This window comes from Pedobacter paludis (genome assembly GCF_003173575.1).
GTDB classification, from domain to species: domain Bacteria; phylum Bacteroidota; class Bacteroidia; order Sphingobacteriales; family Sphingobacteriaceae; genus Pedobacter; species Pedobacter paludis.
This window is the reverse complement of the sequence record NZ_QGNY01000003.1, coordinates 171,266-228,936: the sequence shown is the minus strand read 5'-3', so window position 1 is coordinate 228,936 and position 57,671 is coordinate 171,266. Positions and strand designations below refer to the sequence as shown.

Here is a 57,671-nt window from a genome sequence, read left to right as displayed (position 1 = left end):
ATTGGAAGTGTTAATTGGAATTGCCCGTTTCTGGAAACAACGTGTAAACTGGAGCAGCGATAAACAACAATATGTAATGCTTGGGGTTACAGGTCCGAATGAGTATGAGAATAATGTAAACAACAACTGGTACACCAATATTTTGGCAACTTGGTGCATGAAATATGCAACTGAAGCTTCAGAAATTGTTAAAAAACAACAGCCAGAAAAATACAATAGCTTGTTAAAAAGCTTAAATTTCGATCAGCAGGAATTTGCAGATTGGGCTGATATTATTGAAAAAATGTATTATCCTGCCGATGCCGAAAAAGGAATTTTCCTTCAACAGGATGGTTATTTGGATAAAGAACAAACCCTGGTTAAAGATTTGCCCGCAAGCGAAAGACCAATTAACCAAAAATGGAGCTGGGATAGGATTTTACGTTCTTGCTTTATTAAACAGGCTGATGTTTTACAGGGATTATATTTCTTTGAAGAAGATTACGATTTGGATACACTGAAACGGAACTTCGATTTTTACGAACCGCGTACCGTTCACGAAAGTTCTTTATCGCCTTGTGTACACAGTATTTTAGCTGCAAAACTTAACGATGAAGCCCGAGCATACGAATTTTATTTACGTACTGCCCGATTGGATTTAGACGATTATAACAACGATACAGAAGACGGGCTTCACATTACTTCAATGGCTGGTACGTGGATGAGCGTTGTAGAAGGTTTTGCTGGAATGCGTGTTCGCGATGGTAAATTGCAGTTCAACCCGTTTTTGCCTGGCAAATGGAAATCGTTCGCTTTTACAATAGGTTTTAGAGGTGCAACTTTAAAAATTAGAATTTCAGAAAACGGAATCAGCATTAAAAACAGTGCAGATGTTGAATTAGAAATCGGTATCAGAAATCAACAATATAAATTGGCTGGTAATGCCGAAATTGAAGTAGATAACGCAGAACTGGTATGATTGTGGAGGTAAAACGTAAAACGGAAAATGTATTAATCCCTGTCTCAGTTCCCCGTCATTGCGAGGTACGGCCTGTCCCGACTTTTCGGGAAAGCAAACTTAATGCGATAGTTTTTTTAACTATGTTTTCTCTTTTACTATATTCCTCATCATCCTTTGCACAAAAAAATAGTATTAAAATGAACGATAAGAAAATCGTTATTTACCAGTTATTACCTCGCTTATTCGGCAATAAAAACAATACAAATATCCCTTATGGAACTATTGAGCAAAATGGTTCTGGCAAGTTTAACGATATTACCGATAAAGCTTTAGATGGTTTAAAAGAACTCCATGTAAATTATGTTTGGTATACAGGAGCATTAGCCCATGCAAGTTTAACGGATTATTCTAAATACGGAATTAAGGTTGATGATGCTGATGTAGTTAAAGGCAGGGCAGGTTCTCCATATGCTGTTCGCGATTATTACGACGTTGATCCTGATTTGGCTGTTGATGTTAAGAATAGAATGAAGGAGTTCGAAGCGCTGATTAAAAGAACACATAAAAAAGATCTAAAAGTAATTATCGATTTCATTCCAAATCATGTTGCCAGAGGTTACCATTCTTATGCAAAACCTAAAAATGTAATCGATTTTGGCGAAAAAGATGATCTGACAAAAGGTTTCAGTGCGCAAAATGATTTCTATTATATTCCGGGCCAGAAGTTTTTAGTGCCCCAACACGAGCCTAAGCAAACTCCAATCTCTGCTTTGCAGGATGGGAAATTTGACGAAAATCCAGCTAAGGCTACCGGAAATAACGTTTTTGTCGCTCAACCAAAATATGATGACTGGTTTGAAACCATAAAGTTAAATTATGGCGTAGATTATCAAAATGGAGAAAAACAATATTTTGAGCCCATTCCACCAGTATGGAATAAAATGCGTGATATTTTAGTGTTTTGGGCGAAAAAAGATGTGGATGGTTTTAGATGCGACATGGCCGAAATGGTGCCCATTGCTTTTTGGAACTGGGTAATTCCACAGGTTAAAAAAGTAAATCAGAATATTCTTTTCATTGGAGAGGCTTACAATCCACAAGTGTATCACCAATATTTAAACGAAGGAAAATTCGATTATTTATACGACAAAGTGGGTTTGTATGATGGCTTAAAAAAATTAATTAGAAATGAACCAACTGCAGATGTGGCATCAATCAACTACGTGTGGCAAAAGGAAAGCGCTGGTTTTGGCGATCACATGTTGCGCTTTCTTGAAAACCACGATGAAGAGCGAATTGCTTCGGCAGGATTTGCAGGAAAACCCGAATTGGCTTTACCTGCAATGGTTGTTTCTGCAACATTAGGTGCTGGTCCGGTAATGCTTTACTTCGGACAGGAAGTGGGTGAGCTGGGTAAAGGTGCTGAAGGATTTGGAGGAGATGATAACCGCACAACAATATTTGATTACTGGGGTGTTCCGGCACATCAAAAATGGATGAATAATGGTTTGTTCGATGGCCATAAATTAAGTGCTTCACAACAAAAATTAAGAGCTTATTATCAGCAACTGTTAAAAGTTACTACACAAAGCGATGCGATAATTCATGGCGATATTTTTGAAGTTCCTCATACAGGCAATATGAACAACAGGATGTATGCTTTCATTCGTTACTCTGGCAAACAGCGTTTGTTGGTTGTGGTAAATTTCGATCGTTCGCAAACCCTTGAAGCCGGCATCGAAATTCCGGATCATATTTTAAAAGTTAAATCTTCATCGCCAGTTACAGATTTGCTTACTGATACAAAATTAAATATACCAGCAGGAACGAGCATCCCTGTAAAACTTGCACCGGTTTCGGCACAAGTGATAGAGTTTTAGAAAAATAAACCACCAAGACACAAATAGCACCAAGAAAAAGTAATAGATTTTAAAATATAGTCATCTATTAAGAACATAAACTTTAAAAATACTTTGTGTTCTTTGTGCCTTGGTGGTAAAATGAGTAGTAAATAAACCAAATATAATGAGCTTAAAAACAATATTCGAAAACCCAAAATTAACCTTAGTACAAATCATTAACATGAGTGTGGGTTTTTTCGGAATCCAATTTGGTTGGGATTTGCAACGTGCCAATATGGGGCGTATCTATGAAAATTTAGGTGCCAATCCAGATCAGGTTCCTTTATTGTTTTTGGCTGCTCCTTTAACCGGACTTTTAGTTCAGCCCATTATCGGTTATTTGAGCGACCGTACCTGGCATCCAAAATGGGGACGAAGAAGACCTTATTTTATGGTTGGCGCTATCGTAAGCAGTATTGCTGTAATTTTTATGCCACACAGCAGTGCATTGTGGATGGCTGCAGGATTACTTTGGGTTTTAGACGTTTTTGGCAACATTGCAATGGAACCTTTCCGTGCTTTCGTTACCGATAAATTGCCAGATAGTCAGGTTAATCGCGGTTTTATTATGCAAAGCATGATGATTGGTTTAGGCGGAAGTGTAGCATCGGCTCTACCTTGGTTAATGAATAATGTTTTTCATTTAACCAATACTGCAGAGCAGGGCAGTATTCCAGAGAATGTAAAATTCTCTTTTTATATTGGCGCATTTTTCTTTTTCGCCGCAGTACTGTGGACTGTTTTTACCACAAAGGAATACCCACCACAGGATGTAGATTTTAAAGAAAAAGTTCGTGAAAGCAATAAAGGTTTTGGTGGCGGCGCTCGGGAGATTTTTAGTGCATTACGCAACATGCCTAAACGCATGCAGATCGTTTCTTTAGTTCAGTTTTTTACCTGGCCGGGGTTATTTTTAATGTGGTTTTATTACACCACCGCCGTTGCCGTAAATGTATTTGGCGGTAAGGATGCTGCCGATCCTGTTTATGCTCATGGTGCAGATTTTGGTAGTTTAACACTTGCTTATTATAGCGTTATCACTTTCCTCTTTGCTTTGGTTTTACCAAAAATTGCCGATGCATTAGGCCGTAAAACAACACATGCTTTGTGTTTAATCTGTGGCGCCATTGGCTTAATCAGCGTTGCATGGGTGCACGATAAAAACATGCTTTATTTATGTATGACAGGCGTTGGCATAGCTTGGGCAAGTATTCTTTCCATGCCTTATGCCATGCTAAGCGGATCTTTGCCAAAAGATAAAATCGGGATTTACATGGGGATTTTTAACTTCTTCATCGTATTGCCAGAAATTATTGCATCGTTAGGTTTTGGTTGGTTAATGAAAAATGTTTTAAACAACGATAGACTTTTAGCTGTACAGCTTGGTGGTGGATTAATGATCTTGGCAGCGTTAATATGTTATATTTTCATTAAAGAAACTAAAAATGCTGATGAAGTTTTAACGAATAAATTAGAAGTCGAAGAAGGGCGCTCCGTTTAAAATTTACGACTAAAAATAAAAGAAATAGAGTTGAAATACATCTCTAAAGGATCGCCTCATGTCCAATATTTCCAAAATATTATATTCTAAAAAATGAAAAAAATAATTTATTTACTTCTAATGCTTACCACATTGAGTTATGCATGTAAGAAAGCAGGTTCAGGCGATGTAATTGTAGATCCGGTAACGCCAGCCAATACAGATTTACCTGCTGGTGCAAAAGATGGGGTTGCCTTTATAAACAGTGGAACTTCTGCAATTGTAACTTTATATGCGCCAGGCAAAACCTCAGTTTCGCTAATCGGTGAATTTAACGATTGGTCGTCATCTGCCTCGCCTATGAAGAAAACTTCTGATGGAAATACCTGGTGGATCCAAATTGATAATTTAAATCCCAATACAGAATATGCTTATCAGTTTCTGGTTGATGGAAGTTTAAAAGTTGCTGATCCTTATTGCGAGAAAGTGCTTGATCCGGCAAACGACCAATATATTACTTCCGTAACTTATCCAAATTTAAAGGCCTATCCAACAGGAAAAACAACTGGAATTGTAAGCGTTATGCAGGCAAATCAGCCAGTTTATTCTTGGAAAAACTCTGGGTTTGTTCGTCCTGATAAAAATAATCTGGTGATTTACGAATTGTTGATACGCGATTTTACCACAGAGCACAGCTACGCATCTACCTTAACCAAATTGGATTATTTAGTAAGCTTGGGAATCAATGCAATCGAATTGATGCCAGTTAATGAGTTCGAGGGAAATTTAAGCTGGGGTTACAACCCTTCATTTTATTTTGCCCCTGATAAATATTACGGAACCAAAACAGCCTTGCAGAATTTTATAGATGAATGCCATGGAAGAGGAATTGCAGTAATTATGGATATGGTTCTGAATCATTCTTTTGGTCAATCGCCAATGGTTCAGTTGTATTTTGATGGCTCGAAACCTACAAGCTCAAGTCCTTGGTTTAATGTAGATCCAAAACATCCATTTAACGTAGGCTACGATTTTAACCATGAAAGTGCAGCCACAAAATACCTTGCAAAAAATGTAATGAAATTTTGGATGCAACAATACAAAATTGATGGCTTCAGATTTGATCTATCCAAAGGATTTACACAAAAATCATCTACTGACGATTCTCAATTTCGACTTTTCGATGCAGGTAGAATTGCCATCTGGAAAGAATACAACAGCTTTATCAAAAGCGTAGATCCAAATAATTTCTACGTGATCTTAGAGCATTTTGCAGAAGAATCAGAAGAGAAGGTTTTGGCTGATGAAGGCATGATGATGTGGAACAATCTAAACTACAATATGAATGAAGCCACAATGGGCTGGCTGGGTAATTCGGATTTTTCTTGGGGATTTTATGCTAAGCATGGTTTTGCAAAATCAGAAAACTTGGTTACTTATGGAGAAAGCCATGATGAGGAACGCTTGAATTATAAAAACATCTCTTTCGGAAATATTTCTGGTACTTATGCAATCAAGGCAAACTTACCAACTTCTTTAAAAAGGGAAGAGCTTGCAGCTGCATTCTTGTTCAGCATTCCTGGCCCGAAAATGGTTTGGCAGTTTGGAGAGGTGGGCTATGATACCAGTATAGATTTTAATGGAAGAACTGGCGAAAAACCAATTAAATGGGATTATTATACCGATCCAAACCGTAAAGCATTGTACGATGCTTATGCCAAATTTATTAAGCTTAAAAAGAACAATACCATTTTTAACAGTACAAATTCTACTTACAATTTAGCTGGTGGAGTTAAATACATTAAACTTGTTGAAGGCGCAAATACAGTTGTGGTGGTTGGTAATTTTGATGTGATCAGCCAAACTGCCAACATCGATTTTGGTTCATCTGGAACTTGGGTAGATGCAGTTGGCAGCCCGATTAATTTATCATCTACAACTTACACTGGTGTTTTTTCACCGGGTGAATATCATATTTTCAGCAAAACTGCTCTGAAATAATTTTAACCTCGCAGGTTTAAAGCCTGCGAGGTTTTCCAAAAGAAATCTGCCAATCTCCAACAGATTTTGTAAAATTCTTGATGTTTTTAGTTAATATTGTTTTAACTAACAAACCCTATGGATAACAAATTAGTGCATCACTTATTATGGGAACGACTACGCGTTGGCGATAAAGATGCCTTTTTTGATTTATATAAAGCACTATATTATCCACTTGTAAATTTCGGAATCCGTGTTTGTGCCGATGCCGATATTTCTAGCGAGGCAACTGATCTGGTTTTTACAACCATTTGGGAAAAGCACGAAACCCTAAATCGTGTTGATAATGTTGAGGCTTATCTCCGCACTTTTTTAAAACGAAAGTTGCTCCGTATTTTAGAACGTAAACGCAAAATTAACGATGCTCTTTTTAATGCAGGTGCGGAAGGCGATTGGATGGAGATGAGCTATGAAGAGTTTATTGTTAAAGTACAAAGCGATGAATTGGTTCGATATCAATTAAGAAATGCTTTAGAAAAACTAACCTTCCGCCAAAAACAATTGATTCATTTAAAATTCTTTGATGGATTAAGCTATGAGCAAATTGCAGAACAAACCAATCAGACCATAAAAACGGCTTACAATACCGTTTACGATGCACTTAAAATTCTAAGAAAAGAACTTAAAGCTTAACCGACTTGCGAAGTTTTGGCGGGTTAAGAAAGGGTAAACTTCGCCAGTCTTTAAATAATTGTCTTTAAACTGACGAAGTCTTTCCAAGCGACGGGCCTTTGAGACTTCGCAAGTTAAAGTCGACTTGCGAAGTTTTGGCGGGTTAAGAAAGGGAAAACTTCGCCAGTCTTTAAATAATTGTCTTTAAACTGACGAAGTCTTTGCAAGCTACGGGCCTTTGAGACTTCGCAAGTTAAAGTTGACTTGCGAAGTTTTGGCGGGTTAAGAAAGGGGAAAACTTCGCCAGTCTTTAAATAATTTCTGTCTTTAAACTGACGAAGTCTTTGCAAGCTTAAGGCCTTTGAGACTTCGCAAGTTAAAGTCGACTTGCGAAGTTTTGGCGGGTTAAGAAAGGGTAAACTTCGCCAGTCTTTAAATAATTTCTGTCTTTAAACCTGAAAAAGTCTTGCCAAGCTTCGGGCCTTTGAGACTTCGCAAGTTGATTGGGTTTTGCGTTAACGATAGAAGCGGCATCCCCCGATTTTTCATCGGGGATACAGCGGATAGCGTGTTAAAACGCCCAAATAATTTCTTTATAAAATGAAAATTTATCCTAAGTCTAACTTACTCTCAAAAATCTTCTAAAGATAAGCAATCAGTCATTCGGTCTCTCTCTAACAACTTTTCTGAAATTAAATTTCTCTATTCTTTATGTCTACAAGGCACATATTTGGTGATGTTAAAAAAAAGTTAAATTTCTCTTAGGAAAAAGTAAAGTTTTTGGGCACTGATATATAAAAGACAAATAGTAATGATTGATAGAAGTCGGTTTGATGCAGAAGATTTTCTTGTAGACAACACTTTCCAGCTTTATTGTGCTGGAACCGATAGGCTGTGCACGGAGTATTGGGAAAAATATATTAGCGCTCATCCAGAGCAAACTACGGTAATTGCCGAGGCAAAAAGACTGTATGTGATTTTAAGCGGAAACAAGCGGCCGCTAAATAATCAGTTGGAAACATTTAAGGAGAATTTTGATTCGCCATCTAAAACGCTTAAACTAAATAGAAACTTTGCTTGGTTAAAAATTGCCGCTGCGATTCTGGTTATTGCAGGTGCAGGTTTTTTCTACCTTAACCATCGTTTGCAAAAAGATGCAAGAGAGAATTTTCAGGCAAAAGTTTTTACAACCAAAAGTGGCGAGCGCAAAAAAATCATGCTTCCTGATGGAACAACGGTTTTGTTAAACGCAAAGAGCTCTTTATCGATCGGTAAAGAATTTAACGATAAACTACGTGAAGTAAACCTAAAAGGCGAGGCTTACTTTGATGTTGTTCATAATAAAAACAAACCGTTTAAGGTTCATACCCACGATTTTAATATCAATGTTTTGGGTACTGCATTTAATGTTAAGGCTTATCCAGATGAAATTACCTCTGAGGCCACATTAATTAGAGGTTTAATTACAATGGAGGCGGTAAACGGCAACGGCGGAACGATTACTTTAAAGCCTAGTCAGAAAGTTACCTTTTACAAAGAACTTGCTCCAGAAGCTAAACAAAAAGTTTTAAAGCCAATTTCTTCTCACCCGGAAATTACCATTAACCATTATACACTAATTAAAGACAGTACGATTGTAGAAACCGCGTGGACGCAAAACCGCATCGAAATTTATGATCAGGATTTTGACGAAATTAAGGGCATTTTGGAAAAATGGTATAATGTTGAAATCAAGTTTACCAATCCAGAAATAGAGAAATACCGCTTTACCGCAACATTTAGCCGAGAAACCATAGACCAAGCATTAAAGGCTTTACAAGATGTAGAATATTTTAAATATGAGATAAAAGGAAATCAAGTGATCATATCAAAATAAGATAAAAAAAGGACGGTGTTGGAGCACCGCCCTTATGATTTCTTCTTTGATTAATTAATGGCAGTTTATGCGCAAACAGATTGCTGCCAAGAACTTATGCAACCAAAAAAAACAAAAATATGATTTATTATTACTTACTGCAAGGGCGCTTTAAATATAGGGCGTTTTTAAAATTCATTATGCTAATGAAACTAACCTGTATTATGGTTTTCATTACCTGCCTGAATGTTTCTGCATCGGTTTTTTCTCAGGAAAAAATTTCTCTCGATGTAAAGAAAACAAAGTTGGCTAGGGTTTTACAGATTATAGAGCAGCAAAGCAGTTATCATTTTGTGTACAGCTCTTCTTATGTTCCAGTTAATAAGGATGTAAGCATCACCGTAACCAATACTTTGGTTACTGATGTTTTGGCCACCATTCTTAACCGGACAAATTTAAAGTATTCTGTTTCTGACGGAGGCTTAATTGTAATTAGCAGAAGTAAAGAAGTTCCCATAAGCGGAACAGTAAAAGATGCTCTTGGAGGCGCATTGCCTGGAGCAAGTGTTCGCGTTAAGGGAACTGGTACTGGTACATCGACAGATATTAATGGAAAGTTTGTTTTAAATGCACCTGAAAATTCGATTTTGGTGGTTTCTTATGCTGGTTTTCAAACTAGAGAAATTCCAATTGGTACGCAGATTAACTTAACCATTGTTTTAACAGAAGATACCAAACAATTAACCGATGTGGTGGTAACTGCATTGGGAATTAAAAAAGAACGTAGAGCTTTGGGTTACTCTGTAACTCAGGTAAGTGGCGAATCTTTAACACAGGCTAGAGAAAACAACGTTGTAAACTCTTTAGTTGGTAAGGTTGCCGGCTTGGATATTAGTTCTACAGCTGGCGGTGCGGGTGCTGCATCAAGCGTTACCATTCGTGGGGTTTCTAGCTTGAGCCAGACCAATCAGCCTTTGTATGTTATAAATGGTGTACCGATGGAAAATAAACCTGTCGGATTAAATAACCTAAATCCAAACGGCAACTCAGGAAGTCAGTATGATAACGCACCGGATTTGGGTGATGCTGTGGGAAATCTAAATCCCGATGATATTGAAAGCATTTCGGTTTTAAAAGGCGCAGCCGCTTCGGCATTATACGGTTATCGTGCAAAAGCTGGTGTAATCTTAATCACCACTAAAAGCGGAAAAGGAAATAGTGTAGAATTTAATACCAATTACGTTGCCGAGCAGGTAATGGATAGAACAAATTGGCAATATGTTTATGGTCAGGGCGCAAACGGAATAAAACCTACCGATGCTGCAGCCGCGGCTCAGGTTGGTGGTTCTAGCTGGGGCGCAAAATTAGACGGATCAAACGTGGTTCAGTTTGATGGCGTTGCAAGACCTTACACTGCACAAAAAAATAATATCGAAGATTTTTACAAAACCGGCGGAACTTGGTCTAATACAGTTGCCTTAAATAAAACTTTTGATGGTGGAACCATTCGCTTATCTGCAAATGATGTTCATAATACTTCAGTTGTGCCCAACTCAGGCTTAAACAGACAATCTTTCAATTTAACCGGAACCTTTAATCCTATTAAAAGATTAACGATTGATGCTCGAATGAATTATATTTTAGAGCAGGCCAAAAACAGACCAATGCTATCAGATGGCGCCGGTAATGCCAATTACAACGTTGCATTTTTACCTACAAGTGTAAGCGTAAATGATCTTATCCCATGGAAAAATGCCGCTGGAAATGAAATTTTATACAACACAGGTAATGTTTATGCAACCAATCCATGGTTTGCGGCAAACGAATTTATTAATGATACCAAACGCGATCGTTTAATCAGCTCGTTTAATGCAAAATATACTTTCGATAATGGCTTGTTTTTACAAGGCAGGGCCGGAAGAGATGCTTATACAGATGCATATAAAAATGTTGTTCCATCGGGTACGGCATATTTCCCAGCAGGTAAAATAGCCGAACAGGCAACTAAATTTTCTGATATTAACGTAGATGGATTAATTGGTAAATCTTTTAAAGTGGATGAAGATTTTACCATTACACCCAATGTTGGTGCGAGTTACAGAAGAACGCACATTAACCAGACCACGAATAATGGATCTGATTTTGCAGTATTTGGTGTGTACAACATCTTAAATGCGAAAAATAAATCGGTGGGAAATGTAGAAACAGAATCTGAAACACAATCTGTTTACGGAACATTGGAGCTTACCTATAAAGATATTTTCTATTTAACAGGTAGCGGTAGAAGCGACTGGTTTTCTACATTGGCAACACCTGGAAAAGACAATAAGTTAAGTGTTTTCTATCCTTCAATTAGTGGATCATTTGTGTTTTCAGAATTTTGGAAACCAAGTTTCTTGAGCTTCGGTAAAATAAGAGCAGGTTATGCTGTTGTTGGTCAGGCTACTGATCCTTATCAAACTCAATTAACTTATAATTTTAAGAGTGAAAGCTTAAACGGCGCTCCACTTGGTACCATAACCAATGTAAATATTCCAAACTCAGCCTTAAAAGCTTCAAAAGCAAGCGAATTTGAAATTGGAACAGAAATGCGCTTTTTTGGCGACCGTCTAAATTTGGACTTTACCTATTATAGAAAATTATCTAAAGATGAGATTTCTTTCGTTACCACATCGAGTACAACGGGTTATGCTGGTGCGGTTTTAAACTCTGGCGAAATAGAAAACAAAGGTTACGAGCTTTTATTATCGGGTCAGGTTTTAAAGAACAAAGATTTTGTATGGACATCTTCGCTAAACGCTTCATATAATAAAAACACAGTGATTTCATTGGCTGATGGTGTAACGTCTCAGCTATTGGCCACTTCAAGATCGGGTGTTGGTTTCTTACAAAACATTCCGGGTAAAGCTGCTGCTCAGGTTTCGGCATACGATTATTTATATGATGCTGCCGGAAAAATTAAACTTGATGCTGCTGGAATTCCACAAAGAGGAAATTTGGTTGATTATGGGTCGGCTTACAACAAATGGTTTGCGGGTTGGAATAACGAGTTTAACTACAAAGGCTTAACCTTATCTGTATTGCTTGATGGCAAATGGGGCGGAAAAGTTTTCTCTGCAACTGATTATTATGGTTATGTTTTTGGCTTGCATCAAGCTACTTTAGAAAACAGAGATGCGCTAGGTGTTAATGCCGCTACATATTACAGCACTTTTGCAAATAATGTTTCTAAGCAGTTTGTTCAGGATGCGAGTTTTATCAAATTCAGACAGATGACTTTGGGCTATAACTTCCCGGCAAAATTGTTCAACAACAAGATCCAAGGACTTAACGTAAGTCTTGTTGGTCGAAATTTATTTATCCTAATGAAGAAAACGGATAATATCGATCCCGAATCTAGCTACAATGCTACTTTCCCAGGATTGGAATTAGGTGGTGTGCCACCCGTTAGAACCTTTGGTATAAATCTTAGTGTTAAGCTTTAATTTTAAAAGACAGAACAATGAAAACGAACATATTAAAAAAATATAGCCTTCTATTTTGTGTTGGCATCTTATTAAGCGCTGGTTGTACTAAAGATTTCGATGAAATTAATACAAATCCATCCGCTTACGGATCATCGAGTTTCGATCCAAACTACACTTTAACTACCGCTCAATTAACCTATACAGGTAGTACCGATTTCGCTTACGATACCTGGAGAGGAAATTTAATTTATGCTTCTACCATGATGCAAGGCCTTTCTACCGTAATCAGCTATTGGGCAGGCGATAAATATTTATTGAACGAAGGATACACCGCTGCCTATTGGGGCAATGCTGCTGTTGGCGCTTACACCGAACAGGTTAAACCCATTGTAGATGTTGTTGAATTTACAAAAGGCCAGCAGAAGTACAACAATGTACAGCAGGTAGCCAGAATCTGGAAAGCATTGATTTTTGAGCGTATTACTGATTTGTATGGAGATGTTCCTTATTCTCAAGCAGGACAAGGTTATTACACCAGCAACTTTGCGCCAAAATATGATGCGCAACAAGCCATTTACACCGATCTTTTAAAAGAAGTTGAAGAAGCTACAAATGCATTAAATGTAAATGGCGATAAAGTAACTGGCGATGTAATTTATAAAGGCGATATCAATAAATGGAAACGCTTTGGTAATACATTATTATTAAGAATTGCCATGCGCTTAACTAAGGCCGATGAAAATACAGCTAAAGCTTACGCAACTAAAGTAATCGGTAAAACGATGCTTAACAATGATGATAATGCTTTTCTTTTGCACGATGTTTCTGGCGCTAGAGTTACTCAAAATAGAAATAGTCAGGTTTTATCTGGCGATGGTGGTCAAGAGAATTATTACGTTAAATGGTCTAAAACTTTTATCGATGCATTAAAAACAACCAATGATCCCCGCTTGGGAAAAGTTGCCGTAACCAAATTGTTTATCGATGAAAATTCAAAAACTCAAAACACGGCTTTTGATGCAAACCCATTGGTACAAAAAGGAATGCCCAATGGAAAAGACCTAAGTGGTTTAGCAGGTCGTGATGTTAGACAGGACGCTACCTATACCACTTTTCCAGATTATTCATCTCCCAACCCTGGAATGTTAAAGAAAAATGGTGCAACTTTTATTCTTACTTATGCAGAAAGCGAGTTACTGCTTGCAGAAGCAGCACAGCGTTGGAACATTGGAGGAACTGCATCATCGCATTATGCAAGTGGTGTATCGGCAGCAATTACTTATTTAGGTCAGTACGATCCAACAATGGCCATTACAAGCACAGTAGCTGATGCCTATGTAGCAGCAAATCCTTACGTAGCAGCAAATGGATTGCAAATGATAAACACACAATATTGGTTGCACACGAATACCATGCTGGATTTTTACGAAACATGGTCTAACTGGCGCAGATCGGGATTTCCGGTTTTAACTCCAGTAGTTTATCCTGGTAATGCAACAGTTGGAACCATTCCACGTCGTTTCCCATATCCTGTAGAAGAAGCGGCAAAAAATGGAACAAATTACAAAGCAGCTTCATCAGCTGTTCCTGGAGGCGATACACTTGCAGGTAGAGTTTGGTGGGATAAATAAATTAATTAGTAAATTATTAGGTAAGGCCGGCATCGCGAAAGCGATGTCGGCTTTTTTGCTTTTGAGCAAATGCCATATGTTGATTATCAATTTAGACAAACGTTTGTGCTATAATTTATGCTCATTTCGGGCTTTCCTTTTAAACCAATTATACAGTTCCTTATTTATACTCAGTATCATCCTAAAAATAATATTAAATGGCTGTTAATGTGCTGTTTGGGTTGTTTTAATGAGGTTTCTACAATCTCCTTAGTCAAACGTTTGCGCAATGATTTGATGAAAAATCTACTTCTGTTACCATTACCTTTAGGTGACAAACAATCACGATCATCCCTAAGTGATTGGAACAACTAACATAATAACCGATTTCAGACAAGCAACCTAATCTCAACTAAATAAATATTTTTATGATTAAATTTTACACAAGAAAAATTGGTTTACTCGCCGTTTTTCTACTCGTTGTTACTTCGGTATCGGCGCAGTTAAAAATTACCGGGGTGGTAAAAGGCGCAGATGACGGCCAATCGCTTCCCGGCGTATCGGTAAAAATTAAAAATGCTACAATAGCAGTAAGTACCGATGCAAATGGGCGTTACAGCATTACCGCAGCTACCGATGCTACATTAACTTTTAGCTATGTAGGTTATAAGCTGAAGGAAGTTCAGGTAAATGGCCGTACCAATATTAATGTTAACCTTAATCCTGATCAACAATCTTTAACTGATGTTGTTGTTGTGGGTTACCAACAGGTTAAGCGAAGAAATTCAACCGCAGCGCTGGCATCTATAACCAGTAAGGATATAGAAAACCTTCCGGCAGCAAGTGTTGATGTTCTATTGCAAGGAAAGCTTCCAGGTGTAAACGTTCAAAATTTTACAGGGCAACCTGGGGTAAGTACCTCATTAATGGTTCGTGGAAATACCAGAATCATGTCGGCCGGAGAGTTTGATGGAGATAGAGCTTTTAGTAATCCATTATATGTTATTGATGGTTTACCAGTTTCTGAGGATGAGGTTGAGGCATTTACTCAAACCGGAACCAACTTTCTAACCTCTTTAAATCCAAATGATGTAGAATCTATCGATGTATTGAAAGATGCATCGGCCGCAGCCATTTATGGTTCTAGAGGCGCAAATGGTGTAATTTTAATAAAAACCAAGAGAGGAATTTCGGGCGTTCCAAAAGTAACTTTTAATACGTATTACGGAATGGTTAATCAGCCCGATTTTCTAGAAACTGTAATCGGCGCAGCCGAGCGAAGAAGAAAATTAGATCTGATTTATAATTATGGAAATGCAACTCAAATTAGAAATCAAGTTCCAATAATGTTAACAGATAGTTTGAATCCGTCTTTTAACAATAACAATAACTGGCAAGATTTATTTTATCAAAACGGAGCGGTTTCCAACCAGGATTTAGCCGTATCTGGTGGAAGTGAAAAATTCAACTATAGAGTTGGCGTTGGTCATTATGATGAAAAGGGAATTATCAAGGCAACGGGCTACGAACGTTATTCCATCAACGCAAACTTGGGTGCAAACTTTAGCGAAAAATTCCAGATGCAAACCTCCCTACGGTTAAGCAGAGGAAATAGACTGGTGGGCAGGGTAAGGCCGGGAGAGCAGGGATATCGAAACGCTTTTAAAATTAACCCAATAAGTATGCCTTCGTCGCTCTTTTATCTGTCTGATCAAGATCGTGCAGATATAGAGGCCCCGTATGAATCTGTTCGAAATAGCAACGCTGATAATAACGTGAGTGCAGTTACTAAACTCACCTATAACATCCTGAAAAACCTTTCTTTTAATACCGAGGGAGCAATTAGTTACAGCTCATCAAAAAGAGATTTCTTTAGTCCGGCAAGGAGCGAATATAATGGTCGGGCTTATGCATTTTCTGGTTTTAGCGAGGGCTTAAAGTATTTAATTACCAATACATTGCTGTATAATTTCAGCATAAACGAAACGCACAATTTAAATTTCTTAGCTGGACAAGCTTTCGAAAAACGCGATAATCAATCTTTATCGGTTGCAGGAGAGGGCATTCCGAATGATAACATCAAGGTTGTATCAGGCGTGGCTCAGGGCGATTTATCCGGTGGGTCTGACCATTCTACTTATGCAAAACTTTCCTTTTTTGGCAGTGCGCATTACGATTATAAAGAGAAATACCTTTTTGATTCGTACATAAGAGCTGATGCATCTTCAAGATTTGGTAGAGATAACCGCTGGGCGATATTTCCATCTTTCTCTGCCGCGTGGATTGCTACGGAAGAAAATTTCTTGAAAAATGTTTCATGGTTAGATTTAGCCAAAGTTAGGTTTAGCTGGGGCTTAAGTGGAGATGAAGCCAGTATCGGCGATAACGATCGTTATAATAGTTTTGCATTGGGCGCAGCCGGATATGCTGGAAGTAGCGCAGGTACGTATAATGGCGTTCCGGTTATTTATCCAAACTTTGATAAATTAACCAACAACAATCTAACTTGGGAAGAATCGGCTCAAACCAACATCGGCTTGGATTTAGAGTTTTTTAAACGTCGCTTAACTTTAACCGCCGATGCTTATGTAAGAAATACAACGGGCCAAATGCTTAAAGTATTGGTTCCAGAAACCTCGGGTTACAGTACCTCTTTAAGTAACGCTGCGGGTGTTAGAAACTCAGGGTTGGAACTTCAGCTTACGGGGCGTGTTTTCAAACCCGAATCGGCTTTTCAATGGAGTCCTTCAATCAACATTTCGTTCAATAAAAATATGGTAACGGCACTTCCTAACGGAAACCGTGATTTATATAGCAACGGAACCATTTATGTTGTAGGCAAACCATTAAATATGTATCAAATGTACATTACCGATGGCGTAATCAATTCAATCAGCGATTTATTGGTAAACCCATATACCGGCCAGGTTGGTGCAACAAAATGGGGAACTTTAATTTTGGGTATGCCAAAATGGAGAGATATTACTGGCGATTACAAAATATCAGACAACAATGGCGAAAACGATGTTACTTTCTATGGTAATCCAAATCCCAAAGCCACAGGAGGTATAAACAATGCTTTCAGATATAAAAACTTCTCTCTATCAATTTTCACCACGTTTACATTGGGTAGAACAATTGTAAACAGCACATTGGCGCAAAGATTATCAAACGGACTATTTTATGGTAATCCAGAAGATTTGGCTAGAGCATCAATCGGAGATTATGAGCAGTATAATTATTGGAGACAAGCCGGAGATAACGCAACCTTCCCAGCTTTAAATCCTTTCGCTGGCTTATATGTATTTAGGGCAGAACAAACTTTCTATGTAGAACCAGGCTGGTATGTTAGAATTAAGAACGTAAACTTAGGCTACGATTTTACCCCGCAAAACTTCTCTTTCATGAAAAAAATGAAGCTTAACAAAATTAAACTTTATGCCATGGCAGATAACCTTGTAATGTTCCAAAAGTTTTCTGGAATAGATGCTGAAGCGGTAAATGCTCAAGGCTACGATTTCGGTGATGGGTATCCGATTCCTAAGAAATACACATTTGGTCTTCAGGTAGAATTTTAAATATTAAGCAGATGAAAACGAACAACAAAAACATAAAGAGTAGTTTGCTAATGATGGCAACACTGCTAATCGTATTAATAGCTCCATCTTGCAAAAAAGCATTAGATAACGAACTGGATAACGCAACTTATGATGATAAGTTCTGGAAAACCGAGGCGGATGCGCAAGGCGCAATAAGTGGTGCTTACGGATTGCTGAGGACTAGTTTATACACCGATAATACTTTCTTTATCTGGGGCGATTTGCCTTATGGTGAATTTAAAACAGATGACACCAATATGCAGGGTCCGTACGTAAATGGAGGTTTAAATGCCGTTTACTATCGTGAAGGAGGGGCGCACACTTGGACAAATTGGTACAAGGTAATTAACGTTTGCAATTTGGTAATTGATAAAGTGCCTGCAATTCCAACTGCTTCATTTTCTGGTGGTATTAAAGCTAAAAATTACCTAATTGGCGAGGCCTACTTTTTACGCGGACTTTGCTACTTCTATTTGGCCCGGGTTTGGGGTGAAGTTCCCTTGCAAAACGATCCAATTTATACGGCAGAACAGATTAAGCTTTTGGCCCAATCTCCGGAAGAAACCATAACCAATCAGGTAATTAGTGATGCGGCTAAGGCATCCGCATTAATGACCTTTGAAGGTACAGCTCAATATCAAAGAACCAGGGCGAATAAAGGTGCGGCACTTGGTTTACTTGCACACGTTACCGCTTGGAGACATGATTATACAAAAACTTTAGTCTATACCGATTCCATAATTAACAAAGTTGATACTTATGGTTTGGAAACTGCTGATAACATTAGAATGCCATTTAAGAATACCAATTCGAAGGAAAATATCTTTGTAATTCCATCTTCGAATGCAAATAAGGAAGCTTATTTCAGTGATGGGATTGGTTTCCAAACCCTAATGGAACCATACATTACAGATCGATATAGCAAACCTTTATATTATGTAAATTCTGATTTTCTATTCAATATTTATCCAAATGCAGCAGATGTTAGATTGGATAAGTTTTATGGATACAGCAGCAGTGCCGATATCGATCTTTTAATTAAATACAGCGACGTTGGTTACAAAACCGTTTCTGAACCTTATATAGAAAGCAATTTAATTATCTACCGTTTGGCAGATATATATTTGTTAAAAGCAGAAGCTTTAAATGCTTTGGCAAGAGATCCAGAAGCGCAAACGGCAATTAATGTGGTTAAAGTAAGAGCAAATACAGGCGGAACCTCAGCCGTTGGAAATTTGCTTAAAATAGAAATCATGAACGAACGGGTTAGAGAACTTGCCGGCGAAGGTCAGAATTTCTTTGATGGTGTACGGATGAACCGAAGCCCGGTTTGGATGACCGATGCCCGTAAAGCACTTAAAGGTTGGAGATGGCCGATTGCCAATAGCATTCTCCAAAACAACAACCTGATTAATCAAACAGAATTCTGGAAAGGTAAATACTAAAAAGACATCACATGAAAAAATACATATTTATAGTTTTTGCAGCCATGATTGTGTTCATCAGCTGTAAAAAAGGAAACGGAATTATTGATGGAGGCTTAAGCAATCCAAAAGTGAACTTCAATACTTACGATTTTTTAAAATCGCATCCGAAAAAGGTTTTTGATACTACTTTAATGATAATCGATAAGGCTGGTTTAAAAGACATCATTAATGGTGATGTTACTTTTTTTGTGCCCAATAATTATTCGATCAATAATTTCTTGAACATTAAACGCGATGAAGCCCGTCAAATTGATGAAAACAAAAAATACACTTTAGATTCTCTGTTCAAATACTTTACGCCAGCAATGCTTAGAGATTCGTTGGGCATTTATGTTTTCAAAGGAAAAATCTCCTATAATCAACTTACCGAGGATGGACAAATCTATCACCCTGTAGTATCTCCAAGCGAAAGCTTTGTAATTTCATACACAAAAACGCCAGGCTATTTGGTTGATGGAATTATTACTACGGATGCCAGATTGGTTTATTTTACCCGAGTAATTGGCGAAAGAGATGTTTTAGTAAACGGACAAATGGAAGACCCCAGTGGCGATGAAAGCCTACTGGATAGAAGTGCCGTTTGCCAAACATCAGGCATTGAAACAACAAATGGAATTGTACATGTTTTAAGCAATTCGCATCCATGGACATTTAAAGTGAAAGATTTTTAAAGCAATATTTTATGAAAAAGATATATTTATTCGGAGGCATACTTTGCCTAATTATTGCAACATTAAGCTTTAATGCTTGTAAGAAAGTTAAAGAAGGTTTTTTAAGTGATTATTTACGTTATTCTTCAAACCCGTTAAGGGTAAATGCAGGCTCGTTTTATTTATCTCAGGGATTAATTCCTGATGCATCTACCCCGCCTTTTGAAGTTACGCTGCTTAACGTTAGGCATAAGGATACTGGAAAAAGAGCAGAAGAGTTTTTTAAGGAATATGAATTAGATGTGTGGAAATTACCATACGATCCTACAACTGATACTACGCTTGCGCTAATTAACGCCAAAAGAACTAGAGTTAAAAAAACACCTTTTGAGGTTACTCCGGTAAGCGGTCAAATGGTTTTTAACGAGGCGAGCAATAATATTCCTCCAGGAGAATATTTGCTCGATATTCAAGTAAAAAATCCTAATGGCACAAAAACTTATAATGGAATTTGCACCATTATTTTAGCCCCTCAGGTAGAGTATGAATATATTAATGCCCCATATTCTTTAGCAGTTGAAGCCAATAGCGAAACTGCTATTCGATTTGCCTACGATGCAGACTGGATTGATGCAACGGTTGGAAGATCGACAACTGCATGGTTAAAAATTAAACGTGTGGCCGATTCGCCAAACCAGGTTGTGCTTAAATTCAAGGATAAAAACGGAGCTTTATTTGCACCATCTGAGTATAAACAAAGACCAAGTGGAAACTCCTACTTAAAAACCTTAGGTACATTTGCATACAAAACTACCGTTACCGATACAGCTGTTTTATATGATTACGCAACAAGCCCTTTTCCCGCACTTTATTGGGATAGTCAGAGTAATGGGATAAACTGTTACTATAGAATTAATGCCAATAACGTTGCTTCCATTGATACGGCAAGCGCTACAAACTGGAATCCGCCAAGCCAATTGCCATATGGTACCTGGAACAAAAGGCCGGTTAAACTTAATGTTAGGTTTAATACCAGAATCAATAGGCCAGGAAAATACATCTATGAAATTATATTAGCCGCTACCAAAAAATAGAAGATTAAGGTTCTATTACGAATTGATTTGTAAATAAACTTGTCAAATTGAGCTTGTCGAAATGCCTTGAAAATATGTTAGGTCCTTCGACAGGCTCAGGATGACAATCGATGATTTATAAAACATTTTATTTAAATAAATCCCCCAATGAAATCATTCCTTTCCTCTTTATTCGTACTGTTAACTACAATTTCTTTTGCACAGCAAAGTTGTCCGAAATGGGGCCCTTATGTTAAAACAAAAGGTTTAGCCAAGCAAAACGCCGAACTCATGATGGCCGACGTTATGTTTCCAACAGCCGGACTTGCGCCCTATACCTATGCCTGTAGTGTTCAATTTGGAATAGGCAAAAGCGGAGGATATTGCGGTATTCAAAAAGCAGGGAACAACGAAAAACGCTTTACCAATAACATTTTTTCCATTTGGGATTTTCCAAACAAAATTCAGATTACGGCAATCTATAAAGATCCTTTAACCTTTGTTGGCGGTTTTGGAGGAGAAGGTACAGGTTTACATTCACATGCAGATTTTAATTGGAAACCCGATCAATGGTATACCAATATCATTCGTCGTTGGTCGGTAAATGATTCTACCACAAATGTTGGCTACTGGATTTATGACCACACCGCAAAAACCTATAAGCATTATGTAACCTTTGTTGTACCAGAAGCCAAAGCCATGCTGCATGGAGATTTGGGAAGCTTTTTAGAAAACTTTGCCGATGATTCTAAAAAATCAAGAACGGCAGTTTATAAATCTTATTGGATGTTGGACGCACAGAACACTTGGTTGCATCCAGATACTCTAATAGCCGAAGCTGGTGTAGGTTCTTGGAAAGCAGAAGCCCAAGATGGTGGTGTTAAACTAACTTCCTGCGGAACAGAGATAGGTCCATCCCGTTATGCTTTTCCTGTTAAAGAAAAATCAAATCAATCAGAAATTGTTCAGGCACCATCCATTTACGATTTATCAAGTTATTACGATCATACCCAAAAGAAAATATTTGTAAACTGGAGTATGCTTGATACGGCTACACCACAATTAAGTTATGCCGTAAATATTTACGATAACAGGCAAAAATCTGGCAAACCCATTGCATCGCTAAATGGTGTCGATCCTGATTTAAACATGGTTGGAATTGCAGTAAGTAATCTTCAGCTCAAAAATCAGGATTACTACATTACCCTACAGCTTACCGATATTTTTGGGCAAACAACTCCAATAAAAACAACTGTTCTCCGAGAGTTAAAACCCTAATGAAACCAAGCCTCAAAGAAATTTGAGGCTTTTTTTTATGGTAACAATTTTAATCGGTTTTTTGATAAGCCATCCTTTAATTTGATATTTAGGAACCAAACCAACATTTCATGAAATTTAAACTTATACTCACCACGTTTTTATGTGCTGGCTTCTTTGTGCATGCGCAGCAAGGGTCAAGAAAAAACCCAACTAAAGAAACTGTAACCAAAACTGAAGTAACGGTTAAAGAAGATTCAAAACCAACCGGAAACGAAAGAGCCATTAAAGTAGAAAGCGCTGTAATAACCAACCACACTGTAACTGTTGACGGAAAAAACATCCCTTACAAAGCAACCACAGGAACATTGCCTGTTTGGGATGAAGATGGAAAACCAATAGCTGGTTTGTTTTATACTTATTACGAACGGAGCGATGTTCAAAATAGAGCCAAAAGGCCATTGGTTATTTCTTTTAATGGTGGTCCAGGCTCAGCCTCTGTTTGGATGCACATTGCTTACACGGGTCCGGTAGTTTTAAATATCGATGATGAAGGTTATCCCGTACAACCTTATGGATACAAAGAAAATCCATATTCTATTTTAGATGTTGCTGACATCGTGTACATCGATCCCGTAAATACAGGTTATTCACGAGCGGTAAGTAAAGACATTCCAACAAATAAATTTTTCGGTGTTCGTGCAGATATCAAATATCTGGCCGAATGGATTAACACTTTCGTTACCAGAAACAATCGCTGGGCATCTCCAAAATTTTTAATCGGCGAAAGTTATGGAACCACCCGCGTTTCTGGGTTGGCTTTAGAGTTACAAAATAACCAATGGATGTATTTAAATGGCGTGGTTTTAGTATCTCCAACCGAATTGGGAATAGAACGTAGTGGCCCCGTTGATGCGGCTTTACGCTTGCCATATTTCGCCGCTACGGCTTGGTATCATAAAGTTTTACCAACCGATTTACAAAGCAAAGATTTAACGGCAATGTTGCCAGAAGTAGAAAGCTTTACCATTAACGAACTGATTCCGGCAATTGCACAAGGTGGCATGTTAAGCTCCGATAGAAAGAAAGCCATCGCTACAAAAATGGCCCGTTATTCTGGCTTATCAGAAAAGGTAATTTTAGATTATAATTTAAACGTTCCAACCGATTTTTTCTGGAAAGAACTTTTGAGAGATAAGGGTTTTACCGTTGGCCGTTTAGATTCCCGCTATCGAGGCATAGATAAAATGAGCGCAGGCGAAGGGCCGGATTATAATGCCGAGCTTACCTCTTGGTTACATTCCTTTACGCCGGCCATTAATATGTACATTAGAGATGAACTGAATTATAAAACAGACCTAAAATACAATATGTTCGGTTCTGTTTATCCATGGGATAATACCGGCGACAAAACTGGCGACAACCTTCGTCAGGCAATGGCGCAAAATCCTTACCTACATCTTTTGGTTCAGTCTGGTTATTACGACGGTGCCTGCGATTATTTTAACGCAAAATACAGCATGTGGCAATTAGATGCTGCGGGTAAATTAACAGACCGCATGAGCTGGGAAGGTTATCGCAGTGGGCACATGATGTACCTCCGTAAAGATGATCTTAAAACGGCCAATAATCATATCCGCGAGTTTATTAAAAAGGCACTGCCAAAAGAAGGAGAAGCTGCCAAATTCTAGGCCAGAATTTTTGGGATTTAAAGATTTTCAAGAATGATTTTTATAATCAAATATTGAAAATTAAAATTTAATAGAAGCGCAAAGACAGTACAGCAATTAATGTTCGTCCTGTGCCCAAGGCACTCCCGTGGAGCTTTCAAAATTATTTAAATAATATTCCTTAAAGTATTAACGAATTGTTTTTGCAAATGGGAAACAAAAAACGGTAACTGCAAACTAAAAATAATTACTTATTTTTGTGGTTCAATTATGCAACAAATAAAAACATCATTCGATTTTGAAAAGCCAATTGCAGATTTAGTTCAGCAAATGGAAAAGGTTAAACAGGTTGCCGAAAAAACTAAAGTGGATATGTCTGCCACTTTAGATGAACTGGATGGCAAGCTAGAAGAAACCACTCAAAACTTATATAACAACCTTACCGGATGGCAAAAGGTTCAAATGAGCCGTCACCCGGATAGACCGCAAACACTTGATTATATCAATATGATCTGCGATGATTTTATCGAATTACATGGCGATAGAACAGTGAAGGATGATAAAGCAATTATTGGTGGCTTTGCAACTATTAATGGCCAAACGGTCATGGTTATTGGTCATCAAAAAGGTAAAAACACCAAAGAACGTCAATATCGTAATTTCGGTATGGCAAATCCAGAAGGCTACCGTAAGGCGTTGCGCTTAATGCGTTTGGCAGAAAAATTTAACAAACCTGTAATTTCTTTTATCGATACAATGGGCGCTTACCCAGGCCTGGAAGCAGAAGAGCGTGGACAGGGTGAAGCCATTGCAAGAAATTTATTGGAAATGTCTATCCTTAGAGTGCCGATTATTTGTGTGGTAGTAGGCGAGGGTGCTTCTGGTGGTGCTTTGGGTATTGGTATTGGCGATAAGGTTTACATGTTGGAACATACCTGGTATTCGGTTATTTCGCCAGAATCTTGCTCTTCAATTTTATGGAGAAGCTGGGATTTTAAAGAAAAAGCAGCCGCCTGTTTAAAACTGACTTCTGATGATATGTTTGGCAACAAACTAATTGATGGAATAATTCCCGAGCCTTTAGGCGGAGCACATCAAGATCCTGAATTGATGGGACAAACATTAAAAGATTACATCATTAAAGATTTAACCGCATTGGGTAAAATTAAGACCGATAAACTTATTGAACAGCGAATTGATAAATTCTGCGCAATGGGTGTTGTAAACGAATAAATCATTAACTAAATAAATTTATAATCCTGTTTCGCTTTGGTGGAACAGGATTTTTTTTGATCCAACTTACGAAGTTTCCCGAGGCTTAAGCGCAAGAAGAACTTCGTCAGTTTTAAAGCAACATTTAGATAAGATAAGTTTAATCAGGTAACAAAGAAAGTTGTTGCACTTTCTTTTGAGACTGTCGAAGTTTCCCCATTTCACAGCCCGCCAAAACTTCGAAAGTCTGCCATCCAACTTACGAAGTTTCCCGAGGATTGAGCGTAGGAAGAACTTCGTCAGTTTTAAAGCAACATTTAGATAAGATAAGTTTAATCAGGTAACAAAGAAAGTTGTTGCACTTTCTTTTGAGACTGTCGAAGTTTCCCCATTTCACAGACCGCCAAAACTTCGAAAGTGTGGCCCTCCAACTTACGAAGTTTCCCGAGGCTTGAGCGTTGGATGAACTTCGTCAGTTTTAAAGCAACATTAAGATTTGGCAACTTTAATATAAAGTACCAAAGAATTTGTCAAATCTTCCAAAGCTCACTTAATTTTTTTTATTTTTCTAAAACCATTTATATAATTCCCTGTTTATATAATCGAGAGCGTTAATTTATTTGGCTGGAAACAGACAAATTCGAAGGGTAGTCATTCTTGACTGCCCTTTTTTTTGTTTTAGAAAATTTTCGGATTTAAAAATCCTGTAAATAAAAAAGCTTCACAAATTAATGTGAAGCTTAATAATATTCTTTCTTTAAGGCTTATTGTTGTGGACCTTGCTGATAGTACATAGAAAATCTGCTTTCTAGGCCAGCAAATATTTTCTCCAATTGGGTACTCAGTTTATCTTGGCCCGCTGCTTTACTGGTTTTAATCATTCTATCCAAATAGTATAAGCCGGTTTGAACATTCTGAGAACCTGTAATACTTCCTTTTGATTGGGAAACATCAGCCAAGTAAGTTAATTCTTTATTGATGTAATCGCCCGAAGTTGATAAAATTTCGTTTGCTCTTGCGGTTTCTCCAAGTTTATATAAGTTTTCTGCAATGTAGAATTTAACCACAACCGTACGGATACCATAGAATTTCTGAGGCATCACGGCAAAATATTTATCCATTACTTTTTTAGCTTCAGCAGTTTTACCTTCTTTAATTAGGTTACTGCTCAAATTACTGAAAATGTTGGTGAATATAAACGTATCGTCTGATGACTGTGGATCCAAATAGGTAGCCGTTTTCATGTTGCCCCATTTAAACTTGTTCATTACGTTATTATATAATGCAGGTGTGTTCGTTAATTCTGATCTTTCATCAGAAGATGTTGTATCGGCTTTTAACGGCAATAAGCGCAAGGCTAATCCTTCGTTGTATAAATATTTGTCTAAACCATTGTACTGTTCTGATGGAACAGTAGATGCAAAATAAATTGGACGTTTCCAGTTGTTGTGCGCTAAGATATCGAACATGGCTAATGTTCCCTTAGTTACATAACCTTTGTTAAATTTCCAGTCCATTTTGGTTGTGATCTTCGAAGCATCTGCAGCTGGAACCGTTCCAGTACTCACTACTTGCTGTGGATCAACTGTAATCATTAAGTTTTTGGTTGGCAGGAAGTTCGATTTTGTACCATCCTGCATAGGTACTTTATCTCCATCATCGTTTGATAATAACAAATCAACCACTTTCTCAAGCTCAACATCACCAGCAAGTTTATAATCATCATATGGCATTACATCTCTTTCTCCTTGAACATACTGAGAAGGAACCATACTAATTGGAAGCGGGGCAGATTCATTTTGTTTCTGTCTCATTCCATTAATGTACCAATCTGTATCAAACAAACTTAAGTTTACAATTCGCACATCTGGACGCACATTTTCTACTTCCTGAATGTACCAAAGCGGGTAAGTATCATTATCACCATAGGTGAACAAAATCGCATTCGGTGCACAAGATTGTAGGTAATCCAAAGCAATATCATGTGGAACCAATTTTGTAGAACGGTCGTGATCATCCCATCCTTGTTCTGCCATAATGGTTGGCGCAGCAAGTAAACCAATTACAGTAGCGCCAATTGCACCAGTAGTAGGGGTTAATTTTTTAAATAACCATTCTTTAATTGCCAACACGCCCAAGCCTATCCAAATGGCAAAAGCATAGAACGAACCTGTGTAAGCATAATCTCGCTCCCTAGGCTCTAAAGGTTTTTGATTTAAGTATAATACAATGGCAATACCGGTAAAAAAGAATAACAGGGCAACAATTCCGGCATCTTTCTGATTGCGTTTAAAGTGCCAAATTGCACCCATTAAGCCGATAATTAATGGTAAAAAGAAGAAACGGTTATAAGCTTTGTTATCAACTGTTGATGGTGGTAAATGGGTCTGATCGCCCATGCGCATCTTATCAATGCCTTTTATACCGCTAATCCATTCGCCCTCAAAACCACTTCCCTGGCCTTGTTCATCGTTTTGACGGCCAACAAAATTCCACATAAAATAACGCATGTACATGTAGCCGATTTGATAGCTAAATAAGAAGCCAACATTATCTACTACATTTGGTTTTTTGCTATCGTCCATATGCATCCATTCTTTGTAAAAGGCTGCATGCTTCGGATCATCGCTATACATACGAGGCAATAACGTATTGTTGGTGTATTCATAATCGCTTTTCTTTCCGGCAACCTCGTATTTATTATCCCCTTTTCTCCAAATGGTTTTTCCTTCTGTTACACCAGATCTTTCTGAATTATAATTTGGACCAAATACCAAAGGTCTGTCTCCGTATTGCTCACGGTTTAAGTAGCTCAAAAACGAAAATGCATCTTTCGGAGCGCTATTGTTTAAGTTAGGATCAGCCTTGGCTCTGATTACAATCATCGAGAATGATGTATAACCGAAAATAATTAATACAGTAGAAATTAAGCCTAAGTTTAATAATTTCTTTTGATGTGCAATTGAATAGCGAATGGCCCAAACGAACGCACCAATCAATAAAACCGCGAAGAATAATACACCCGTTCCGAAGCCTAAGCCTAAAGTGTTTACAAAGAATAAATCGAAGTAAGCACCAAATGAAACCAAATACTGGATAATACCATATTGAATAACTGCTAGGATTAAAATCCCAACGATTAATGTTTTAAAAATCCCTGATGTAGTCGGTTTATCTGTTTTTTTGAAATAATAAACAAAAGCCATCGCCGGAATGGTTAATAAATTTAGGAGGTGAATACCAATTGATAAACCCATAATATAGGCGATAAACAACAACCAACGATCGCCTTTTGGCTCATCGGCATGTGCTTCCCATTTTAAAATGCCCCAGAAAACAATTGCGGTAAATAGAGATGATTGTGCGTAAACCTCAGACTCTACAGCAGAAAACCAAAAACTATCAGAAAATGTATAAGCTAAAGCACCAACTGCTCCGGCACCCATAATGCTAATCAATTTGCCTGTGGTAAGTTCTTCGCCAACTTTAATTAATGTTTTCTTGGCTAAAGCGGTAATGGTCCAAAATAAAAATAATATGGTTGCTGCACTCGAAATCGCTGAGCCAATATTCATCCAATAAGCAATTTGGGTTTTATTGCCCATTGCGAACATCGAGAAGAAACGTTGAATCATTAAAAATAAAGGTGCACCCGGTTGGTGAACAACTTGCATTTTAAATGCCGACGCGATAAATTCGCCACAATCCCAGAAACTAGCAGATGGTTCTAAGGTTAAAACGTAAGTTATTGTAGCAATTAAAAAGCAGATCCAGCCTACTATATTATTGACTTTTGAATAATTCATTGGTTTATGATAATGATAATTAAATTTTGTATTGACATAAAAATGCTGCCGAAATTAACTATTCTAGTCGATAAAACAGGTAAAATTTTAGATTGATTTAACAATTTTTAACGCAACAAGTCCAAAAATCAATTGAAAAATGACTGTAGGCTTTTAAAATTTAATGGTACGTGAAGACACATACCACGGCTTGATGATGAAGTTCTTTCAATAATGTTAAGGTTCGTGTCTCCACGAACCTTTAAGAAGTACTAACCGCTCACAAAAGGAGAAAGTCTTAATAACATGGCTGAATATTGTTTCTCCAATTTTTTACTCAGCTCATCCTGCTTAAATGTTTCTGTTAATTTAATCATCTGGCCTAAATAAGTCATATAAAAACGAATCTCATTTTCTGAAGCTAAGCGATTTTTGCTAATGGAAACATCAGCAAGGTAGGTTAATTCCTTGTCCATGTAGTCAGCTGTTCTATTTACTAAGGCATTTGCCCTTTTCAAATCATTTAATCTATACAAACTCTCGGTGAAATAAAAAGTACTGGCAACCTGACGGAATCCATAAAACTTTTCAGGAATCACCTGGAAATAACGATCAGCAACTTTTTTACTTTCGGCAATTTTCCCTTCATCTAACAATCCATTTAAAAGGCCGTTAAAAATATTCGAAAACATGGTTACATCATCGGCAGATTGTCGATCTAAATGATTTGCATTTTTAATATTCCCATAGTTAAAAACGTTCATCACATTGTGGTACATTGGTTTTGTGTTTACCATACCGTAACCTGTGTTTGTTGCAGTATCGGGTTTTAATGGAAGTAACCTCATATTTAAACCTTCAGAATATAAATATTTATCCAAACCGATATATTGTTCTGAAGGCATAGTTGTGGTAAAATAAATTGGTCTTTTCCACTGGTTGTGTGTAAGAATATCGAACAAAGCCAAAGTTCCTTTAGTTACATAATCCGAATTGTAAGTCCATTCCATGCTATTGGCAATTTTGCCGGCATCTTCTAATGGAACAGTTCCTGTGTCAATAACTTCTTTAGGGTTAACTTTAAGCTTTAGGTTTTTTGTGGGCAGAACATTGCTTTTTGAACCATCTTGCATAGCAACCTTATCTGCATCATTATCCGATAATAAAACGTCCAGAATTTCTTTTAGCTCGATATGTTGAGCAATTTTATAATCCTGATAATACATTACATCTCTAGTACCCGCAACATATTGACTCGGTTTCATAGAAATTGGAAGTGGCTCCGATTGGTTCTGCTTCCGCTTCATTCCATCTATATACCAATCGGCGGTGAATAGGCTCAAATTTACCACACGTACATCTGGACGAATATTTTCTACCTCTTGTGCATACCAAACGGGGAAAGTATCGTTATCGCCATAGGTGAACAGAATGGCATTCGGCGCACATGCCTTTAAATAATCAATGGAAACATCTCTTGCTACATGACTATCCGAACGATCATGATCATCCCAGCCCTGACTTGCCATAATAACTGGTGCGGCAAATAAAGCAATTATAGAAGCAAAAAGGCCTGCCTTTGCTGGCGTCAATTTTTGGAAAACCCAGTCTTTCAACCCGAAAACACCAAGACCTATCCAAATGGCAAAAGCATAGAATGATCCCACATAAGCATAATCCCTCTCACGAGGTTCTACAGGTACAGAATTTAAGTAAATAACAATGGCAACTCCGGTAAATATAAAGAGCAGACCAATAATGCCAGCATCTTTCTGGTTACGTTTAAAGTGCCAAATGGCCCCAATTAGGCCGATAATTAAGGGTAGAAAGAAAAAACGGTTGTACGCTCTGTTTTCTGTTATTGATGGAGGAAGGTTTTTCTGGTCGCCAAGTCTAATTGCATCAACAGGCTTAATCCCACTCAGCCATGCACCACTACTTCCTCCGTGCTGGCCATCTTGATTGTCCTGTCTGCCAACAAAATTCCACATAAAATAACGCATGTACATTTGTCCAATTTGAAAGGTAGACATGTACGATAAATTTTCGGTCATGGTTGGTTTATGCTCATCATCAAAACCCATCCATTTTTTATAAAATGAACTGTGTTCGGGTTTATCGCTGTACATTCTTGGCGCTAAGGTTTTTTGTTCAAAAATATAATCTGATTTGGTACCGGCAACTTCATATTTTTGATCGCCTTTTCTATATAGTGTTCCGGATTCTTTAATCCCGATTTTATTAGAGTTATAGTTTTCTCCATAAACCAAAGGACGGTCTCCATATTGGGAACGATTTACATAACTTAAAAAGTTAAAGGCATTTTCGGGATCGGTGTTGTTTAAGTTTGGTTTTGCATGCGCCCTGATAATTAATAACGCAAAAGAACTGTAACCGAAAATAAGTAAAACCGTAAATAGCATGGCTAAGTTTAATGCTCTTTTTTGGTGGATGATTGAATATCTTATTCCATAAACCAATCCTCCGATAATTAAGATGGCGAAAAATGCAACTCCGGTGTTGAAACCAAAGCCTAATTTGTTTACAAAGAAATAATCAAAATTAGCGGCGAAAGAAACTAGATACTGGATAATGCCAAATTGAACAAATGCCAAAATGGAGATGGAAATAACGAAAACCTTTAATACGCTTTTCCAGTTGGGAGCGGGATATTTCTTGAAGTAATAAACAAAAATCAGGGCTGGAATTGCCAACAGGTTTAATAAGTGAATGCCGATAGAAATACCAATCATGTAAGCAACAAACAATAACCATCTATCTGATTTCGGATCATTGGCTTGCGATTCCCATTTTAAAATACCCCAAAATACAACTGCAGTGCAAAGCGATGACATGGCATAAACCTCAGCCTCTACGGCAGAAAACCAAAAACTATCCGAAAAGGCATAAGCTAAGGAACCAACCAAACCTGCGCCAATAATGCTAATGATTTTTGAGGTATTCATTTCAGATTCATCTTTTATGATGGTTTTTTTAGCTAGAGCCGTAATCGTCCAAAAAAGAAAAAGAATTGTTCCCGCGCTGGCTAGGGCAGAAGCAAGATTCATAAAATAAGCAACCTTGGTTACATCGCCCATGGCTAAAGTAGAAAATAACCGCTGAACCATAGAAACAATTGGTGCGCCCGGCTGGTGAACAACCTCTAAACGGAAGGCAGAAGCAATAAATTCGCCACAATCCCAAAAGCTTACGGATTGATCTAAAGTTAAAATGTAAGTTGTTGCGGCAATGAAAAAACATAACCAGCCGGCAATCGTGTTGGTTTTAGAATAGTTCATAGTTTAGGTTACTGATTGATAGTAAAAGGTTTATAGGTTTAACCTATAAAGTCGGTTATAAAATGAAAATGTTGCACGTGTCGTACAATTTTTTTGAAACTAAATTGAGCGCAAAATATTTTTAATTTTTTTTTAATCGTTCTTGCATATTTAAAATAACCTGCCTACATTTGCATTCCCAATCGAGGGATATATCCTCGAATTGCTTTTGTCCGATAGTATAAGGGTAGTACGACAGTTTTTGGTACTGTTTGTCTTGGTTCGAATCCAGGTCGGACAACTTAAGTTTAACATCGGGTCGTGTAAAATACATGATCCGATTTTTTTTAACCCGTAAACTACACGGAATCATGCCATTGCAGTTTAACCAGGTAAAGCTTTTTTCTGGAACAGGTTCTAGAGAATTATCACTTAAGATAGCTGAAAGTTACGGCAAGCCATTGGGCGAGGTAACCATTCACAAATTCAGTGATGGCGAGTTTCAACCTTCTTTTGATGAATCGATCCGTGGTTGTGATGTTTTCTTAATCCAATCTACTTATCAGCCCAGCGATAACTTAATGGAACTTTTGTTAATGGTAGATGCAGCTAAAAGAGCATCGGCACATTACATTACGGCAGTTGTTCCTTACTATGGTTTAGCCCGTCAGGATAGAAAAGATAAACCTCGTGTAGCAATCGGAGCCAAATTGGTGGCCAATTTATTAAAGTCTGCAGGGATTCACCGCATTATGACGATGGATTTGCATGCAGCACAGATACAGGGTTTCTTCGATATTCCGGTAGATCACTTAGATGGATCGGTTATTTTTGTTCCTTATATCAAAAGCTTAGGCTTAAAGAATTTAACCATCGCATCGCCGGATATGGGCGGTTCGTACAGGGCTCGTACCTTTGCTAAGTTTTTTAATGCAGAAGTTATTATTTGTGATAAACGCCGTAAACGTGCCAATGAAATCGAATCGATGTCGATTATTGGAGATGTAACCGGTCAGGATGTTGTATTGATCGACGATATTTGCGATACCGCTGGAACATTATCTAAAGCTGCGGCTTTGATTATGGAAAATGGTGCGGCAAGTGTTAGAGCGGTTTGTACACATGCCGTTTTATCGGGCAAAGCAATTGAAACGGTAGAAAATTCAGTATTAACTGAATTAATTGTAACAGATACGATTCCGTTGAAAATGAAAAGCCCAAAAATTAGACAGCTAAGTACCGCTAGTTTATTTGCAAGAGCAATTGCCAATGTAAATGAGCATGGTTCTATAAGCGATCTATTTAAAGTGTAATAAATGAGGTTGATTGTAGAAATTGATTGATCTGTTAATTGTAATTATGCAATCAGTTAATCAATTGAAACATTTAACCAGATAAACAATAATTAAATAAATATAAAATGAAAACAATCGCAATTAGCGGTTCTCCAAGAGAGAACGTAGGGAAACGCGATGCCAAAGAGCTTCGTTACGAAGGTAAAGTTCCTGCGGTATTGTATGGTGGTACTTCACAACAACATTTAGCTGTTGTTATCGCAGACTTAAGAGATGTAATTTACACTCCAGAAGCAAACTTTGTAGAAATTGATGTAAACGGTACAAAAACTAAAGCAATCGTTAAAGACACGCAATTTCACCCATTAACCGATGTTTTAATGCACATCGATTTTCTTCAATTATTTGATGATAAAGAAATCGTTATGGAAATCCCTGTAAAATTAGCAGGAACTTCTCCAGGTGTTAAAATGGGTGGTAAAATGGTTCAGAAATTACGTAAACTACGTGTTAAATCTTTGCCAGCTACAATGCCTCAAACTGTAGAAGTTAGCATTGCTAAATTAGAAGTTGGTGGCTTAGTTCGCGTTCGTGATATTAAAGCAGACAAATATGTAATTACCAATACTCCAGAAGATACAATCGTTTCTGTAGGAATGAGTAGAGCATTAAAACAAGCAGAAACTGAAGCTGCTAAAGGTAAAAAATAATCAGGATTTCTTGATTTCAGGATTAAGCGACACAAATTTTGTGTCGCTTTTTTTTGGATCAGGATTTTTTAAGATTAAAGGATTTTCAAGATCATAATATAATGTTTGTCCTTTAAGCTCTTCGCTTTGGTTTTTAAACTTTTCGCTCTAGTCTTTCTTCTTTGGACTTTAAGCTTTCCGCTTTAATCTTTGGTCTTTAAGCTTTTCGCTTTGGTCTTTAGTCTTTAAGCTTTCCGCTTTAATCTTTGGTCTTTCCGCTTTAAGCTTTTACCTTTGCAACCATGAAATATCTTATAGTTGGCTTAGGAAACATTGGACCGGATTATGCGCACACAAGGCATAACATTGGTTTTGATATTGCCGATGAACTGGTTAAAAATTTAGATGGAAGCTTTCAAAATATCCGCCTAGCTTATTATGCCGAGGTTGGTTTTAAAGGCAAAAAGCTCCATGTAATTAAACCAACCACTTTTATGAATTTAAGTGGCAAAGCGGTTAACTATTGGATGAAAGAATTAAAGATTTCTCCAGAGAATGTACTCGTAATTGTAGATGATCTCGCTTTGCCACTTGGTAAGTTGCGTTTAAAGCTTCAAGGCTCTAGCGCTGGCCATAATGGATTAAAAAGTATAGAAGAGGTTTGTGGTGGTCAGAATTATGCACGTTTGCGCTTTGGTATCGGAAATGATTATCCTAAAGGCCATCAGATTGATTTTGTTTTGGGCTTATTTGATAAAAACGAACAATTAGAGTTGCCGGCACTCATTGATAAAAGTGTAGAGCTTATAAAAAGCTTCGTAACTGTTGGCCCAGCACACACCATGACTGCGTTTAATAAATAACAAATCCTTCATTTTGCGTCTGAAAGCAATTCTATAGCCATATATTTCTTGAAGGTTGTATTAAAGAGATTGCTGTGAAAATTTAATATCACTCTTGAAGGCACTTTAAACAAAAAAAGACCATCTTTCGATGGCCTTTTTCCTAATATAGTTATTTAATGATTATTTAATTTTGCCTTCAGCTCTCGCAATGTAAGCATCAACCAATTGTGCTTCTGCGCTTTCAGGATACTGTGATTTGATTTTGGTGTAAGCCTCAACCGCACCTTTAAAATCATTTAAGTTTTCGTTAACCAAGCCTAACTTTTTCAAAAACATTGGAGAAGTAAATTTGCTAGCCTTATCAGAAGCTTTTTTGTAATAAGTAGCCGCTTGTTTATAGTCTTTCAATTCGCTATAAGCGTCACCCAACAAACCTAAAGCTAACGGATCTGCAACTGGGCTGCCCGTAGCGCTATATTTACTTAAAGCTTCTACAGCTTGTTTATACTCGCCTTTACGAAGATAAATCCCGCCTAAGTATAGGTTAGCTAAATTAGCCGATTTTGTATTATCATACTCTTCAGCAATTTTTTCTAAACCTGGATAACCACCTTCGCCTTTGATTGCCTTATTTGATAAAGAATCTACACCGATAAACTGCTCAGATCTGAACATTTTGCTTGCAGCTTCTTCAGCACGGCCTTTTAAATATACATTTTGATACCAAAAATATACGCCGATTAATAAAACTACTGCACCAGCTATAAATAGCAAGCTTTTATTATTTTCCTGTAAAAATGAACCCTTTTTAGTAGGTTGAATTGTCTGGTTATCTGTTGTAGACATGTTTGATTAAAAAATTTAAGATTGCAAAAATACATTTTTCAGTCAAAGTATCAATCTTTATTTTGAACTATTTAATTAAACATTAGTTATTTAGAGGCTAAAAATCGGTAAATTGCGCTCTATTTATGTGGTTAAAGAATATTACGCTTCTAAATTTTAAAAACTATACCGATGCAGATCTCCATTTTTCGGAGACAGTAAACGTTTTTACAGGCAATAATGGTTCAGGCAAAACCAATATGCTTGATGCAATTCACTATTTATGCCTTTGCAAAAGCTACTTTAATCCGATAGATAGTCAGCAGATAAAAACTGCTGAAGAGGTTTTTATGATTCAAGGTGATTTCGACCGCAACGAGAAGAACGAAAAAATCAGCTGTGGCGTAAAACGGAATCAAAAAAAGCAGTTTAAGCGTAATAAAAAAGAATACGATAAACTGGCAGATCATATAGGCTTGTTTCCAGTGGTAATGGTTTCTCCATACGATGTAAATCTGATTATGGAAGGGAGCGAGGAACGCAGAAAGTTTATAGATAATGTAATTTCTCAAACCGATGCGCATTATCTGGATCAGCTGATTATCTATAATCGAATCTTAGCCAATAGAAATGCACTGTTAAAACAAATTGCCGCAACAAAACGTTACGATGCTACCCTGCTTCAAATTTTGGATGAACAGCTGGTTATGGCCGGAAATAAAATCTTTGCTATACGTAAGGCTTTTATGGATGAGTTTATACCGCTCTTTAACCAATATTATAGCTACCTTACCGATAACAGAGAAACTGTCGAATTAAATTATCAATCGCAGTTAAATGATGTAGCTTTTGAAGAACTTTTGCAGAAGTCGGTAGAAAAGGATCGGGTTTTGGAAAGAACAACCACAGGAATTCATAAAGATGAGCTGGCTTTTGTAATTACTGGAATGCCACTTAAAAAATTCGGTTCGCAAGGGCAACAGAAATCTTTTTTAATTGCGCTGAAACTGGCTCAATATGCTTATCTGGCTAAAAATAAGGGCTTTAAGCCTTTGCTTTTGTTAGATGATATTTTTGATAAGCTGGATGATAATCGAGTGCAGAAATTAATGCAAATGGTTTCTCATCACGACTTTGGACAAATATTTATTACAGATACTGGAATAGAAAGGGTAAAATCGATTTTTAAAAAAATAGAAGTTGATGTAACTTTGTTCGACGTCGAAAATGGAAATATAAAAAATGCGTAAACCTAATGATGTTACCTTAAAAGATGCTTTCGGCAAAATGCTGGATGTGTATCGTTTACGCCGAAAGTTTGATGAAACTTCAATTTTAGCCATCTGGCCAGAAATTATGGGTACAGCAATTGCAAATCGTACGACTCAGATTTATATAAAAGACAAAAAGCTTTTTATCCGGATAGAGTCTTCAGTAATTAAAAATGAACTCGTTATGGTTCGCCAGGGGATTATTCAGAAACTGAACGAGCATGCAGGGAGTGAAGTGATCAATGAAATGATTTTTCTTTAATCAAAGATGAAATGTAAGGTTTGAATTATAACCTTACATTTCAAATATGTTTTGAACTATTTCTGATTTAGAAATTTGACTCGAAATTCAATTATCCCTTGCCGCCACCAAAGATTTTTGATAAAATCCAGATGAGCAGAGCCACCACTACTACAACCACAATAACGCCAACCCAAACGCCGGCTTTAAAAATACCTTCTACCAGTTCACAACTGCTTAAGGTGCTGCATAAAAATGCAATCAGTACTAATGGAAATGCTCTTTTCATATCGTTGTTAATTTTGTTATAGCTAACATTCGATACTGCAAGAAAGTTTTAGTAACAGCTTATTTTCCGTTTACTTTTAACAATTCGATTTCGAAAATTAATGCGCTGTACGGTGGAATATCCTGACCAGCACCACGTTCGCCATAAGCTAAATTGTATGGAATAAAAAATTTGTATTTAGAACCAGCAGGCATTAACTGTACGCCTTCTGTCCAGCCCGAAATTACACGGTTTAAAGGAAAGCTAATGGGTTCGCCCCTGTCGTAAGAGCTATCAAATTGTTTTCCATTTAATAAAGTTCCTTTGTAATGAACTAAAACTGAATCTGTTGCTGTAGGTTTAACGCCAGTTCCGGCTGTTATAACCTCATATTGTAAACCGCTGGCAGTTGTGTGAACACCAGCACGTTTTTTGTTTTCTTCTAGAAAAGCCTGTCCTTCTTTAATCATAGGTGCAAATTTAATTTTATTGGCTTCATTTTCAGCCTTGTTTTTCATTTCAGATGCTTTTGATAACGCTTCATTAATACATTGTTGTGCCTGTTGTTGATTTAAGGTAGTTTTGGCACCTTGAAATGCATCTTTTAATCCTTTCAATAAAACATCGTAATTTAATGTAGTTAAGCCAGTTGATTTTAATCCACTGCCTATTGAGGTGCCAAAAGCATAACTAGTAGAATCTAACGAAGATTTTAAGCCTGTGCCAGCAGTTGATGTTTTGTTTACAGCCGTGGTTTTTTTAGCAACTGGTTTTTTTGCGGTTGGTTTTTTTGTTTGTGCAAAAGATGCAGCTACGATACCTGAAACTAATACCGTTAAGAAAACTTTTTTCATTCTAATGATTGTGTTTTATCCATCGCATTGCGATGCGAGTTTTTTTATGTTCGAAAGATACAAAACTTATAAAACAATAAAACCCCGAAATGATCGAGGTTTTGTTGTAAGTTTTTTTTAAATGCTTAGAAACGTTCGTCTGCTTTGAAAAAGAAGTTTCCTTCAATTTCTGCATTTTCATCAGAATCTGAACCGTGAACGGCATTTGCATCGATTGATTTAGCGTATTTCTGGCGGATTGTTCCTTCAGCTGCTTCAGCAGGATTAGTCGCTCCGATCAATTTTCTGAAATCTTCAATTGCGTTATCTTTTTCTAAAATAGCTGCAACGATTGGTCCTGAAGACATAAAGCTAACCAAATCTTTATAGAAAGGACGTTCGGCGTGAACTGCATAAAACTGACCAGCAGTTTCGTCGGTTAGTTTAGTATATTTTAATGCAATGATTTTGAAACCTGCATTGGTAATGTCGTTTAAGATTGCTCCAATATGGCCATTTGCAACTGCATCAGGCTTAATCATGGTAAATGTTCTGTTAGTGCTCATTGTGTTTAAATATCAAATTTTGTGCAAAAATACGTTTTAATTGAGGAATAATCAATAAAGTAAATCACTAGTACTTTGTTTTATTGAAAACATAGTCTTTATTTAAGTGTATATTATATAATTCTATTTTTTAATTAATTGTTTTTCAGGGCTTTGATTTTATTTTTTGGGCTGGGTGATACTAAACTTAAAATCCTTTAATCCTTGCCTAAAAATCCTTAGCTTTGCAACGCAAAAAATATATGCTTACATTAACAGAGTTAAAATCCCTATTGGCTACGCCACAACGAATTGTGATCACTACGCATCATAAACCAGATGGCGATGCATTGGGTTCATCATTGGGTTTATATGGATATCTGATTCAGAAGGGGCATCATGTTAGGGTAATCACGCCTACCGATTATCCAAATTTTTTGCATTGGATGCCTAACAATTCCGATGTTATTATTTTTACTGAAGCACAGGAAGAAGCTGCTAAACTGGTAGATGAAGCATCAATTATTTTCTGCTTAGATTTTAATACTTTAAGTCGCATTAACGAACTTGGAGAATTGGTTAGAGCTGCAGGCGCTAAGAAAATAATGATCGACCATCATTTGGAGCCTGAAGATTTTGATGATTATCGCCATTGGGATATTAATGCTTGTGCAGCGGCTCAATTGGTTTACGATTTTATTGTGAATCAGTTAGAAGATGAAGCCGGCATAAACAAAGATGTTGCAGCTTGTTTATATACCGGGATTATGACCGATTCAGGTTCTTTCCGTTTTCCTTCGGCAACTTCAGAAGTATATCGCATTGCTGCTAATCTAATCGATTTAGGTGCAGAACACTGGAAAATTCACCAATTGGTATATGATAATGCAAGTGAAGATCGTTTACGTTTCTTGGGTTATTGCTTATCAAACAAGTTGGAAGTTTTAAGAGAATACAATACGGCAATAATTTCGGTAACGAAAGAGGAGCTGGCTCAATACCAAAGCGCAACTGGTGATACAGAAGGTGTGGTTAACTATGCGCTATCAATTAACGGAATCCGCCTGGCAGCTTTAATTGTAGAAAGAACGGATAAAGTTAAATTATCGGTTCGTTCTACAGGAGATTTTCCCGCAAATGAAATCTGTAAAAAATATTTTAATGGCGGAGGACATAGAAATGCAGCGGGTGGCGCAGCAGAAAAACCATTAAATGATGTAGTAGATGAATTTAAGTCTATTTTAGAAGAATATAAAAATCAATTAATTGCATAAGGCAATAAGCAAATAAAAATCAAAAAAAGTTTAAAACAATAAAATGAAAAGAGGAATTATTATTCTGGCAGCAGCAACTTTAGGTTTAGCTGCTTGTAACAAGTTTGAAAAAGGTGAGGGTGATATGACCTACAAGATTTACAAAAGCGAAGGAAAAGCTAAAATCCAAGAGGGTGATTTTGTAAAATTGAACGGTATCCAGGTTATCGAAACCAAAGCTAATGGCGATTCTACATTGGTTAACACTTATGATAACGAACGTCCAGCGTTTTTCCCAATCAGCAAATCGATGTTCAAAGGCGATATGGTTGCGGCTTTAAAATTATTAGGCGAAGGCGATAGCGCAACATTTAAATTGAATTTAGATTCGATGGCTAAATATTCTGGTCAACCAAAACCAACTGGTGCAAAAGATAACTATGCTACTTTTACGGTAAAAATTGAAAAAGTATTGCATAAAGTAGCTAATGAAGCAGATTCTACTTTTGAGAAAAAGAAAAGAGAGTTTTTTGAAACAGAATACAAAGCTTTAATTGCTAAAAACAAAGCTTCGGAAGAAGGTAAAATCAAAAAATATATTGCTGATAACAGTCTTAAAACTACAGCTTCTGCATCTGGTTTACAATATGTAATCGAAGCAGCTGGTAACTCAGAAAGAGCAGCCTTAACAGATACTGTTATGGTTGATTATACTGGTCAGTTCACAAACAAAAAAGGCGATGGCAAAATCAACGTGTTTGATACATCAAATGCTAAAATTGCTAAAGAAGCAGGCATCTTCTCTCCAATGGCTCAATATGCAGCTCGTCCTTTAGTTCTAGGTCAGTTGGCTCCAGGATTTATCGAAGGTGTTCAGTTAATCGGTGTTGGTGGTAAAATCAAAATCATTATTCCTTCTAAATTAGGTTATGGCGAAAATGGTGGTGGTCCAATTAACCCATTCACACCATTAGTTTTTGATATTGAATTAAAAGGCATTAAAAAAGGATCAGCAGTTGCTCAGGCTCCAGCTCCAACAATGGCTCCAGCACCAGCTACAAAATAATAGCGGTAAATAAATACATTAAAGCAAAAGGCTTAGGATTTTAAAATCTTAAGCCTTTTGCTTTTTTTATAATCCGGAAAATTGAATATTAATCTGCCCAGAGTTTATAGGGATTTAAGGTTAAGTTTGAGTTATAATATTTCTGGTCTTCGGTTACTTCTTGATCAATCCATTCTGGAAGATCAAATTCCTCATCTTCGCTAATCAGTTCAATTTCGGCGACCATCAAACCAAAGTTATCGCCTAAAAACTCATCGATTTCCCAGACTTTCTCTTTGTAGGTAATTACATATCTAATTTTTTCGAGCTCAGAGGTGGCAAAGTTATCCAGTAATTCAGAAGCTTCATGTAAAGGGATTTCATATTCATATTCCGATCTGGATGCGCCTACAGAAATGCCCTTGATGGTTAAAAAACCTTTGGTTTCGGTGGTTCTTACCCTAATCGTTTTATTAGGATCGGTTAAAATATACCCCTGCCTAAAATGTTGACCCGTAGGCTTATCAATCGCCAGCCATTTTTCTCGGTTAAGCAAAAATTTTCTCTCGATTTCTTTTCCCATTAAATTTCTTACCTCGCTCTTTTTTGTAAATCTGCAACTGGCACACTAATCAATCTTCCAATTGGTTGTTTTCCTCTATAAGTAATAATTTTAAGTAAACTAGCATCTTTTGGTACTTGTAAAGCCGATGTGTATTTTGGGTAAAACCGATCGGGCGTAGAATTATCAAAACTGTAATAAATTTCCAAATTATCAACCTCAGGCGTTAATTCAATTAACAATTGTTTATCGGCACTGCGTTTTACGGTGATTATGGGATCGTAAATTGCCGGACTATATTTTACCTCTGCTAAATCTAAACGTTTAAAATGTTGCTCCGTCCGATCTACAAAGTTCGTCCAGTTTTTCTTTTCTATCGGACTCCAAATCGATTCCGAAATTGCAAAAGCTCTGGGCCAAAGCATATATTCTACCTGACGGAAGTTATAAACCTGTTCTGTCCATAAGTTTGCCTGGCCACCAATAATGTATTGGGCGTTAACCCCAGTTGGCACTGGATTAAATTGATAAACCTTATTCAATCTGAGTGAAGCATAAACCTTAGGTTCGGTGCTAACATCTGCCTGCATATAATCCAAATAGGCAAATTCAGTTGGGCTCATGACCACATTATGTTTATCATTAGCGGCTTGAATACCATATTTCATTCCCCTCCAGCTCATTACCGCTGCCGTTGGAGAAATGCCACCATCCAAAATTTCATCCCAGCCCATAAACTTTTTGCCCTTAGCAATTACAATCTGTTCCACACGTTTTTCAAAATAAGCCTGTACTTGAGGAATAGTTTTTAATCCTTCGCGGAGCATTAATTGTTTAACCTGTTCGTTCTTTTCCCAAAAATTATGTGAGGCTTCATCGCCGCCCATGTGGATATATTCGAACGGGAAAAGCTGGGCAACTTGCGTGATCACAGTATCTAAAAAGCTATAGACTTTTTCGTTTGCGGGGCAAAGTGTATTATCAACAAGGGCAATTGGCGGTGCACCGCGACTCCAGTCCATAATTTTTTCTCCTGAACGAACTTTGTAATTTACAGCTTCAGGTGTGCATGACAAATCCGGGTAAGAAGCAATTACGGCCAAACTGTGTCCAGGAACATCAATTTCTGGTAATATGTTTACAAAACGTTCTTGTGCATATTGAACCAATTCTTTGATGTCTTCTTGGGTATAAAAACCGCCATAAGTTCTAGGTTCATCTGCTGTTGGTGGAATAAAGTCGCCGAAAGTCCCTGTTTTTTTAACACTCCAAGCGCCTACTTCGGTAAGCTTTGGAAGACCTTTAATTTCGATTCTCCAACCTTCATCATCTGCTAAGTGTAAATGCAGAAGGTTAAACTTGTAGCGAACCATATCATCGATAAAATGTTTTACTTCCTCTTTGGTAAAAAAGTGGCGGGCTACATCGAACATTAAACCTCTCCAGCCTAATTTAGGGTAATCGACGACATCAACACACGGAAGTTTCCATTTTACATCGTTAACCAATTCTTTACTTTCGATTTCTACAGGAAACAATTGGATTAAAGATTGTGCGCCATAAAAAATACCTGCTGGTTTATTCGCTGTAATTACAATTTGAGTAGGGTTAACATTTAATTTGTAACCTTCAGAGCCTAGTTGAGGATCTATCTGGCTATTTAAAATTAGTTTTATTGTTGGATGTGCGGCATTGTTTAGTGTGCTTACAAATTTGCCTGTAGCAACCGTAATTCTGCTGGATAGAAAATCTATCGACTGCTTTAAATCAGCTCCTTTTAAAGCCTGAATAATCACATTTTCTGGTAAAGTGAAAGATCCAGCTTTTTTCATTAATGAAACCGGTTCTGGAATTATTGCAATTGGTGTTTGCGAAATTGTAGTTTCAGAATCGCCCGATTCAGTTTCGGTTACAATGTTTTGTGCAAAAGTGTTGATTGTAAGAACACAACAAGAGACAATCAGGAATAAATTTTTCATTCAATAATAAATTGCGGATGAACCGAATAAGTATTAATCCGCAATTTATTAAAAATGATTATTAATCTAAGTTTTTAGCTAAACTCTTTTTTATTTTGGCACGCGTTAATTTCAGTTCTAGTACAACAAGCAATAGATAGCCAAAAAATAATATTGCTATTATCAAAAGATCAGCCGGGTTGTTACCATGATTTACTACGGCTACAAAACTTGATAATAACATAATAAACAGAAAGAATATTACTAAATTGGATACTATTGATAATCTGAATTTATAGTAATTTAGACTTTTGTCTTTTGGAAAGCTTACAATTATTTTAGGAAAAAGCAATTCGAATGATGTTTTTAACCTTGTAAATTTTATATCATTCTTATTGTCGTTTCCTAAGAAATATTTGTTAGATCCTGTGTTGTAAGTTTCAAAAACAAAGTCTAATGGCTTTGTCCTTTTTAAGCTACGCGATCTTAATCCTTTCTCTAGATTTTGTTTTTCTATATCATCGAGAATGTAAGTTTTATTGAAGTAGAGCATTTATATAAATTTAAAAATTATCCTCTAAGATGATAGCCTTTTGGTTTGGTAAACGCCCTTAAACCTTGATGAGAAAGTGTGGCTCCAATTCCCGAATGTTTTCTTCCGCTCCAGGGCAAGGCAGCACTTACACGATCGCAACAGTTCCAGTAACCTGAGCCAGAATCTAATTGACCGAGAATTTTTTCTGCCCGAGATTGATCTGCAGAATATACCGAGGCTGTTAATCCATATTCTGTGTCCTGCATCATTTTTAAAGCTTCGTTATCATCTTTTACTTTCATGATGCCGATTATTGGCCCAAAGCTTTCTTCCTGCATCACTAACATATCGTTCGAAACATTGGTTAAAACGGTTGGCTCGAAAAAATAACCTTTACCGTTTTCATTTTTCCTTCCCCCTGTTAAAATTGTTGCGCCTTTTGCTAAAGCATCTTCAAGCTGATTTTCTAACACTCCAATTTGATCTTTTCGGGTGAGTGCGCCAATATATACACCATCATCTGTTGGAGAACCGACTTTCCAACTTTTAACTTCTTCTACAAAAGCAGCTAAATAGTCTTCATAATTTTTTTCGTGTACGTAAATCCGTTCAACGGAGCAACAGCTTTGTCCATTATTGTAAAAAGCACCATCAGCTGTTCCGATGGCCGCGTTTTTAATGTCCAAAACATCTTCAGCAATGTATAAAGGATCTTTTCCGCCCAGTTCTAATTGGCAAGGAACCATTTTGGAAGCCACTTTTTCATAAATAAATTTTCCTGTTTTGTACGATCCTGTAAAAAAGTAGCCATCAAAATTTAGATCAAGCAAAGCTGAACCCGTTTCTCTAGCTCCAATGGCAACCTGAAAAACTGCTTCGGGAATACCCGCTTTTTTAAGTAATTTTTCGATTTTTAAACCCGTTAACGTAGCATATTCTGATGGTTTGTACATCACGGAGTTTCCGCTCAGTAAGGCCGGAATAAATACATTTACACCGACCAAATAAGGGTAATTCCAGGCCGAAATATTGCAGATTACACCAAGTGGCTCGTATTTTATAATTTCCTTTAAGCCGGGCTCATCAACCATTATTTCATCTGATAAATACTTTTCGGCGTTGGCAAGCATCCATTTTATACGGGCTCTTGCACCATTAATTTCATTTCGTGATTGCTGTAAAGGCTTGCCAGCTTCGCTTGTTAAAGTCTGTGCTAAATCTTCCAATTCAGTTTCTAATAATGCACTAAAAGTGGATATAATCGAAATTCTTTCCTGTAGCAATTGCGATTTCCAACTGCATTGAGCTTGTTTAAGAATTTCAAATTTGGATTGCAATGATGCTTGGTTATCTTCTTCTAAGATGGAAATAATTTCTTCGGTAGCTGGATTGATGATTTGCATGTTTTTTGTTTTTACCACAGATTTTCGCAATTTTAAATTATTTCTATGCGTGTTAATCCTTTTTATCTGTGGTTAATTTAATAGCACTAATAAAAGCTTCGTGTAAATTTTTACTGAAAGGACTTTGTTGGTCTCTCAATCTTTCTGGATGCCATTGTACAAAACATAAAAAGGATTTTCCTTCAGGATACATACGTTCCATGGCTTCGGTAACTCCATCTGGAGAAATGGCGCTAACAACTAAACCCTTTCCTGTTCTATCTGTACTTTGATGATGATTGCTATTAACTAAGCCCTTATCTGTATTTACAATTTGGCTTAACCAGGAAGAAGGATTTACAATGACTTCATGATAACGATCTGAATTATCTGGCATTTTAGCATGGTTAAATTTTCCCCAAGCTGGAATATCGGGAATTAAGGTTCCGCCGAAATAAACATTACCAACCTGCATGCCTCTGCATATTCCCAACACAGGAATTTTGTTTTCTTCCGTGTACGCTAATACTTTAAACTCAAACTCATCACGTTGTTCGTCAATATCATCTTCGTAACAGTATTCATAATATTCCGAATGATTGTAGAAATTTGGATGTACATCCTCACCACCGGTTAAAACAATGCCATCACATTTTTTTATTTCATCGAAATTATTAAGCTTGTAGCCCAGCTGAATAACTTCTACATTTTTATTGTAAGACAAAACCCAGTTGCTGTAGATTTCAAATTTGCTACAGTCGGTTACACCTATTATCATTTTATCAGTCATAATTTTTACCTGGATAAACATTGGTTTTGGTATAATATTCAAAACCAGACAGTTATTTTTTTCTATGTTATCTGTGTTTATCTTTCTATCTGTGGTTAACGTTTCTATAAAGCAGTTAGATACAATTGTTTAAAATTGTCTCTGCTTACCAGTTTCGGGTTGTTTGGATGAGCAAAATCGGCAAAGGCCAAATCGGCAAGTGTTTCTATATGCTCATGCTTAACACCAATATCGCTCAATTTATGTGGAATATTAATTTTCGAATTTAAATCGAACAAATATTTTACAACCGCTTCTCCGGTTTCATCTTTTAATTCCAACGTACGGGCAATTTTACGGAAACGGTCTTCAAAACCAGAAATGTTAAACTGCATTCCATATGGAATATTTACGGCGTTTGCCAAACCATGGTGTGTATCTAGCAGTGAGGAAAGGGGATGGGCCAGCGAATGCACGACACCCAAACCTTTTTGAAATGCAATTGCGCCCATCATAGAAGCCATTAACATTTTGCTTCTGCTTTCCAAATCAGGATTATTGGTTGCTTTTTCTAAAGAATCCTTAATTAAAGAAATGCCTTCTAATGCAATACCATCGCACATGGGGTGAAAATTTTTGGCTAAATAAGCTTCCATATTGTGCGTTAAGGCATCCATGCCGGTTGCAGCTGTAATAAATGGAGGTAAATCCATTGTTAATTCAGGATCTGCGAAAACGATCTGCGCCATTAACTTTGGCGAGAACAATATTTTTTTCTGATGGGTTTCATCATCGGCAATAATTGCACTTCTACCAACTTCGCTCCCGGTACCTGATGTAGTTGGAATGGTTATAAAATGCGGAACATCATTGGTTACATAAATATCTCCACCAATTAAATCATCGTACTTAAATAAATCTTCTCGATGATTAATGCGTAGAACAATTGCTCTTGCAACATCTAAGGCAGCGCCTCCGCCAATACCGATAATGCTGTCTCTTTGTGTTCCGTCCCAAGCTTCACTGCCTTTGTAAACATCACTTTTTACCGGATTTTTATGGATATTGCTAAATACCTCAACCGAAATATTTTTGGCTTTTAAATCGGCAATAATTTTTTTGAAGAATGGAAGTTCGGCAATTGTTGGATCAGTAACAACAAGTGGCGCTTGAAGATTATGTTGTTGCAAATACACAGGTAATTCTTTCGCTGCTCCTGCGCCAAAACGAATGGTTGTTGGGAAATTAAACTGATAAATTTTATCGAATATCATGTTATGTTATTTACATTTTGTTCTTAATTCCCCTCTCTTAGCGGGGTGCCCACAGGGCGGGGTGTTTTATTTGTCCTAGCCGGACAGGCTTTTTTCTTTTGGCACCAAAAGAAACAAAAGTGCCGGCTTAAAATTTTTGTTTGGCGGTTTTGTGCTTTGGCTTTGACCATGCTTCCCCAAAAATTTGTTATGCCGGTTTAAAGTAGAATGAAGAAACACTGCGCTGGCCTTATAAAAACGCAAAAAATATAACTGTTAAATTGTTTTTACAGTAGCCTATATTATCTCCAAATATCTCTTCAATTCCCAATCGGTTACGGCTTTGGCGTATTGCTTGCACTCCCATTCACGTGTCATGGTAAAATGTTCTACAAAATCTGCACCTAAGAGTTCTTTTGCCAAATCAGCGTTTTTCATTTTTTGAGTTGCTTCAAATAAGTTGCGTGATAAGGTACCGTTAGATAAATCTATATAACCATTGCCATTTGTAGCAGGTTGTTCTAATTTCATTTTATTTTTTACGCCATATAAACCCGATGCCAAACAAGCAGAAAGTGCTAAATAAGGATTCGTATCAGAACCAACAATTCTGGTTTCCAATCGAGAGGCTTTTTTGCTCCCGGGTAGTGCCCGCAAAGCAGTGGTTCTATTATCAATTCCCCAAGTTACCGTTGTAGGTGCCCAAGCCCCTTCAACCAATCGTTTGTAGCTGTTAATTGTCGGCGCAATCATGGGTAAAATATGCGGCAAACAAAACAATTGTCCAGCGATGTAACTTTTCATGGTTTCACTCATTTTATACTGGCCTTTTTCATCATGGAATAGGTTGGTCTTCTTATCCAAATCCCACAAACTTTGGTGAACGTGACCGCTACAGCCAGGGAGATTTTCGTTAAACTTCGCCATAAAAGTGGCCAGGATGCCATGTTTGTAAGCGATTTCCTTAACAGATGTTTTAAACAAAATCGCTTGATCTGCAGCTGTTAGAATCGGTGCATACATAATCGCAGCCTCATAAACCCCTGGGCCAGTTTCGGTATGTAAGCCTTCAATAGGAATGTTGAATTTATTGAGCAGATCGAATAAATCGGTCATAAATTCATTCTTTAACGAACTCCTTAAAATAGAATAACCAAACATTCCGGGAGTTAAAGGTTTTAAGTAGGAAAAGCCTTTTTCCTGAACAGTTTCGGGTGTTTCTGCAAAGTTAAACCATTCAAACTCTTGCGAGAAAAATGGTGAAAAACCAGCACTTTCACATTCTGCCGTCAGCTTTTTAAGCAATTGCCTCGGACAAACATAATTTGGCTTTTCTTGATCATCGATAAAATCGCCAAGAAAAAAGGGAACATCATTTTCCCAAGGAATTTTTCTAAATGTTTCAATATCAATTTTAACTTGTGCATCTGGATAACCGGTATGCCAGCCTGTATACCTGCCGTTTTCGTAAGCTGCATCTCCAGCATCCCAACCAAAAGTTACGTCGCAAAATCCAAGTCTACCCTCTATTAATGAGGCAAATTTTTCTGCAGCAATATATTTCCCCCTTAAAACACCATCAATATCTGCAACAGCTACTTTAACCTTCCCTGAGGGATGATTTTTTACATAGTCAAGAATTTCCTTTGTCTTAATCATTAATCTGCCTTTTTAAAAATTTTGTATAAAAGAAATACGCCCAAAATAATCCCTAAATAAATTAAACCTAATTTAAGATTATAAATCAGCATTGCGATAAGAGAAATCGATGCAATAATTAGTGCAAGGATTGGAAAGAGTGGATAAATCGGAACCTTGAATGGTCTGGTCATTTCAGGTTCGGTTTTTCGTAGAACAATAACCGAAATCATCGAAATAATGTATAATGTAAGTGCACCAAAAACAGAAATAATAATGATTTCTGATGTTTTGCCTGATAGCAAAGCAATAATTCCGATTACCATATTACCAATTAAGGCGTTAGCGGGTGTTTGAAATTTAGGTGAGATTTTGCCTAAAATACTGGGGATACTTTTAGATTTCCCCATTTCGTAAGTCGATCGGCCAGCGGCCAAAACCAGTCCGTGGAAAGATGCAACCAATCCAAATAATCCAACCGTAATGAGCAAATGGTACATTAAATGATTATCTCCAGTGATAATAGAAAGCGCCAATGGAAGAGGTGAATCTGATGTTTCTCCAGATTTACCATTTTTATAAACGATGGCTTCCCAGCCTGCAATGCCAATGGTTGAAATAAAAACCAATCCACACAAAACAACGAGTGTAAAAATTGCCCATCCGAAACCCTTGCTAATGTCTTTTTGTGGATTTTTTGTCTCTTCGGCTACGTTAGCAATACCTTCTATACCCAAGAAAAACCAAATGGCAAAAGGGATTGCAGCAAACATTCCACTCCAACCATTAGGTAGATTATTATGGGTTATATGCTCTAAACGAAACTTTGGCAGGGTAATAGTCGAAAATAAAAGGAGCTCTCCAACGGCCAAAATGGTTACAATCATTTCAAAAGAGGCAGCGGCTGTTATCCCATAAATGTTCAGAGCAGTAAAAATAAAGTAAATCACTATTGCGCTTGCCAAAATCGGAACCTGTGGAAAGAAGGCGTTAAAATAAGCACCAATTGCAAAGGCAATGGCTGGTGGCGCAAATATAAATTCGACCATTTGAGCAATACCCGCAATAAAACCTAGGTTTTTGCCTAAGGCTTTGTTGGCATAATCGAAAACACCACCTGCTTTTGGAATTGCACAGGCAAGCTCCGCATAGCTAAAGCTAAAAGTTACATACATGATCATAATGGCAACTGTTGCCAGGGCCATTCCAAGTGTTCCGCCTTTTTCTAATCCAAGATTCCAGCCGAAATACATCCCAGAAATAACATAGCCAACGCCCAACCCCCAAAGCATAAATGGACTTAGCGTTTTCTTTAAACCGTCTGTTTTTGCCATCCTTTATGGTTTAAGCAATAGTTTGAATAGATGAATAATTAATTCTGCTCGGAAATGATTATTAATTTATTTATGCGGTAATTGTGGTTTAAATTAATGATTTTTTATGCTGTTGTAAAATAAAATCTAAACAAAAAAACCAGTGCCGAAGCACTGGTTTAAATTAATTTTAAAAACTCTTTTTTAACTTGGATCTTGGTTTTTGTTAAAAATCTGACTATCTCTAGTATTCTTTTGCACCGTTATGGCACCAAACAAGGATAGTAAAAATGCAAAAGCATAAAACCCTTTTTCACTTGGTAAAAGTGTGGCATTCCACAGGCCGATAACCAATAATGTAATGGTTAAAAGCGTAGAGAACCAGCTAATTCCATAATAAATTTCAGTAACTGGTATGCCTTCCAGTTTATCCCGAACAGCTTTTTGTAAAGAAATTACAGCGAAAAGGCCAAACATCAATACGGTAAAATAATATCCCTTTTCATTAAGAAGCATATCAGAACGCCATAAGCCTACAATAAAGCCTATCATTCCGATGCCTAATGCAATCCAGGCAGCTGCCACGAAAGCATTCGATGGTTTTTGATTCATCATTTTGGTTAGTTAATTTAATTCAATAGAAAACGTTAAAGAATACGATATGGTATTTTTGCCTAATATATAAATTACTGCATCATTAAAACTATGTAATTCGTAATTGGAAGTAATCGCCAACAAAAAACAATAAGCCTTCTATTTATATTTATTGAGGAGATAACATTATATTGGCTATATGCAAACATTGCTTACTTCAGAACAGATGCGTAAGGCAGATAAATTTACCATCGCAAATAAACCGATCGCTTCAATTGATTTAATGGAAAAAGCCGCAAAGGCATTTGTTCAAAGCTTTTTAAGAGATGAATTTGATACCAACAAAAGTGTAGCAATTTTTTGCGGAAAAGGGAATAATGGTGGTGATGGCTTAGCGATTGCGCATCTATTAATTGCCAATGGATATGAAAACATCAAAATTTACATCATTAACTTTAGTACAAAACAGAGCGATGATTATGCCATAAACCTACAGCGTATTGAAGAAACACGGTGTAAGAAGTTCGAAATTAATCAAATATCTGATCTTAAAAATATCAAAGCTGACTTAATTATTGATGCAATTTTAGGTTCTGGATTAAATAAGCCACTTGAAGGTGATTATGAAGATTTGGCTAGCTTTATCAATAAACTAAATAAAAAAGTTTATTCGGTGGATGTGCCAACAGGTTTTTTTACAGAAGGAAAAATACCTGAGAAATATAACGGAATTATAGCTTTCAAGACCATTTGCTTCCAGCGACCAAAAATTAATTTTTTCTTTCCAGAATCGGCTTCAGCTACTGAAAAATTTGAAGTTGTAGAAATTGGTTTAGATGAAGATTTTATTCAAAAACAGGATGCTGATTTTTATCTGGTAGAAACAAAGGATATTCAGCAGATTTTAAAACCGCGTAAACTTTTTAGTCATAAGGGAACTTATGGGCATGCGCTAATCGTTGCGGGCAGTTCAAACACAATGGGCGCCGCATTGCTTTCTTCGATGGCTTGTTTACACAGTGGTGCTGGCTTAACCACAGCTTGTGTTCCGCAAAGTGGATTAACTGCCTTAAATACAAGTTTGCCAGAGGTAATGGCCTTGCCTCGAGATGAATATACTCGAATTGAAAATCCTGCCAAATATCAAGCCATTGCTGTTGGGCCAGGTTTAGGCATTTCTACAGAAAATGAAAAACTTTTAGAAACCTTAATTGCATCAGGACAACCTTTAGTGATAGATGCCGATGCGCTAAATATGTTATCCGAGCGACATGATTTAATAGGGAAATTAAAGGAGAACACGATTCTTACACCACATTTAAAAGAATTCGACCGATTATTTGGAAAACACGAAAGTTGGTGGGAACGTGTGCAAACGGCTAAAAGAAAGGCAAAGGATTTAAAAATTATTATTGTTTTAAAAAATCAGTTTACCTTTATATGTCTACCCAGTGGAAAAGTTCATATTAATCCCACGGGAAATCCAGCTATGGCGCAGGGCGGAATGGGTGATGTTTTAACTGGGATAATTGTGGCTTTTCTTGCCCAAAAATACACACCGGTTGAAGCCACAATTTTAGCTTGCTATGTTCATGGGCAAGCAGGAGATTATTTAGCTGCGGAAAGGCTGGTAGTAACAGCATCGCAAGTTGCCAAAAGAATTTCAAAAGAAGTAAAAACATTGATGCTTTAGTGAATTAAAGAGAATTAGAATTTTTTAAATGAGGCAAAGATTCCATTTAAAAATTTATTCATAATTGTGAATAAATAAACTGATTTTAGATCATGTTTTGGCTTGGGGTTTGATAAATCTATGCCGGTTTTAACAAACTAATCGGACAATTGATAACAAACTAGATTATGAGCATAAACAAAGAATACACCTTATCAGAACTAATTACAGAATCGGCGGAAAACCCAAACGAAAATGATTTTTTTGAATTAGAAAAGCCAGCAATGCTGGAGGTTAATTTAAAAAATCAAAAAATAATGGCCAAGGCGGGATCTATGGTTGCCTACATTGGAAATGTTGATTTTAAAAGAGAAGGTTTACTGAGTAAGGGACTAGGCGGATTGTTAAAAAAGGCAATCTCTGGAGAAGGTACCTCACTCATGCATGCAGCTGGTACGGGCAAGTTGTATCTGGCAGATGAAGGTAAAAAAGTGAAGATTATTAAGTTGCAAAACGAATCTATATTTGTTAACGGTAACGATGTTTTAGCATTAGAGGAAAGCATCAAAAACGAAATAAAGATGTTGAAAAGTGTGGCGGGAATGATGAGCGGAGGCTTGTTTCAGGTAAAATTATCGGGGAGCGGTTATATTGCAATCACAACGCATGGCGAGCCAATTCTATTGAGAGTTACGCCTAGTCAACCCGTTTTTACAGATCCGAATGCAACGGTTGCCTGGTCTGAAAATTTATCGCCCAAAATAAAAACCAATCTTACATTCGGCTCTTTCATCGGCAGAGGTAGTGGAGAGTCTTTCCAACTAGAATTCTCTGGAGAAGGTTGGGTTTTGGTTCAGCCTTATGAGGAAGTTAAATACGCAGCAAAGGCGTAAAAACATAAAAGCCTGTATTTTTATCAAATACAGGCTTTTATGTAAATTATCATTTATTAAACACCACCCATAACAGTTAGCTTATCCATTGTTGGGTTAATGCTTCCGCCCGTAGGTTCTACCGTTACGGCAAAAGCTTGAGCCTGTTCTATCGTTTGCATTTTAAGTAATGCTTCTTTTGCTTTATCGTCGCCACCAAAAACACCAAGGCTTACTGGTTTGCCATTTACCAATGCCCATAGTTGATATTCATGTTCGGCATCAGTTTTAGGTAAATCCATGGCAACATAGTTTATTAAAACGCTTTTATTTTGCTTGTTCCAATACACTTTCATTTTAGATGAAGGACTAAATTTCTGACCTTCTAATCGAATTGTTGCCCATTCTTTGCTATCATTCATCTCCGCCATATTACTTAGGCCTTGATTATCGAATTCCAGTTTGCTTACAACACCAGCAAATTTTTGCTTGTCGAAATTTAAACTGGCAATTTCGTTATGTGCATCATTAAGTTTATTGTAAGTAACAAAAAGTGCAGCAACGCTCATTACTAATAGCGCTACACAGGCAACTAGTGCATAACGTAAATTTCGCACTTTGGCGTAGTTGTTGTCAAACTGAATTATTTTTGGTTCTTCAGTTTTAATTGATGGTACAGGAGTAACTGGGAAATTTTCTTCAATTATTTTTTCCTCATTTAATCCCAATAACTCAAACAATTTAGTCTCCACATCTGCGGATGGTTCAACTGCATTTTGCATAGCATACTGTTCCATAGCTTGCTCAATTGCAGCTATTTCATCTCTTACCTCAGGGTAGCGAGATGCCATTTCTTCAACCTGTACAGTTTCTTCTGGTGATAAATCACCTAAAACGTACAACTCAAGTACTCCAGATTCGATATATGCTTTTAAATTTTCCACGCTCAATTAAAATTCCTTCTCAATTCTATAATAGCCAATCGGATTCGGGTTTTAACCGTTCCTAATGGCAACTCCAATTTTTCTGCAGCCTCTACATGCGTAAAGCCTTTATAATAAACCAAATCAAGAACCGCCTGCAAATCAGGTTTAAGGTTCTCTACAAGTTGCTTAACACCAAGTACATCAGGGTTAAAAGTTACCTTGTTTTGCTCATCAACGAAACTTACGTTATTTTCGATGTCTTGGTTTTTGAGTGAGTTCTTAAAATCTTTCGATCGTAGTTTGTCTATAGAGAGATTTCTGGCGATATTCATCATCCAGGTAAATAAACGTCCTTTAGTATTGTCGTAGTGTGATGCCGATTGCCAAATCTTTACAAAGGTTTCTTGAAGTACATCTTCGGCAAGTTCGGTGTGGGTAATAATACGAGATATTACACCGTATAACGACGATGAATACATGCTGTACAGTGTTTTTAGTATCGCAGGATCTTTCGATTGCAATGCCAAAACAAGTTCAGGCTCAGTTAGGGTTAATTTTTTTAATGCACTCACTATTGGTTACTAAGATACAATACTGAACAACAAAACCAAAAAAATGTTTTGGGCCCCTATTCCTTTTTAGAGTTCGATTTTGGAAATTTTAAATTGAAAAAAGAAGTGTTTATACAATTCCCTCTATTGGAAAAAGATGTTTTTCTGCATGGTAGGAAGACCGAACCAAAGGACCACTCTCCACGTATTTTAAGCCCTTAGCCATCCCAATCTCTTTGTACATCGCAAAAGTATCTGGATGAATCCAATCTACGACAGGGTGGTGGTTGCGGGTTGGTTGCAGATATTGGCCCAAAGTTAAAATATGAACACCATTTGCCACTAAATCATCCATAGCTTCAAAAACATCGTCTTCGGTTTCGCCCAAGCCAAGCATAATACCAGTTTTGGTTCTTAAACCAAATTCAGATATTCTCTTTAAGGCCTCTAAGCTACGATCATATTTAGCTTGGATTCTTACCTGTTTGGTTAAGCGTTTAACCGTTTCCATATTGTGGGAAACCACTTCCGGTTTTTCATCTAAAACGCGATATAGATTGTCCCAAATTCCTCTAAAATCAGGAATTAAGGTTTCTAATGTAGTAATCGGACTTTCTTTGCGGATGGCTTGAAGCGTTTCGGCCCAGATAATAGAACCTCCATCTTTTAAGTCATCACGATCTACCGAGGTAATTACACAATGTTTTACCCCCATTAACTTTACTGAGTTGGCAACACGATTAGGCTCATCCACATCAACGGCCAAAGGCCTGCCTGTTGCAACTGCGCAAAAAGAACAGCTTCTGGTGCAAATATTTCCTAAAATCATAAAAGTTGCCGTACCTGCTCCCCAGCATTCACCCATGTTAGGGCAATTACCACTTTCACAAATGGTATGAAGCTTATGGGTATCAACTAAGCTCCGAACCTGTGCATATTCTTTTCCAACAGGCAATTTCACACGCAACCAATCTGGCTTACGTTTAACTTCAGTTACAGCAGGTACTACCGGTAAATCGATCATAGCACAAAGTTAAGGATTAGGATTGGAATGTTGCAATTTTCGAATGTTTGAAAGTTGTAATGTTTTGATGGATGGTTAATTACAAAATTGTTTGATTGTAGAAATTGCAAACTGATCTGGAAAGGTGCTGATGTACTGCTTGGCGTTTGTTCGGTCCGTCCTCCCGCTGTATCCCCGATAGAACCTGTGGTAAATGGATGGAGATTAAGTCGGGGGATGCCGCTTCAATACGGTTTAGATAGGCACGTCCATCCAACTTACGAAGTCTCAACAGCCTAAAGCTAAGAAAGACTTTGTAAGTTTTGATCACATATACTATTCCTTTGAAGACTTACGAAGTTCTGCCATCACACATCCAACAAAACTTCGTAAGTGGAAAATTAGAACACTACTTCCAAAAACCTTTTGCCTTTTCTAAAAGCTCGCTTCCTTGTTTGGTAATTTCTTTTTTGCCTTTATCTATTGTAGATGGTTGGGTATAGCTGCTAACAGAATTTGATAATTCCTTAAACTTATTAATCCCTGCAAAAATCTCTTTGGTGTGCGGTACACCTTGATCCTGCATTACTTTTTCCCAATTAACTTTCGATAAAATAGAAAGCATGTATTTACTGGCTACCTTTCCCAAAAAAGCTTTATCGTAAACACCTTTCAATGCTGCGTCAGATTTTCGATCCTTAACATAGCCAACGGTTTGCTCAAAAACTTCACGCTCGCTCTCTGAAAACAATGGACTTGATTTTAATTTTGTGAGCGCTGGGATAGCCTTTTCAGGATTCTCTTTTTTAAGGTATAAATAACTTTCTACCGCCCAAACCAACTCGTTCTGCAAGCCCAGTTTGTCCATATCCTTCAAAAAATCTTCAAAATCCTCAAGCGATCGTTCCTCATCAATTTTGCGCTCCATCCTTAAACGATCTAAACCTCTAAAAAGATGATTCATCCCATGAAAAGCCGTGTGGGTTTGAGCATCGCTTAAATTACCCCAACCAAAAAATGCTTTGGTATACGGTAAAGGAATGTCCTCATTTTTGTTTAGCCAGTTAATATTTCTTGAAATTCCATCTTCCGATAGGTAATACAGATTGTTGCTGAAGAACAAAAAGCCACGCACAAACTCCAATAAAGTCTTAATTTCACAATCATCCAGTAACTCGGGCTGGGTTTTAGAACATTCGTACAAGGCAAAAGGCTGACCCAAATCTCTTGTAGTTAAAACAGCCATGCTTAAAACGGCATGCTCCACATTCTGAAATTTTGCCTTGCTTATTTCCGGAATGATGCTTGTGTTGGATTTTGATCCAGTATACATGGCAATAAAGCCATTAGATAGGGGCGGAAACAAATCTTCGTCAGTTGCTTTTACGAAACTTTTTACTGAGCGATATTCCTTATACATGAGCAATGCATCAATTACCGAAATAGATTCTTTACTATTTGGATTGACAGATTTCATTGTTCTCAGAACACTTTGAGTCTGTTTAGAAAACTTCTGATAATCAGCAATTGTGGTATCCTCAACAGCGGTAGATCTTACCGCAATCTTTGCGAATTTGTAAAATACTATTTTATCGTAGTTAATATTTTCTTCGAGCT

The 57,671-nt window shown here is 37.2% G+C and carries 43 protein-coding genes (2 of these 43 running past the window's edge); 24 read left to right on the top strand and 19 right to left on the bottom strand.

Going from position 1 to position 57,671, the window contains the following annotated elements; all coding sequences use genetic code 11:
* The 15 genes from DF947_RS09100 to DF947_RS09030 form a co-directional block, all read left to right on the top strand.
* Positions 1-958, top strand: partial view of a glycoside hydrolase family 65 protein gene (locus DF947_RS09100; protein WP_109929392.1) — the end only. 1,361 nt of this gene lie to the left of the window's left edge; the window shows 958 of its 2,319 coding nt (coding positions 1,362-2,319); its start codon lies off the left edge, out of view; the stop codon is at positions 956-958.
* Positions 959-1,137: 179 nt separating this feature from the next.
* Positions 1,138-2,820 carry an alpha-amylase family protein gene (locus DF947_RS09095; RefSeq protein WP_240615353.1) on the top strand — a complete coding sequence of 561 codons (1,683 nt, stop codon included), beginning with the start codon at positions 1,138-1,140 and terminating at the stop codon, positions 2,818-2,820.
* Between the two features lie 145 nt (positions 2,821-2,965).
* Entirely contained in the window at positions 2,966-4,342 is a 1,377-nt protein-coding gene (locus tag DF947_RS09090; RefSeq protein WP_109929390.1) for an MFS transporter, read from the top strand.
* A gap of 93 nt (positions 4,343-4,435) precedes the next feature.
* Positions 4,436-6,322 (top strand): alpha-amylase family glycosyl hydrolase, encoded by a 1,887-nt coding sequence (locus tag DF947_RS09085; protein WP_109929389.1) that lies wholly within the window; start codon positions 4,436-4,438, stop codon positions 6,320-6,322.
* Positions 6,323-6,439: 117 nt separating this feature from the next.
* Entirely contained in the window at positions 6,440-6,994 is a 555-nt protein-coding gene (locus DF947_RS09080) for an RNA polymerase sigma factor (RefSeq protein WP_109929388.1), read from the top strand.
* A gap of 790 nt (positions 6,995-7,784) precedes the next feature.
* On the top strand, positions 7,785-8,849 hold the full coding sequence (locus DF947_RS09075) for a FecR family protein (protein ID WP_109929387.1): 1,065 nt from the start codon (positions 7,785-7,787) through the stop codon (positions 8,847-8,849).
* Positions 8,850-9,034: 185 nt separating this feature from the next.
* Positions 9,035-12,313: a SusC/RagA family TonB-linked outer membrane protein gene (locus DF947_RS09070; protein WP_240615352.1), complete on the top strand. Its 3,279-nt coding sequence runs from the start codon at positions 9,035-9,037 to the stop codon at positions 12,311-12,313.
* A gap of 17 nt (positions 12,314-12,330) precedes the next feature.
* Positions 12,331-13,926: a SusD/RagB family nutrient-binding outer membrane lipoprotein gene (locus DF947_RS09065; RefSeq protein ID WP_109929386.1), complete on the top strand. Its 1,596-nt coding sequence runs from the start codon at positions 12,331-12,333 to the stop codon at positions 13,924-13,926.
* A gap of 407 nt (positions 13,927-14,333) precedes the next feature.
* Positions 14,334-17,483, top strand: coding sequence for a SusC/RagA family TonB-linked outer membrane protein (locus tag DF947_RS09060; RefSeq protein ID WP_109929385.1), 3,150 nt, complete (start codon positions 14,334-14,336; stop codon positions 17,481-17,483).
* A gap of 11 nt (positions 17,484-17,494) precedes the next feature.
* A complete protein-coding gene (locus DF947_RS09055) occupies positions 17,495-18,949 on the top strand; it encodes a RagB/SusD family nutrient uptake outer membrane protein (protein WP_109929384.1) in 1,455 nt (484 codons plus the stop codon).
* A gap of 11 nt (positions 18,950-18,960) precedes the next feature.
* Positions 18,961-19,662 carry a fasciclin domain-containing protein gene (locus DF947_RS09050; RefSeq protein WP_109929383.1) on the top strand — a complete coding sequence of 234 codons (702 nt, stop codon included), beginning with the start codon at positions 18,961-18,963 and terminating at the stop codon, positions 19,660-19,662.
* A gap of 11 nt (positions 19,663-19,673) precedes the next feature.
* Positions 19,674-20,735: a DUF5007 domain-containing protein gene (locus DF947_RS09045; RefSeq protein ID WP_109929382.1), complete on the top strand. Its 1,062-nt coding sequence runs from the start codon at positions 19,674-19,676 to the stop codon at positions 20,733-20,735.
* Between the two features lie 147 nt (positions 20,736-20,882).
* Positions 20,883-21,992 (top strand): DUF3472 domain-containing protein, encoded by a 1,110-nt coding sequence (locus tag DF947_RS09040; protein ID WP_109929381.1) that lies wholly within the window; start codon positions 20,883-20,885, stop codon positions 21,990-21,992.
* A gap of 110 nt (positions 21,993-22,102) precedes the next feature.
* Complete coding sequence (locus DF947_RS09035) at positions 22,103-23,662, top strand: S10 family peptidase (RefSeq protein WP_109929380.1); 1,560 nt, start codon at positions 22,103-22,105, stop codon at positions 23,660-23,662.
* A gap of 249 nt (positions 23,663-23,911) precedes the next feature.
* Positions 23,912-24,874: an acetyl-CoA carboxylase carboxyltransferase subunit alpha gene (locus DF947_RS09030; RefSeq protein ID WP_109929379.1), complete on the top strand. Its 963-nt coding sequence runs from the start codon at positions 23,912-23,914 to the stop codon at positions 24,872-24,874.
* A gap of 743 nt (positions 24,875-25,617) precedes the next feature.
* On the opposite strand, the gene DF947_RS09025 is transcribed toward DF947_RS09030, so the two are convergent.
* Both DF947_RS09025 and DF947_RS09020 read right to left on the bottom strand, forming a co-directional pair.
* Entirely contained in the window at positions 25,618-28,659 is a 3,042-nt protein-coding gene (locus DF947_RS09025) for a glycosyltransferase family 117 protein (protein ID WP_109929378.1), read from the bottom strand.
* Between the two features lie 251 nt (positions 28,660-28,910).
* Complete coding sequence (locus DF947_RS09020; protein ID WP_109929377.1) at positions 28,911-31,937, bottom strand: glycosyltransferase family 117 protein; 3,027 nt, start codon at positions 31,935-31,937, stop codon at positions 28,911-28,913.
* A gap of 350 nt (positions 31,938-32,287) precedes the next feature.
* Here DF947_RS09020 and DF947_RS09010 point away from each other — a divergent pair, with 350 nt between their 5' ends.
* The 3 genes from DF947_RS09010 to pth all read left to right on the top strand — a co-directional run bounded on the left by DF947_RS09010 (position 32,288) and on the right by pth (position 34,763).
* Positions 32,288-33,229: a ribose-phosphate pyrophosphokinase gene (locus DF947_RS09010; protein WP_109929766.1), complete on the top strand. Its 942-nt coding sequence runs from the start codon at positions 32,288-32,290 to the stop codon at positions 33,227-33,229.
* A 107-nt stretch (positions 33,230-33,336) separates the two neighbouring features.
* Positions 33,337-33,921 carry a 50S ribosomal protein L25/general stress protein Ctc gene (locus tag DF947_RS09005; protein ID WP_109929376.1) on the top strand — a complete coding sequence of 195 codons (585 nt, stop codon included), beginning with the start codon at positions 33,337-33,339 and terminating at the stop codon, positions 33,919-33,921.
* A gap of 281 nt (positions 33,922-34,202) precedes the next feature.
* Positions 34,203-34,763, top strand: coding sequence for an aminoacyl-tRNA hydrolase (gene pth / locus DF947_RS09000; RefSeq protein WP_109929375.1), 561 nt, complete (start codon positions 34,203-34,205; stop codon positions 34,761-34,763).
* Between the two features lie 162 nt (positions 34,764-34,925).
* On the opposite strand, the gene DF947_RS08995 is transcribed toward pth, so the two are convergent.
* On the bottom strand, positions 34,926-35,591 hold the full coding sequence (locus tag DF947_RS08995; RefSeq protein ID WP_109929374.1) for a tetratricopeptide repeat protein: 666 nt from the start codon (positions 35,589-35,591) through the stop codon (positions 34,926-34,928).
* 125 nt (positions 35,592-35,716) lie between these two features.
* On the opposite strand from DF947_RS08995, the gene recF reads away from it, so the two are divergent.
* Together recF and DF947_RS08985 are read left to right on the top strand one after the other, a co-directional pair.
* Entirely contained in the window at positions 35,717-36,820 is a 1,104-nt protein-coding gene (gene recF, locus DF947_RS08990; RefSeq protein ID WP_109929373.1) for a DNA replication/repair protein RecF, read from the top strand.
* Positions 36,813-37,103: a DUF721 domain-containing protein gene (locus DF947_RS08985; protein WP_109929372.1), complete on the top strand. Its 291-nt coding sequence runs from the start codon at positions 36,813-36,815 to the stop codon at positions 37,101-37,103. The genes recF and DF947_RS08985 overlap by 8 nt, the downstream gene beginning before the upstream one ends.
* 91 nt (positions 37,104-37,194) lie before the next feature.
* On the opposite strand, the gene DF947_RS22365 is transcribed toward DF947_RS08985, so the two are convergent.
* The 3 genes from DF947_RS22365 to DF947_RS08975 all read right to left on the bottom strand — a co-directional run bounded on the left by DF947_RS22365 (position 37,195) and on the right by DF947_RS08975 (position 38,749).
* The gene (locus DF947_RS22365) at positions 37,195-37,371 is read right to left on the bottom strand and encodes a hypothetical protein (RefSeq protein ID WP_167398006.1); all 177 of its coding nucleotides are present in this window, start codon (positions 37,369-37,371) and stop codon (positions 37,195-37,197) included.
* Between the two features lie 59 nt (positions 37,372-37,430).
* Positions 37,431-38,204, bottom strand: coding sequence for an FKBP-type peptidyl-prolyl cis-trans isomerase (locus DF947_RS08980; protein ID WP_109929371.1), 774 nt, complete (start codon positions 38,202-38,204; stop codon positions 37,431-37,433).
* A gap of 125 nt (positions 38,205-38,329) precedes the next feature.
* Entirely contained in the window at positions 38,330-38,749 is a 420-nt protein-coding gene (locus DF947_RS08975) for a nucleoside-diphosphate kinase (protein WP_109926386.1), read from the bottom strand.
* 242 nt (positions 38,750-38,991) lie between these two features.
* On the opposite strand from DF947_RS08975, the gene DF947_RS08970 reads away from it, so the two are divergent.
* Positions 38,992-40,002 (top strand): DHH family phosphoesterase, encoded by a 1,011-nt coding sequence (locus DF947_RS08970; protein ID WP_109929370.1) that lies wholly within the window; start codon positions 38,992-38,994, stop codon positions 40,000-40,002.
* Between the two features lie 43 nt (positions 40,003-40,045).
* Positions 40,046-41,047 carry an FKBP-type peptidyl-prolyl cis-trans isomerase gene (locus DF947_RS08965; RefSeq protein WP_109929369.1) on the top strand — a complete coding sequence of 334 codons (1,002 nt, stop codon included), beginning with the start codon at positions 40,046-40,048 and terminating at the stop codon, positions 41,045-41,047.
* Between the two features lie 88 nt (positions 41,048-41,135).
* Here DF947_RS08965 and DF947_RS08960 read toward each other — a convergent pair whose 3' ends face one another.
* The 9 genes from DF947_RS08960 to yiaA form a co-directional block, all read right to left on the bottom strand.
* Entirely contained in the window at positions 41,136-41,609 is a 474-nt protein-coding gene (locus tag DF947_RS08960) for a CYTH domain-containing protein (RefSeq protein WP_109929368.1), read from the bottom strand.
* Between the two features lie 8 nt (positions 41,610-41,617).
* Positions 41,618-43,567, bottom strand: a complete 1,950-nt coding sequence (locus DF947_RS08955; RefSeq protein WP_109929367.1) for a beta-N-acetylhexosaminidase — start codon at positions 43,565-43,567, stop codon at positions 41,618-41,620.
* A 61-nt stretch (positions 43,568-43,628) separates the two neighbouring features.
* The gene (locus DF947_RS08950; RefSeq protein ID WP_109929366.1) at positions 43,629-44,099 is read right to left on the bottom strand and encodes a hypothetical protein; all 471 of its coding nucleotides are present in this window, start codon (positions 44,097-44,099) and stop codon (positions 43,629-43,631) included.
* A gap of 17 nt (positions 44,100-44,116) precedes the next feature.
* Entirely contained in the window at positions 44,117-45,484 is a 1,368-nt protein-coding gene (locus tag DF947_RS08945) for an aldehyde dehydrogenase family protein (RefSeq protein ID WP_109929365.1), read from the bottom strand.
* 52 nt (positions 45,485-45,536) lie between these two features.
* Positions 45,537-46,274: a gamma-glutamyl-gamma-aminobutyrate hydrolase family protein gene (locus DF947_RS08940; RefSeq protein WP_240615351.1), complete on the bottom strand. Its 738-nt coding sequence runs from the start codon at positions 46,272-46,274 to the stop codon at positions 45,537-45,539.
* A gap of 83 nt (positions 46,275-46,357) precedes the next feature.
* Positions 46,358-47,506, bottom strand: a complete 1,149-nt coding sequence (locus DF947_RS08935; protein ID WP_109929364.1) for an iron-containing alcohol dehydrogenase — start codon at positions 47,504-47,506, stop codon at positions 46,358-46,360.
* Positions 47,507-47,782: 276 nt separating this feature from the next.
* Complete coding sequence (locus tag DF947_RS08930; RefSeq protein ID WP_240615350.1) at positions 47,783-49,144, bottom strand: glutamine synthetase family protein; 1,362 nt, start codon at positions 49,142-49,144, stop codon at positions 47,783-47,785.
* Positions 49,144-50,457 (bottom strand): ethanolamine permease, encoded by a 1,314-nt coding sequence (gene eat, locus DF947_RS08925; protein ID WP_109929363.1) that lies wholly within the window; start codon positions 50,455-50,457, stop codon positions 49,144-49,146. The genes DF947_RS08930 and eat overlap by 1 nt, the downstream gene beginning before the upstream one ends.
* A 183-nt stretch (positions 50,458-50,640) precedes the next feature.
* Entirely contained in the window at positions 50,641-51,051 is a 411-nt protein-coding gene (gene yiaA, locus DF947_RS08920; RefSeq protein ID WP_240615349.1) for an inner membrane protein YiaA, read from the bottom strand.
* A gap of 178 nt (positions 51,052-51,229) precedes the next feature.
* Between yiaA and DF947_RS08915 the strand changes: the two genes are divergently transcribed.
* Positions 51,230-52,723: an NAD(P)H-hydrate dehydratase gene (locus DF947_RS08915; RefSeq protein ID WP_240615348.1), complete on the top strand. Its 1,494-nt coding sequence runs from the start codon at positions 51,230-51,232 to the stop codon at positions 52,721-52,723.
* Between the two features lie 167 nt (positions 52,724-52,890).
* Positions 52,891-53,595 (top strand): AIM24 family protein, encoded by a 705-nt coding sequence (locus DF947_RS08910; RefSeq protein ID WP_205940765.1) that lies wholly within the window; start codon positions 52,891-52,893, stop codon positions 53,593-53,595.
* Between the two features lie 56 nt (positions 53,596-53,651).
* Here DF947_RS08910 and DF947_RS08905 read toward each other — a convergent pair whose 3' ends face one another.
* The 4 genes from DF947_RS08905 to DF947_RS08890 form a co-directional block, all read right to left on the bottom strand.
* On the bottom strand, positions 53,652-54,518 hold the full coding sequence (locus DF947_RS08905) for an anti-sigma factor (protein WP_109929361.1): 867 nt from the start codon (positions 54,516-54,518) through the stop codon (positions 53,652-53,654).
* A 2-nt stretch (positions 54,519-54,520) separates the two neighbouring features.
* Positions 54,521-55,072, bottom strand: a complete 552-nt coding sequence (locus DF947_RS08900; protein ID WP_109929360.1) for an RNA polymerase sigma factor — start codon at positions 55,070-55,072, stop codon at positions 54,521-54,523.
* Between the two features lie 109 nt (positions 55,073-55,181).
* Complete coding sequence (gene lipA, locus DF947_RS08895) at positions 55,182-56,075, bottom strand: lipoyl synthase (protein ID WP_109929359.1); 894 nt, start codon at positions 56,073-56,075, stop codon at positions 55,182-55,184.
* A gap of 388 nt (positions 56,076-56,463) precedes the next feature.
* Positions 56,464-57,671: the 3' portion of a short-chain dehydrogenase gene (locus DF947_RS08890; RefSeq protein WP_109929358.1), read on the bottom strand. Its footprint extends 94 nt past the window's final position; only the last 1,208 of its 1,302 coding nucleotides appear in the window; its start codon lies beyond the right edge, outside the window; the stop codon is at positions 56,464-56,466.

Coding starts and splice junctions, on each gene's coding strand:
- DF947_RS09085 (WP_109929389.1), top strand. CDS start 4,436: ATGAAAAAAATAATTTATTTACTTCTAATGCTTACCACATTGAGTTAT.
- DF947_RS09075 (WP_109929387.1), top strand. CDS start 7,785: ATGATTGATAGAAGTCGGTTTGATGCAGAAGATTTTCTTGTAGACAAC.
- DF947_RS09070 (WP_240615352.1), top strand. CDS start 9,035: ATGAAACTAACCTGTATTATGGTTTTCATTACCTGCCTGAATGTTTCT.
- lipA (WP_109929359.1), bottom strand. CDS start 56,075: ATGATCGATTTACCGGTAGTACCTGCTGTAACTGAAGTTAAACGTAAG.
- DF947_RS08940 (WP_240615351.1), bottom strand. CDS start 46,274: ATGTTTATCCAGGTAAAAATTATGACTGATAAAATGATAATAGGTGTA.
- DF947_RS22365 (WP_167398006.1), bottom strand. CDS start 37,371: ATGAAAAGAGCATTTCCATTAGTACTGATTGCATTTTTATGCAGCACC.
- DF947_RS09040 (WP_109929381.1), top strand. CDS start 20,883: ATGAAATCATTCCTTTCCTCTTTATTCGTACTGTTAACTACAATTTCT.
- DF947_RS09010 (WP_109929766.1), top strand. CDS start 32,288: ATGCCATTGCAGTTTAACCAGGTAAAGCTTTTTTCTGGAACAGGTTCT.
- DF947_RS09080 (WP_109929388.1), top strand. CDS start 6,440: ATGGATAACAAATTAGTGCATCACTTATTATGGGAACGACTACGCGTT.
- DF947_RS09090 (WP_109929390.1), top strand. CDS start 2,966: ATGAGCTTAAAAACAATATTCGAAAACCCAAAATTAACCTTAGTACAA.
- DF947_RS09020 (WP_109929377.1), bottom strand. CDS start 31,937: ATGAACTATTCTAAAACCAACACGATTGCCGGCTGGTTATGTTTTTTC.
- DF947_RS09045 (WP_109929382.1), top strand. CDS start 19,674: ATGAAAAAGATATATTTATTCGGAGGCATACTTTGCCTAATTATTGCA.
- yiaA (WP_240615349.1), bottom strand. CDS start 51,051: ATGATGAATCAAAAACCATCGAATGCTTTCGTGGCAGCTGCCTGGATT.
- DF947_RS08965 (WP_109929369.1), top strand. CDS start 40,046: ATGAAAAGAGGAATTATTATTCTGGCAGCAGCAACTTTAGGTTTAGCT.
- DF947_RS08945 (WP_109929365.1), bottom strand. CDS start 45,484: ATGCAAATCATCAATCCAGCTACCGAAGAAATTATTTCCATCTTAGAA.
- DF947_RS08910 (WP_205940765.1), top strand. CDS start 52,891: ATGAGCATAAACAAAGAATACACCTTATCAGAACTAATTACAGAATCG.
- DF947_RS08980 (WP_109929371.1), bottom strand. CDS start 38,204: ATGAAAAAAGTTTTCTTAACGGTATTAGTTTCAGGTATCGTAGCTGCA.
- DF947_RS08960 (WP_109929368.1), bottom strand. CDS start 41,609: ATGGGAAAAGAAATCGAGAGAAAATTTTTGCTTAACCGAGAAAAATGG.
- DF947_RS08985 (WP_109929372.1), top strand. CDS start 36,813: ATGCGTAAACCTAATGATGTTACCTTAAAAGATGCTTTCGGCAAAATG.
- DF947_RS09095 (WP_240615353.1), top strand. CDS start 1,138: ATGAACGATAAGAAAATCGTTATTTACCAGTTATTACCTCGCTTATTC.
- DF947_RS08915 (WP_240615348.1), top strand. CDS start 51,230: ATGCAAACATTGCTTACTTCAGAACAGATGCGTAAGGCAGATAAATTT.
- DF947_RS09035 (WP_109929380.1), top strand. CDS start 22,103: ATGAAATTTAAACTTATACTCACCACGTTTTTATGTGCTGGCTTCTTT.
- DF947_RS08970 (WP_109929370.1), top strand. CDS start 38,992: ATGCTTACATTAACAGAGTTAAAATCCCTATTGGCTACGCCACAACGA.
- DF947_RS09060 (WP_109929385.1), top strand. CDS start 14,334: ATGATTAAATTTTACACAAGAAAAATTGGTTTACTCGCCGTTTTTCTA.
- DF947_RS08975 (WP_109926386.1), bottom strand. CDS start 38,749: ATGAGCACTAACAGAACATTTACCATGATTAAGCCTGATGCAGTTGCA.
- DF947_RS09065 (WP_109929386.1), top strand. CDS start 12,331: ATGAAAACGAACATATTAAAAAAATATAGCCTTCTATTTTGTGTTGGC.
- DF947_RS08935 (WP_109929364.1), bottom strand. CDS start 47,506: ATGATATTCGATAAAATTTATCAGTTTAATTTCCCAACAACCATTCGT.
- recF (WP_109929373.1), top strand. CDS start 35,717: ATGTGGTTAAAGAATATTACGCTTCTAAATTTTAAAAACTATACCGAT.
- DF947_RS08995 (WP_109929374.1), bottom strand. CDS start 35,591: ATGTCTACAACAGATAACCAGACAATTCAACCTACTAAAAAGGGTTCA.
- DF947_RS08930 (WP_240615350.1), bottom strand. CDS start 49,144: ATGATTAAGACAAAGGAAATTCTTGACTATGTAAAAAATCATCCCTCA.
- DF947_RS09050 (WP_109929383.1), top strand. CDS start 18,961: ATGAAAAAATACATATTTATAGTTTTTGCAGCCATGATTGTGTTCATC.
- pth (WP_109929375.1), top strand. CDS start 34,203: ATGAAATATCTTATAGTTGGCTTAGGAAACATTGGACCGGATTATGCG.
- DF947_RS09005 (WP_109929376.1), top strand. CDS start 33,337: ATGAAAACAATCGCAATTAGCGGTTCTCCAAGAGAGAACGTAGGGAAA.
- DF947_RS09055 (WP_109929384.1), top strand. CDS start 17,495: ATGAAAACGAACAACAAAAACATAAAGAGTAGTTTGCTAATGATGGCA.
- DF947_RS08955 (WP_109929367.1), bottom strand. CDS start 43,567: ATGAAAAATTTATTCCTGATTGTCTCTTGTTGTGTTCTTACAATCAAC.
- eat (WP_109929363.1), bottom strand. CDS start 50,457: ATGGCAAAAACAGACGGTTTAAAGAAAACGCTAAGTCCATTTATGCTT.
- DF947_RS09030 (WP_109929379.1), top strand. CDS start 23,912: ATGCAACAAATAAAAACATCATTCGATTTTGAAAAGCCAATTGCAGAT.
- DF947_RS09025 (WP_109929378.1), bottom strand. CDS start 28,659: ATGAATTATTCAAAAGTCAATAATATAGTAGGCTGGATCTGCTTTTTA.
- DF947_RS08950 (WP_109929366.1), bottom strand. CDS start 44,099: ATGCTCTACTTCAATAAAACTTACATTCTCGATGATATAGAAAAACAA.